Source organism: Massilia phyllosphaerae (genome assembly GCF_034659755.1).
Classification (GTDB): Bacteria; Pseudomonadota; Gammaproteobacteria; order Burkholderiales; family Burkholderiaceae_D; genus Telluria; species Telluria phyllosphaerae.
In genome coordinates this window covers 280,795-338,465 of the sequence record NZ_JAXSQX010000006.1, presented here as the reverse complement: position 1 = coordinate 338,465, position 57,671 = coordinate 280,795, and the positions used below count along the sequence as shown (strand labels likewise).

Sequence of the window (57,671 nt, the reverse complement as noted above, 5' to 3'; positions counted from 1 at the left end):
AGCGGCTTGACGACGTGCGGGCTGTCGATGCGGCGCGCGATCCACTCTTCCATCAGGAAGCGTTCGACGTAGACCGGATCGTCCTGCAGGTCGATCGACGGCGCCTTGACGACCACGCTCTGTCCGCTCTCGATATCGAGCGCCAGGTAGATGTGGCTGCGGCTGCTGCCGTGCAGCGTGCGCAGGATGCGCAAGCCGTCGAACTGGGCACGCGGCGCGAACTGCGGCGGAAAGGGCAAGGCCGCCATCTTGCGCAGCAGCTCGTCGGCGCCCTGGTCCTGCAGGCGCTCGATGCGGACCAGCTGCACCGTCAGGTTGTCGCGGCTGCCGTTTTCCAGCGCGCGCGCCACGAGCAGGCGCGCCGCGTCGTCCAGGTCGGCGCCCGCCGCCAGCGCCCCCTGCACGTCGGCCGCATCGACATGCTCGTAGACGCCGTCGCTGGCCAGCATGAACAGGTCGCCCGGCTCGAGCGGCTCGCTACGGTAGTCGATCTCCAGGTGGGCATCCACGCCGAGCGCACGCGCCAGGTAGCTCTGCCCGGGCGCGACCGAGACGCGGTGGTCGGTGGTCAGCTGTTCCAGGCTGTCGCGGTGCACCCGGTAGATGCGGGTGTCGCCGACGTGGAACAGGTAGGCGGTATTCGACTTGATGACCAGCGCCGACAGCGTGCACACGTAGCCGCGGTCCTTGTCGTAGCGGCCCTGGCTTTGCCGGGTCTGCGAATACAGCCAGGCATTGGTGGCCGCCAGCACGCGTTCCGCCGACGTCTTCACCGACCACGCATCCGAGGTGCAGTAGTAATCCTCGAGGAAGGAGGCGACGGCCGTTTCGCTGGCGACCTGGCTGACGTCGCTGCTGCTGATGCCGTCCGCCACGGCCAGCGCGACGCCCTTCACCGCCAGCTGCCGGCCCTGCGGCATGCAGCTGCCGTGGAAGTCCTGGTTGACCGCCTTGCGGCCACGCTCGCTATGCTGGCCGATCGAGAGATGCGGATGGGAAGACATCCGCAGACGATCAGGAGAACGAGCGCTTGGCCGCCGTCCGGACGTGGGTGGAGTACAGCGTCAGGCCGGTGAAGGCGAGGCCGCCCACCAGGTTGCCCAGTACGGTCGGGAGTTCGTTCCAGATCAGGTAATCCATGATCGTGAAGTGCCCGCCCATCATCAGGCCGAACGGGAACAGGAACATATTCACCACCGAATGTTCGAAAGCCATGAAGAAGAACAGCATGATCGGCATCCACATCGCCACGACCTTGCCGCCGACGGTGGTGGAGATCATCGCGCCGACCACGCCCATCGACACCATCCAGTTGCACAGCATGCCGCGGATGAACAGGGTCAGCATGCCGGCCGCGCCGTAGGCGGCATAGCCGACGGTACGCTTCTCGCCGATCTGGGCGACGGTCTGGGCGATCTTGCCGCCATCGGTGTTGAAGCCGAAGGTGAACATGTAGGCCATCAGGCAGGCCACCGTCAGCGCGCCGAGGAAGTTGCCGATGAAGACGACGCCCCAATGCTTCAGGACGCGGCCGACCGTGACGCCGGGACGCTTGTCGATCAATGCCAGCGGCGTCAGCACGAAGACGCCGGTCAGCAGGTCGAAGCCCATCAGGTACAGCATGCAGAAGCCGACCGGGAACAGGAGTGCGCCGATCAGCGGCACGCCCGTCGCCACCGACACGCTCACCGCGAACACGGCGGCCAGGGCCAGGATGGCGCCTGCCATGTAGGCGCGGATCAGCGCATCGCGCGTCGCCATGTAGATTTTCGACTCGCCCGCGTCCACCATCTTGGTGACGAATTCCGAAGGAACCAGATATGCCATGCAGCTTCACCTTTCGCGGCCCGCGGGCCTGTTGACGTTATGTAATTTGAATCTCAGCAAGAAGAATGCCTGCCGGGACGGCGCACTCAGAACGGCTTATAGGGGAGGAATTTGCCGTCCAGGGTGATGACGGCACGCTCGCCGCCCTCGGGATCCGCTACCTTTTGTATGTCGCAGCGGAAGTTGATCGCACTGATGATGCCGTCGCCAAATTGCTCGTGGACCAGGGCTTTCAGCGTGGTGCCGTACACCTGCACCATCTCATAGAAGCGGTAGATCGTCGGGTCGGTCGGCACGCCGCCCGGGATGCTGCCGCGCATCGGCACCGACTGCAGCTGCTTGGCGTCGGCGGCGCTCAGTTCCAGGCGCTCGGCCACGATGGCGGCGGCGGCGGCCGGCAGGGCGTGCTGGCCGAGCAGTGCGGCCGTGACGTAGGCGACGTGCAGGCCGGTGCCTTCGGCGAGGGCGGCCCAGCTCAGGTCTTTCAGCGCCTTGCTGGTGATGACACGTGCGGTGAGTGCCGTGCGCGCATCTTGGGTGACGTCCGATTGCAGCATGATGATTTCCTTTGTTGGATGGGCTGGAGGGTCGATTGCATTGACGGTGCGATGGGCCGGCAATTGGGGCGAGTTTCCTGGCCAGTAAATTGCTTAATACCCTGCAATGGAAATCATCATCGTGGCTTTTTATTAAGCGGTCCAATACCTGCTTAGAATGGTGTTGATAAGAAAAACTAATGCTTTTTTTTGGAGCTGCGTGCACTAAATTATGGAACTGCGTGCACTAAAATATCTCATCGCCGTGGCCGAGCACGGTAATTTCACACGCGCGGCGGAAGCCTTGCACGTGTCCCAGCCGGCCCTCTCGCAGCAGATCCTGCAGATGGAAGACCGTCTGGATGCCGTCCTGCTCGACCGCAGCGGGCGCACGGTCAAGGTGACCGAGGCCGGGCAAGCCTATATCGCCCATGCGCGGCGGGCGCTGTTCGAACTGGAGTCGGGCCGGCGCGCGATCCACGATGTGGGCGACCTGTCGCGCGGCGCCGTGCGGCTGGCGATGACGCCGACCTTCACCGCTTACCTGATCGGGCCATTGGTGGCCGCTTTCCGCGCCCGCTTCCCGGCCATCAAGGTCAATGTGCTGGAAATGTCGATGGACACGATTGCCGCCGCGATCGAAGCGGATGAAGTGGACCTCGGTATCGCGTTCGAACTGGCGCGTTGCGCGGATATCGAGAGCCTGCCGTTGTTCACGGAAAGCCTGCGTGTTGTGGTTGCGGACCATCATCCGTGGGCCGGGCGCGATGCGCTCGACGTCCGCTCGCTCGCGGAGGGCGAACTGGCCCTGCTGAGCAAGAATTTCGTCACCCGCGTCCACATCGACAATTATCTGCAGGCGTCCCAGGTGGCGCCGAAGGTCGCGGTGGAAGTGAATACGATCAGTGCCCTGGTTGAAATTGTCCGGCACAGCAATCTGTTGACGATCTTGCCGGAGGCAATCGCAGGACAGGCGCCCGGCCTGCGCAACCTGTCGCTGGCGTCGCCACCGCCGCCGCGCACGGTCATGCTGTTGCGGCGCAAAGGCGCCTACCAGAGCGCGGCGACCCGCGCGCTCGAGGACATCGTCAGGCGCGAAGCCGCGCGCTGGATGCTTTGACGCCTGTTCGGGTGGCGTTCAGGGCCGTCAAGCCAGCCGTTTTCCCGCCGCACAAGCCTGCATCAGTTGCGCCAGCCGTTTGCTGCGCGTTTCTTCCCGCTTTGCATTGATAATCCAGTGCAGCACGACCTTGCGGTAGCCGGGCGGCGCCGCCTCGAAGTAGGCCCAGGCCGCAGCATCGCGCTGGAAGCGCGCGCGCTCCGTGTCGCTCAGCGCGGGCACATCGCTGCGCTCGTGCGCATAGATGCCGGACTTCGCCTCGACGCGCAGCGCGAACGCCGCTTCGCCCGCCGCCGTCATTCTGCCCTCCGCGCGCAGCTTGTCCATCTTGGTGATATTCACCACGCTCCAGATCGAGGATGCCTTGCGCGGCGTGAAGCGGATCGAATAGGTGTCGTCGTCGATGCGTTGGCGGCGCCCGTCGATCCAGCCGACGCACAGGGCTTCGTCGACCGATTCTGACCAGCGCATGCAGCGCTGGCCCGAGCCCACCTTGTGGAAGCCGACCAGCAGTTCGGTCGCGCTGCTGGCGTACTGGTCGAGCCAGGCGCGGAAGGCCTGGGCATCAGCGAAGAAAGTGGGCGTCATGGCGGCCATTATGCATGGCTTTCCGCTATCTCATCTGGTTATACTTGCCCAGCCGACCTGGCCCCCGCCCACGCCGTTCGTTCTGATTAAGGAAACCGTCGATGTCACGCCGTACCGCCCTCGCCTTCGCCACCTCCGTCCTTGCCGCCTCCTACGCATTCACCGCCGTGCCATCCCAGGCGCAATCCACCCGCGACGCCACGCTGGTCCAGACCGGCAGCGACATCCCGGCCAAATGGCAGCGCCCCGATGCCGACTACGACTACACGCGCCAGGAAGTCATGATCCCGATGCGCGACGGCGTCAAGCTGCATACCGTGATCCTGATCCCGAAAGGCGCGCACGACCTGCCGCTGCTGCTCGAGCGTACGCCCTACGATGCGGGCGGCTTCAGCAAGGAAAGCGTGCCGCACCTGCGCGACGCGGTCTGGACCGCCAACCGCGAGTGGGTCGACGACGGCTACATCCTGGTCTACCAGGACATCCGCGGCAAATACGGTTCCAAGGGCGACTACGTGATGACGCGTCCGCCGGTCGGCCCGCTCAATCCGAGCAAGACCGACGACACCACCGATGCATGGGACACGGTCGACTGGCTTGTCAAGAACGTCAAGCAGGGCAACGGCAAGGTCGGCATGATCGGCTCGTCCTACGACGGCTGGACCGTGACCATGGCCCTGCTCGGCCCGCACCCGGCGCTGAAGGTGGCGGCGCCGCAGAGCCCGATGATCGACGGCTGGATGGGCGACGACTGGTTCCACTACGGCGCCTTCCGCCAGGTCAACCTCGACTACTTCACCGGCCAGACCAGCAAGACCGGCAAGGGCGAGAACGTGGCGCACACCGGTGCCGACGATTACCAGGCCTTCCTCGATGCCGGGTCGGCCGGCAACTGGGCCGAACGCAACGGCTTCAAGCAGCTCGGCTTCTGGAACCGCCTGTCCAGCCACCCCGCCTACGACGCCTTCTGGCAGGGCCAGGCCCTGGATAAATTCGTCGCGGCGAAGCCGTCGAGCGTGCCGACCATGTGGCTGCAGGGCCTGTGGGACCAGGAAGACATGTACGGCGCCGTCGTCACCTGGGAAGCGCTGCGCGCCAAGGGCATGTCGAACAACCACCTGGTGATGGGGCCGTGGGCGCACAGCCAGGTCAACGGCAAGGCCGAGACCCTGGGTCCGCTCAAGTGGAAGGGCGATACCGCGGCCGACTTCCGCCGCGACGTCTTGATCCCGTTCTTCAACACCTACCTGAAGGACCGCACCCCAACCGAGCCGCTGGCGCCGGTGATGATCTATAACGCGTCCGACAACCGCTGGGACAAGTTCGCCGACTGGCCGGCGACCAAGGCGCTGACGCCGCTGTACCTGCAGGCCGACAACGGCCTGGCCTTCCAGCCGGCGGCCGCGGGCGAGGACAGCTACGTGTCCGACCCGGCCAAGCCGGTGCCCTTCCTGGCGCCGCCAATGTCGTTCAGCGAGCGCAGCCGCTGGGTCAGCTGGCTGCTGCAGGACCAGCGTTTCGTGTCGACCCGCACCGACGTGCTGTCTTGGCAGACTCCGGTGCTGACCAGCCCGGTCACCGTGCAGGGTGCGCCCTTCGCCGACATCTTCGCCAAGACCAGCGGCACCGATGGCGACTTCGTGGTCAAGATCATCGACGTCTATCCGGCGACCGTGGCCGAACAGCCGGAAATGGGCGGCTACCAGCTGCCTGTCAGCATGGACATCTTCCGCGGCCGCTACCGCCAGAGCTTCGAGCACCCGACGCCGATCCCGGCCGGCGAAGTCCAGGAATACAAGTTCCGCCTGCCAACCGTGAACTACGTGTTCAAGCCGGGCCACCGCATCATGGTGCAGATCCAGTCGAGCCTGTTCCCGCTGTACGACCGCAACCCGCAGAGCTACGTCGACAACATCTTCTTCGCCAAGCCGGCCGATTACCGCAAGGCGACCGTGTCCATCCAGCGCGGCACGGCCGGCGCCAGCGCGGTGCTGCTGCCGGTGGTGCAGACCAGCACGGCGATCAAGTCGGCGGCGCGCTGAACCCGCGGCCGGCTCAGCGTGCCTGGGCGGCGGCGCCGCTGCCCAGCTGGCAGATGCCGGTCTTGCAGATCGCGCCCGGGTCGGGCACGAAGTTGCAAGTCGACATCATGCCGGAGGCGGCATTCGCAGCGCGCTGCTGTTCCTTGTAGCTGTCGCCGAGGGCGCGCAGCTCGGCTTCCTGGGTCTTGGCCGACGACCAGGCGATATACCCTTCCGGACCGCCGCAGGACTTGGCGCCCAGCGGCATCGTATGGCACTGGGCGTCGCTGCTGCAGGTCGGCGAGCCGACCAGGGTGCGGATGCGGGTCAGCATCTCGCCCGGCGCGGCCAGGTTGGAATCGGGTGGGGCCTTTGTTGCGGCAACCGGCACGGGAACCTTCTGGTTGCCCGACTGGGCGCCGCAGCCGCTGGCGGCGCAGGCGGCTAATAATAAGAGGGCAAGTTTTTTCATGGTTAGATCATCCGTGCCGTCATGACGGACGTCAAGCGTGCGTTGGTATGCAATGCATGCGTAACCGAACGTCGCATGGGCGCTACGTTGATGTTCCAGGAGGTTTTATTTCTCTCAGGATATTTCCTTACATCATCTTTTAACTCCGTGCATCTAACATGAATTGTTAAACGCATGGCGGCAATTTACACAAAGTTAAGTTAAAAAGTTGACGCACGGAAAAAAAGTGTGGCTACAATAGCTCATCCATATCGCAGCTATTGCCCGCCATTATGAAATTTCTGACGCTCCCTACCTTGTCCGCCTTCTCCCTCGCCGCTCTGCTCGCTGCCTGCGGCGGTCCGCAGGATGCGCTGCCGCCCCAGACTGCCGCCTCGATCCAGACCGGCTCGGCCACGACCAGTGTCCACGTGTCTGCCGATGCAGGCACCGGCAGCACCGGCACCGCCACGACCGGCGCGGCCGCCGCCGGCACCGCCGTGCCGACCGCGTCGGCTACCATGCCCCAGCCGGACTGCGCCGCCGACGGCTGCAACGGCCCGCGCATCATCGACGCCAATGCCGAAGCCTGGCGCTATGTGGCCATGCAGCGCGCCGCTGCCGAAGTCTCGCAGTCCTGATCCTGCCGCCTGCTGGAAAGTCCTTACCCTTCCAGCAGACGCAACTCCATGCAGCGCGCCAGCGCATGGGCGCGGTTGCTGACCCCTAGCGCGCGGTAGATGCGCTGCAGGTGGTTCTTGACGGTCAGCCCGCTGATGCCCAGGATCTGTCCCATCTCGTCGTTGCTCTTCCCTTCGCGCAGCCAGCCGACGATCTCGGTCTCGCGCGCACTCAGGCTGCGCACCGGCGCCGCCGCCGAACCGCCATGGGGCGGCAGCCGTGCCAGCGCCAGGTGCAGGTGCGGCACCAGCAATTCGAGAAAGTAGGCGTGGCGCGCGCTCGGCCGCATCGGCAGGCCGAACAAGACGAACACGCTGGCGCCGGCCGCGGTCTGGCCGGTACCGTGGGCCAGCACGCTGTCGAAGCCAAGCGCGCCCAGTTCGGCGCGGAAGCCTTCCAGCACCTGCGCGCCCTCTTCTTCCCTGTCGCCGCCGTCGAACAGTGCCGGCAGGCGGCCACTCCCCATGCAATGGCGCGCGATGCGCAGTGCCAGCCCGTCGCGGCGGCCGCCCAGTGCGGCCAGCGCGGGCGGCGCCAGCACCGTGCCATGCAGGCAATCGATCCCCAGCAGCGCGCCGCCCGGCGCAAATTGCATGCAGGCCAGCACGGCGTGCGGCAGCAGCGCCTGCAGCTGCCCCTGCGTCCACAGGAACAATTGATGCAGGCTGGCCACGCGCACGCCGGCTTCGATCGCGCGCAGCAGGTACTCCTGCTCCAGGCGGCTGAGGATAACGACTGGTTCCATTTATGCGTGCAGGCTGCTCAGGCGGCGCTGTCCCAGCCGAAGGCATCCTGGGCGCGCCAGGCGACGAAGCGGTAGCCGCTGCCGCGTACGGTTTCGATGCGCTGCTGGTGGCCGCTCGGCTGCAGCGCATTGCGCAGCCGCCCGACGTGGGTGTCGACGGTGCGCTCGTCCAGCACCGCATGGCGGCCCCACACCTGGTCCAGCAGCTGCGAACGCGAATGCACGCGCTCCGGGTGATGCATCAGGAAATTCAAAAGCCGGAACTCGACCGGCCCCAGGGCCACCTGGCGCGCCCCCGCCATCACGCGCTGGGTGCCGGGATCGAGGCGCAGGCCGGCCATCTGCACCACATCGGGCGCGAGGGCTGCGGCCGGCGCCACCGGCGCGGGTGCCCTTCTCCGCAGCACGGCACCGATGCGGGCCAGCAGTTCGCGCGGATTGAAGGGTTTGGTGAGATAGTCGTCGGCGCCCGATTCCAGCGCCAGGATCTTGTCGTGCTCGCCGGCGCGCGCCGACAGCATGATGATCGGCAGCTCGCGCGTAGTGGTGGCGGCGCGCAGGCGCCGGATCAGCGCCTGGCCGGACTGGCCCGGCAAATCCCATTCCAGCAGCAGCATTTCGGGCGGATGCTCGTCGATCGAGACCAGCGCCGATTCGGCATCGAGGCAACTGGCGGCGTCGTGGCCGGCGCGCGTCAGGTTCAACGCCAGCAACTGGCGGATGGCGGGATCGGGGTCGACCACGAGGACGTGTGCGGACATACGGCTATCCTAAAACATTGATCTATGTTTGCAGCTGCCAGATTTTAATATGCACGATGCAAGACCAACTGAACAATATGATTTGTTTGGAGTATTCAGAGCTTCCGCGAATAAATAGCAATTAGACAGAGCGCCTAGAGGGAAGCGGGTTTTGAGGCGAATCAAGAGACGCGCGGCAGTGAATACCGGCAGTTGTGAAAAGGATACAAGTATTGAAAAACCACCTGTCCGTCCCCGGACAAGTGGTTTCTTTACAGCAAGCTCAGCCTGGCCGGCTCAGCGAACGCGGCGGCGCAGTGCGAAGCCCATCAGGCCCAGGCCGCTCATGACCAGTGCCCAGTCGGCCGGTTCCGGAACGTCGGTGCCGACGGCGGCCGGGGTCACGCTGGCGTAGCTGGCGTTGGCGCTGATCTGCACCGGACCGCCCGTGCCGAGCACGATGTTGGCGATGTCGCCGCCGCTGGCGTAGTTGCCGTCGAGGTCGGACAGGGCGACGCCGAAGTTGGTTTCGTACGCCGGGTTTTCGGTGTCGAAGCTGACGTCGAAGCCGAACATGCCGCCGAAATCGACATCGAACAGGTAGCCGTTGGTGCCACCGACGAGGGTCAGCGTGTGGCTGCCGAAATCGACGGTGGCATTGTTGTAGGCCATGCCGGTGCCGGCAAATGCGCCGGTCCAGTTGGTAACGGTGGCGGTAACCGATGGCATCGGGTCCTCGTTGAGGAAGGACAGCACCAGGTAGCCGTCGCCGCTACCCTGCGACGCGCTGTTGACGTTGACGTGGTAGGTCGGACCGGCCAGCGCGGCGGCGCTGCCGCCCAGGCAGGCCAGCGCCAGTACGCAGCGCGACAGGAGAGAAGTCATTTTGAACATGTTGCGTATTCCTTAGAAAGTACCGCTGATCAGTTTCGGCGTATAGGTAATCTGGGCCTTCGACGGATTGCTGAAGGTCGTGGTCACGGTCAGTTGCGCACCGGCAGCCAGGGTGCCGTTCGACACCGTGATGTATGGCGCGCCTTCGCTCATGCCGCTGCGGTTGTCGAGGCTGACGCTGGCCGGCAGGCCATCCAGGCGCAGTTGCAGCGGACCGTTGATCGGCGCACCGCTGGTGTTGGTGATGGTGACCGTGCCGGTGAACTTGCCGGTGATCAGGTTACCCTTCAGCGAGGACTGGACGATCTTCACATTGGCGCTCACATCGGTCGTAGCACCGGCCAGGTTCAAGCTCACCACCACCGGATCGTGGTCCGACGCGCGGAAGGCGTTGTTGACGTACGGGTCGTCGGCGGTGTCGCCGAGGTTGTAGTCGATCGCATCCGGTTCGTCCGCATTGTTGTGCCATTCGGTCACGCCGGTTACCTGCGGGTCGAGCGAGGTGCTGGCCAGCGCGTGGTCGAGGTAGCCGCTCATGCCGTTGAACACGTATGAGTACGGGGTGCCGTTCGGGCGCACGAAGCGTTCCAGTTCGTTCACCATGCCATTGCTGGTCAGGTAGGCGATCGGGTCTTCGTGGCCGTAGGCGTTGAAGTCGCCCACTGCCAGCACGTCCGCATCGCCGCTCGCGGCCACCACGGCCGGGATAAAGTATTGCGCCAGGCGCGTCGCCTGCTGCACGCGGGTCAGGTTCCAGCAACCCTGGCCGTCGCCGCTGTCGGTGTTGCCGGTGCCGCCGCCGCAGCTGCCCTTCGACTTCAGGTGATTGACGATCAGCGAGAACTTGGCGCCGTTGCTGTTGACCTTGAAGGTCTGGGCCATCGGCGGACGGTTGTTGACGCTGTCGTTGTCGGACATGGCGCCGCCGACCAGGGTCAGCTTGCCCGGCTTGTAGATCATCGCCACGCGGATGGCGTCGGTGCCGGTGGCCGGCGGTTGCGGCACGTAGGCGTAGACGGTGCTACCGATCGACGTGTTCAGCGCATTGACCAGGTAGCCCACGGCGAAGTCGCCATTGTTCTGGATTTCCATCAGGCCGACCGCGTCGGCATCCATCGCCTTCAGCTCGTTGACGATCTTGTCGCGCTGGCGCACGAACTCTTCCATGTTGTCGGCGCCGCGGCAGTTGCCGGCCGAGGTCGAGTTGCCGATCTTGCAGCCCTGGCCGGTAGCGCCGTTGACGTCGCGGCCGTTGGTGAAGGTGGTGAAGAAGTTCAGCACGTTGGCGCTGGCGACGCGCACGTTGCCCGCGGCAACGGTCGGCGCCGCTTCGCGCGGGTTGGTGCGGCTGAACGTCGGCGTGTCGGTCGGCTGCAGCTTGTACCAGCCGCCGCCGCCGCCGATCGCGCCGAAGTCGAGCACGCCGACCAGGTCGTTGACGGTGTCGCCGGCGCGCACGGTCTGGTCCTGGAACAGGTAGGGGATATGGGCCGGGGTGGTGAAGCTGTTATCGTCCAGCACCACCATGTTGCGTTCGTTGGCGGCCGCCAGCGCATTCGCTTCGGGACCCGGACGGAAGCGGTTGGTCGGGGTTTCGAGGCGGCCATTGCCCAGCACCAGCTCGCCGCGGTCGCCGAGGAAGCCGTTGCCGTTCACGGTCAGCGCGCCGGTGAAGCGCACCAGCATGCCTTCGTAGCGGCGCAGGTCTTCCGCACCCAGCTGGACATTGGTAATGCCGACCGGCTGGCCGACGCCGAGGTTGGCGCTGGCGGTGATGTCCTTGATCTCGGTGTAGGAGCGCGGGGCGCCGGTCGGGGTGTATTCGGTGACGGTACCGGTCACGCGCACCAGGTCGCCGAGCTTGCCGGGGGCAGTGGCGCTGCCGGTGTAGACGTAGATCGCGTCCGGGGTGGTCGGGTCGTTGTCGCCGGCCGGATCCTGGATGTAGTAGCCGCTGCTGAGCAGCTTGGTGATCACGCCGGTGGTGGTCTGTACGGTGTTGTTGAACGGGCTGGTGGCGCCGCTGCCCTGCAGCTGCGAAATCGTCTGCTCGCCCGAGACCAGCACGTTGACGGTGCAGCTGGCCGACTGGCCGTCGTTGTTGGTGAAGGTCACCGCGACCGGGTAGTTGCCGCCGGCGACGCTGGCGTCGACAGACAGGTTGGCCGAGGCGCTGCCGCCCGCCGCGCCTGCCGCCGTGAAGCCGGTCAGGCTGATGCCGGCACGGGCGCCGCCGGTGATGCTGGCGGCGTTGACGATGCTGTCCACGTCGCTGGCGCGCAGTATGCCGGAGAAGGCGGTACCGGCGCGGCCGGAAATGCTCGCCGGGCAGTTGGTCACGATCGGCTGGATCACCGGATCCGGGGTGCCGCCGCCGCTGCACTGGTTGCGCGGGCTGGTGGTATTGCGCGGGATCGCGCCGGCGACGGTGAAGTCAGCGGCATTGTTGTTGGTGTCGACACAGCCGGCGCCGTTGCGGATCGCGGCGGTGCTATTGCTCAGGGTCGGTGTCGGGCTGGTCTCGGAGAAATTGGCGCCGCCGAAGCCGACGAAGTCCTGCACGTTCGCAGTCGGGGCTGCACCGCTCAGGGCAGTCTGTGCACTGACCAGGGCTACCTTGCCGGCTGTCGCGCTCATCGCCAGCGTACCAGTGGCGTCCGCTTGCGGCAGCGGCGCGCCGGCGCCGGCGCCGACGGCTTCCTGCACCAGGTAATACTGGCCAGGCTGGATCGTGCCGGTCAGCCTGGTCAGCTGCCAGGTCGTGCCCGCGGACGAGGCGTACTGCACGCTCCAGGTGCTCAGGTCCACCGCAGCATTGCTGCGGTTGAACAGCTCGATGAAGTCGTTCTGGTGGGTGGCGCCATTGTTGCCGCCGCCACCATATACCTGGCTGATGACGACATCGCCGGGCGCGGCCAGCGCCGATGCCGACAAGCCGGCCAGCAGGGCGGCCAGTACGGTCATGCGTACGGGAACGGAATGTGATGCACGAGGAGTCATGGAAGGATCCTGGTCAGGGTCAGGTTTTGTTAAGGTTGTCAGTAAGGAACTTACAGTACGGATATTAAATGCGTTAATTGACAACATCATGACCACGCATTAGCCCATCCGGACTAATGCACATCGAATGTGCGTCAGATTGTGCTCAGCGCCGGGCATAGGGTGCAGCCAGCGGTTCCCCTATGAAAACGCCCTGGGCCGGCCAGGCCACGCTCTTCCAGTAGGCTTCGATGGCGCTGTTGCCCTGTACGTAGTTTTTGAACAACACCGATGGGTTGGGGAACTTCTGCCAGTAGTTGCAGGGTTCGCTGACGGTGCCGTAGCTGGCGGTGGCCCCGGCCTCCAGCCAGCGCAGGCTACTCATCTGGTCGGTATGGCTTGCGCTGTCGAGCAGGTCGCCGCCGAACGAGGTCAGGTGGTCGGCCAGCGCGCCGGGCACGAAGCCCAGTGTGTCGAGCTTGTCGACCGCGGCCTTGCCGGTCTGGTAGATCAGGATGTCGCGCGCGCCCTCGAGCGCATCGGTGCGCAGGGTGCGCGTGTTCAGCCGGCGCGCCGCGATTCGCCCCGGCGCCGGAAAGAAGGCGGCGCGCGTGTTGCGTGCGCTGTCCGACGTCACCAGGTAATAGGCGGTGGCCGGCAGCGTGCGGAACCCGGCGCCGGTGCCGCGGTCGATCAGCGCCCTGGCCTGCGCCACCGATTCGGTCGGCAGCAGCATCGACAGCCGCATGTTCAGCTCGCTGAACGGGCGCCGCGTGGCGGCATTGAAATAGGCGCTGGGCTGGCCGGGGGCGCAGGTGCGGGCGCACTGCGCGGCGTCGTAGCCGAGCGTGTAGGCGGCGGTGATGCCGTTGCAGGCGACCCGGTAGGGTGCGGTCCAGATCATCAGCACCGCCTGCACATCGGGCCCGAGCCCGGCATCGATCTGCTGTTTCAGCAGCCTGAAACGTGCCGGGTCGAGCGCATGTGGTTTGCCCGGGATGCTGACGTGCACCACGTTGGCCGCGGGGATGTTGCGGCGCTCGCGGTAATAGGCGCCGACGGCGACGCTGTGCGGGTCGGCATCGTTGATGACGATGGCCAGCTGGCCGGATTGCAGGGCGGTGGCCGGCTGGGCACCGGCCGGCACGCCCACGAGCGCGACGGCAAGGCCGGCGACGATGCGCGCCATGGTCATCGGGCAGTTACGCCGGCGCGCCCTCCGCGCGCTTGCGTGCCAGGCGCGCAAGCGCGCCTGCCGCCCCGATCCCGCCCAGCAGCATCGCCCAGGCCGCCGGCTCGGGCACCGGCGCGATCGCATAGATTTCCAGCGCGTCGACGCGCACCGTCCCTCCGTCCATGCTGCGGTCGATGATGCTGAGGCGTTCGTCGAACGGATTGCCATAGCTGAGCTGCCAGGACAGCGCGGTGTCGAGGCGGTCGTTGACGAACAGGTCGGGGCCTGAACCGAACACCGGACCGAATTCCATTTCGTTGAAGGTCTGGCGCTGGCCCTGGCTGGGCAGGATGTAGCCGGACAGGATCTGCCGGTACACGGCCGGCACCGTGAAATTGAACAGGAAGGCCGTGCGCTGCGCATCGCGGATGGTTTCGTGCCAGCCCTCGTCCGCGGCCCAGCTTTGCGGATTGTAGCCGCCCACCAGGTAGGTGTTGCCGGCGGTGTTGGTCACTTCGAGCAGGGTGAAGGTTGGACCTTCGCCGTCGGCGCCGGCATGGAACTGGGCCGAGGTGTCGCCGGCCTGCCGGGTATACACATTGGTGAGATGCAGTTCGCCGGCGCCGAGCCAGCGTTCGAGCTGGCCGTACCTGCCCTCGTCAAGCAGCCTCGGCGCGGTGGTCTGGGCCGACGCCTCGGTGCTCAACAGCGGGGTGCCGGCCGCCAGCGTGAATGCGAGTGCCGCAACGATCGTCTTCATGGCGTCCTCCTGGGAATGGATGGAGACTCGTCGAGGCATTGTAGGCCGTATGCATGGGCACATCCACACGGTAGGCTGGGGCAAATGAGCGCGGCAAACCCGCAAAAGAACGTGCAAAAAAAAGGCCGGCAAATGCCGGCCCCCATGCGGATGCGCCTTCTATTTCATGGATCAGGCGCGCTGGTAGATATCCTCGAAGCGGACGATATCGTCTTCACCCAGGTAACTGCCCGACTGCACCTCGATCAGGTGCAGCGGCAGCTTGCCCGGGTTTTCCAGGCGGTGGGTGGTGCCCAGCGGGATATAGGTCGACTCGTTCTCGGCCAGCAGGATGGTCTTGTCGCCGCAGGTCACGCGTGCCGTGCCCGACACCACGATCCAGTGCTCGGCACGGTGGTGGTGCATCTGCAGCGACAGCTTCTCGCCCGGCTTGACCGTGATGCGCTTGACCTGGAAGCGGTCGCCCGAGTCGATGCCTTCGTAGTAGCCCCACGGACGGTAGACGCGCGTGTGGTGCAGGTGCTCGGTACGGGCCTGCACCTTGAGGTGGTCGACCACGTTCTTGACGCGCTGCACCTGGTCCTTGTGCGCGACCAGCACGGCATCGTTGGTTTCCACCACGACCAGGTCCTGCACGCCGACCACGGCGACGATGCGGCTCTCGGCGCGCACCAGCGTGTTGCTGGTGTTGTCGAGGTAGACGTCGCCGCGCTGCACGTTGCCGTTGGCGTCCTTGGCCTGCACGTCGGCCAGGGCCGACCACGAACCGACGTCGCTCCAGCCGATGTCGGCTGACACGACCACGCCGTCGCGCGTGTGTTCCATCACCGCGTAGTCGATCGAGTCCGAGGGGCTGGCCGAGAAGGCGGCTTCGTCGAGACGGCAGAAGTCGAGGTCGCGGTAGGCATCGCGCACCGCGCCTTCGACCGCGCCGGCGATCTGCGGCGCGTGCTGGGCGATTTCGGCCAGGAAGCGGTCGGCGCGGAACATGAACATGCCGCTGTTCCAGTAGAAGCCGCCGTCGGCGACGAAGCCTTCGGCCGTGCCGCGGTCGGGCTTTTCGACGAAGCGCTCGATCTTGTAGCAATCGTCGCAGCCCGCCAGCGGCTCGCCGCGCTTGATGTAGCCGTAGCCGGTCTCTGGCGCCCCCGGCACGATGCCGAAGGTCGCCAGCGACCCGTCCTGCACCAGCCTGTAGGCACGTTCGACCGCCACGCGGAAGGCTTCGTTCTTCTCGATCACGTGGTCGGCCGGCAGCACCAGCATGACGGCATCCGGGTCCTGGGCCTTCAAGAACTGGGCGGCGGCCGCCACGGCCGGGGCCGTGTTGCGGCCGGCCGGCTCGAGCAGGATGCCATGCGGGGTAATCCCGATGTCACGCAGCTGCTCTGCCACCAGGAAGCGGTGCTCGTTGCCGCATACGACCAGCGGCGCCATCACATCCGGCCAGCCGCGCACCCGCAAGGCAGTTTCCTGCAGCATGGTCTTGTCGGTGACCAGCGGCAGCAGCTGCTTTGGCATGACCGCGCGCGAGAGCGGCCAGAGACGGGTACCGGCGCCGCCGGAGAGGATGACTGGGTAAATCTTCATGCACTAACCTTTTCTACGTTGTTGTCTGTCTCGTCGGCGATTTCCTTGCGGCGGCTGCGGCGACGGTCGCGGGCATTCAGCCATTCGTCGGAGCTGTATTCGGACGAGTGCTTCATCTGGCCGGCACGGTCGATGCTGTAATCCTTGAACACGATCATTTCATGCAAGGTGACATCATTCAGTACCCGAGTGTACTCGAAAAGCACGCTGCGGACGACTTCAGCCCCTTCGCAGATATGGCTGCCGTGGCCGATCCAGGTCGGGCCGATGATGGTCGAGCCGGCTTCGACCTTGACGCCGGAACCGATGTAGACCGGGCCCTTGATGGTGGTGCCTTCCCAGTCGATGCTGGTGTTCAGGCCGGTCCACAATCCCGGTTCGATCTGGATGCCGGGCACGTCCATGTGGTTGACTTCGCCGGTCAGCACGTTCTGCAGCACTTCCCAGTAATCGCTGACACTGCCGATGTCGAGCCAGTTGAACGGGCGGCCCTGGGCGTAGAACGGCAGGCCCTTCTCGACCAGCAGCGGGAACAGCTGGGAGCCGATGTCGAACTCGACGCCCGACGGGATCAGGTTCAGGACTTCCGGTTCGAAGATGTAGATACCGGTGCTGATGAAGTTCGACAGCGCCTCTTCCTGCTTCGGCTTTTCCTGGAACTGGGTGATGCGGCCGTCCTTGTCGGTGACCACCACGCCGTAGCTCGACACTTTGTCCCAAGGCACTTCCTTGGTGATCACGGTGGCCATCGCACCCTTGCGGCGGTGCTCGAGCAGGGCCGCCTTCAGGTCGAGGTCGATCAGGGCGTCGCCGCACAGCACGATCGCGGTATCGTCGAAGAAGCCGCCGAATTCCTGGATCTTCTTCATGCCGCCGGCCGAGCCGATCGGCACCGCCACCACTTCGCCGTCTTCCTTGGTATAGCCTTCGAAGGAGTAGCCGATCTGGACGCCGAACTGCTCGCCCTCGCCGAAGTAATCCTCGATCTTTTCGTGCAGGTGGGCCACGTTGACCATGATCTCGGTCACGCCGTTCTTGGCCAGGTGTTCGATCAGGTAAGCCATCACCGGCTTGCCCAGCACCGGGATCATCGGTTTCGGCAGATCGTAGGTCAGTGGACGTACGCGGGTGCCTTTGCCTGCTGCGAGAATCATTGCTTTCATGTTGCTGTCCTTATCTCTTCATTTTTGGGTAATCTGGTAGCGCCAGGAATCGGCGCACATCTGGTCGACATTGCGCTCGGCAGTCCAGCCCAGCTCTTCGCGCGCATGGGTCGGGTCAGCGTAGCACTTGGCGATGTCGCCGGGGCGGCGGTCGACGATCTGGTACGGAATCGGCTTGCCGCAGGCCTGCTCGAAAGCGTGGATCATTTCCAGCACGCTATTGCCCTTGCCGGTGCCGAGGTTGTAGGTGACCAGGCCGTCGCCCTGGGCCAGCTTGTCGAGGGTCTTGACGTGGCCGATGGCCAGGTCCACCACGTGGATGTAGTCGCGTTCGCCGGTGCCGTCCTTGGTCGGGTAGTCGCCGCCGAAGACCGACAGCTTTTCGCGCTGGCCGTTGGCGACCTGGGCGATGTAGGGCACCAGGTTGTTCGGGATGCCGTTCGGCTCTTCGCCGATCAGGCCGCTTTCATGGGCGCCCACCGGGTTGAAGTAGCGCAGCAGCGCGATGCGCCAGGTCGGATCGGACTTGAAGAGGTCGCGCAGGATCTCTTCGATCATCAGCTTGCTGCGGCCGTAGGGATTGGTGGCCGACAGCGGGAAATCTTCCTTGATCGGCACCGAGGCCGGGTCGCCGTAGACGGTGGCGGACGAGGAGAACACCAGGGTCTTGCAGCCGGCCTTGGCCATCGTCTCGAACAGCGCCACGCTGCCGTAGACGTTGTTGTCGTAGTAGCGCAGCGGCTGCGCCACCGATTCGCCGACCGCCTTCAGGCCGGCAAAGTGGATCACGGCGTCGATCTTGTGCGCCGAGAACACCGCTTCCATGGCCGCGCGGTCGCGGATGTCGCCTTCGACGAAATCGAAGGTCTTGCCGGTGATGCGCTGCACGCGTTCCTGCACCGCCGGATCGGCGTTGTAGAGATTGTCGAACACCACCACGTCGTAGCCGGCGTTCTGCAGTTCCACCACCGTGTGCGAACCGATATAGCCCATGCCGCCAGTAACGAGAATTTTCATGAATACGCTTCTTTCTTTAAAAAGTTGCCGTCGCCATACTCTTGGGAGCTGACGCCTTATTTTTGTTGTCGCCGACAGTCGCCGACATCCCTGTTTCAAACTTTCCACCAGCTTCACGGGGGGCCGAGAAACCGTAGCGAGCGGAAGGAGGTTTGGCCGGGAAGCGCAGCCGTACTTACGGTACGGCCGGTCCGCCGTAGCGGAGCATCGCAGGCCAAAGATCCGACGCGCAGTAGGTTTATCGGCCTCCCCTCGTAGCGGCTTCTTTTATGAATAACCAGACGAACGCCATGTCATCGATGAAATAACGGCGGAACATCCGGCGCGGTTCCTGCAAAAACCGGTAAAACCATTCCAGCCCCGCCTTCTGCATCCACAGCGGGGCACGCTTGACGCGGCCGATCGCCACGTCGAAGGTGCCGCCCACGCCCATCGCGAACGGCACCTTCATCTCGGCTTGCCAGCGGCCGAGGAATTGCTCTTTTTTCGGCGAACTGATCGCCACGAACAGCAGGTCGGGGTGGGCGTCGCGGATCTGCAGCGCCGCCTGCGCTTCTTCCGCCTCGCCCTGCCAGTAGCCGTTGCGCCAGCCCGCCAGTACCAGTTGCGGGTAGTTGCGCTGGTAGGTCGCCGCCACCTCGCGCACCACCTCGTCGCGCGCGCCGCACAGGAACACGCGCCAGCCCCTGGCCGCGGCGCGCCGCATCAGCGCCTCGAACAGGTCGACGCCGGCCACGCGTTCCTTGAGCGGCTTGCCGAGCAGGCGCGCCGCCCACACCACCGGCATGCCGTCGACGTTCACCAGCGCGCAGTCGTTGATGATGCGCTGGAGCGCGGGGTCGCGGCTGGCCTTGACCAGCTTGTCGACGTTGATCGCCACGTGCTGGTGCGGCGTGCCGCTGGCGATGAAGCCTTCGATCGTACCCAGCGTCTCTTCCATCGTCAGGTTGTCGATGCCGCAGCCCATCAGCGTGATCCGGCCGGCGTTCATGCCGCCGCCTCGGCCGGCTCATCGGCCAGCTCCTTGGCCAACACGGCGACGATGCGCTCGGCCGCATGGCCGTCCCACAGCTGCGGCCGGCGCCCGCGCTTGCCCTCGCCGCGCAGGATCGCCTGCACGTGCGCCAGGATCGCGTCCGGGTCGCTGCCGGCCAGCACGTTGGACCCCTCTTCCACCGTCACCGGGCGCTCGGTGTTCTCGCGCAGGGTGACGCAGGGCACGCCCAGCGCCGTCGTCTCTTCCTGCAGGCCGCCGCTGTCGGTCAGGACCACGGCCGCATCCTTCCACAGGTCGAGGAAAGCCATGTAGGGCTGCGGCCCGGCCAGCGTGACGCCGGGGCCGAGGTCGATGCCGAACTCGCGCAGGCGCGCGCGGGTGCGCGGATGCACCGGGAAGATCAGCGGCAGTTCCAGCGCGACGGCGTTCAGGGCCGCGCCGATGCGCGCAAAGGGTGCGGCGGCATCGACGTTGCCCGGCCGGTGCAGGGTCACCACGCCGTAGCGTGCGCCCGCGGCCCGGCAGCGGGCTTTCCAGCCGCTGGTGGCGAAACTGCCGCCTTCGCGCGCCAGCTTGTCGGCCTGGTACAGCAGGTTGTCGACCATCACGTGGCCGACGTGATGGATGGCAGCCTCGGGCTTGCCTTCGCGGCGCAGGTGCGCGACGGCGGACGGCTCGGTCACAAAGAACCAGTCGGCGATGCTGTCGGTGACCAGGCGGTTGATTTCCTCGGGCATCGACATGTCGCCGGAGCGCAGGCCGGCCTCGACGTGGGCCACCGGGATCTGCAGTTTCTTGGCGACAATCGAGCAAGCCAGCGTGGAATTCACGTCGCCCACCACCAGTACCGCGTCGGGACGCTCGGCCAGGCACAAGCCCTCGAAGCCGGTCATGATCCTGGCGGTCTGCTGGGCATGGCTGCCGCCGCCGGCCGCTAGCGACAGGTCCGGCGCCGGGATGCCGAGTTCCTCGAAGAAGACCTCGTTCATGTCGCGGTCGTAGTGCTGGCCGGTATGGACGATCTTGTACGACAAGGTCTTGGGGGCATGCGCGTGCGCCTGCAGCGCGCGCACGATGGGGGCGATCTTCATGAAATTGGGGCGCGCACCCGCGACAAGATATATCAGCATGACCACCCTCCTTTCCCGAAAGCCTTCCCGATCCCGCATGTTAAAAAAACGTTATTGTAAACCTGCACTCGACCGGGACGGCGGACGATACGGTGCTGATCTTGAGCACGTCGCACGCCTGCTTCGATTCGTAGCTGCGCGAGACCCAGCCGAGCGGCGGATTTTCATTGCCGTGAACCAATTCCAGACTAAGATCGGCGCCCTGCGCCTGCATCTGCAGGGCAAAGCGCTTGCCGCGCACGTGCAGCCCGGAACTGTTCAGGCGCACGTTCAGGCCCGGCGCAAAATGCCAGAACAGCTCGACCTGATGATGTTTCTTGGCTGCAATTTCGTCGCGCACCACCAGTGTCGAGCTGGCGGCGTCGAAACGCACGCTGCGCATGTGGCGTACCGGATCGGCCAGGCGCTCGTAGCCGTCGTGCGAACCGCGGAAGTCGAATTCGTGCGGCGACTGCGGCATGCGCTCGATCTGGGCGTTCGCTTTCTTGAGCCACATGAAGGGTCCGCCCGACAGCGACTGGTCGGCGCCGTCGATGCGCACCGTGTTGTGGGCCGAAGTGCCGCGGAAGTAATCGCGCCACTTGCGCTCCTGCCCGTATGAATAGGTACCGGGGTCGACCAGGCATTCCTCGCCGCCGACCGACAGGTTCAGGGACAGCGCATCGGCGTGGCCGTGGGCGGCGATGCCGAGGTAGCCGAGCGAGCCGCAATCGACCATGCCCTTGATCTCGTCGGCTTCGCCGAAATGCGAACCGAACAGCAGGTAACCGCCGTCCGGGAAGGCCCAGCCGGTGTCGGATTCGTGCGGATCGCACTCCGGGAGCTTGCCGGGCAGCGCGTGCAGCAGCCAGCGCACGCCGACGTGCTGCGGCGCCTGTTGCGGCGCATGTTGCTGCTGCAGGTAGGGCGGTTCCGGTGGCCGCAGCACGGCGTCGCCCAGCGCCAGCAGCTGGGCCGCGCGATCGCTGCCGGCCTCGTCCAGGCGGAACACGATGCCGTCGTCGGCGTCGCCGACCATCGGCACGTGGCCGCCGACGTCGCGCACCGAGCGCAGGAAACGCAGGCTGCGCTGCAGGCTGGTCCAGTAGGCGCGCGAGAACGGGTGGTTGCAGGCCTGGCCGACCAGGCCGGCCACGAACAGGCATTCCGACGAAAAGATATGGTAGGCAAAGGCCTGCTCGCGGTTGACGCCGTCGCGCGAGAACTGGGCCTGCGCTTCGTGCTCGAGTTCGCTGCGCGCCTGTTCCAGCCAGTCGTTCGAGGATTTCCAGCAGGGCCAGATCGACGCGCCGACATACAGGCCGGCCAGTTCGCCGATCAGGTGGTTGTTGGCCGACGAGTGGCGCGACAGGTGGCGCGCGATGCCGCTGCAGTGGGCGTGGATCGAATCGAGCCAGTCGGCGCGCAGGCGCTGGCCGTCGTCGCCGGCGAACAGGCCGCTGGCCTCGCCGCCGACCAGTTCCCACACCAGGCCCCAGTTGATCAGGCGGATGCCCAGTTCGAGCGAGCTGGTCCAATTGGGACCGGTCCGCGCGGGGCACTGGTCGAGCCAGCTGCGCAGCTGGTGGTGCAGCGCGTGCAGCCAGGCCACGTCGCGGGTCACGCTCCAGGCCTGCGCCAGGCGTACCAGGTGGAGGTGGCGGTTCAGTTCCCACACGTGCTTGATGTCGCCGACCAGTTCGCGGTTGCGGATGTCGATGTCGCCGGCATAGATGGCCGGGCCGACGACGCCGCTGTCCGGATCGCGGTTCCAGACCGGGGGCATGCCGACGTCGAAGCGGCGCTTGGCGAACAGCACCACATGGCCGGCGCAAATGCTGTCGGCATCGGCCAGCAGGGCGTCGCGTTCGTGCTGCGACAGCGGCGGGGCGCCGTCCATCTCCAGGCTGCGGCCGAAGCTGCGCGCGCGCGGCAGCGGCGGCGTGGCGCGGCTCGGCATGCGCTTCGCCACGCCCTTGGCCGCCGCCTGCTGGATGCGGTAGCCGACCTCTGCCACCGACATGCAGCGCAAACGGTTGACCCACCAGACCATCCCTGTCGCTTCCCGCATCATCATGCCCCTGCCAGTTCACGGTAGATGGCGGACAGTTTTCCGCACATCACCTCGGTTGAGTAGTCCTGCTCGATGGTGGCGCGCGCCCGGCTACCCAGGCGCGCGCGCAGGGCGGCATCGCCCAATACCCTGCACAGCGCGGCGGCCAGCGCGGCACTGTCGCACGGCGGCACCAGCATGCCGTTGTCGCCGTCGCGCAGCGCTTCCGGCACGCCGCCGACGCTGCTGGCCACCACCGCCTTGCGCGCCGCCATCGCTTCCAGCAGCGCCATCGGCAAGCCCTCGGCATGCGACGGCAGGCAGAACACGCTGGCCCTGGCCAGCTCGGCACCGCGCGCCTGCGCATCGATCCAGCCGGGGAGCTCCACGCGTTCGGCGATGCCCAGTTCGGCCGCGCGGCGGCGCACGCCCTGGCGGTCGCCTTCGCCGCCGAACACCAGGCGCAGCGTCGGGAACCCGGGTGCCAGCGCGGCGCCCGCCGCCAGCAGTTCATAGATGCCCTTGCCCGCCTCGATCCGCCCCAGGAACAGCACGCGCCCGGCTTCGCCGGGCGCCAGCACGGCCTGGTTCGGCAGCGGCACCGCATTCGGCACCACCGCCACCCTGGCGCCCGGCGCAAAAGCTCGCAAGAACTGGGCCCAGCTCTCCGACAGCGCGATCACGACCGAACTGCGTTCCAGCGTGTGGCGGATCCAGCGCCGCAGCGGCCGCCCGGCTTCCTGCGTGGCGAATTCCCGGAACTCGGCGCCGTGCAGGTGGAAAATCGTCTTGCTGCCGCTCATCCGTGCCATCAGCAAGACAAGCGACTTGCGCAGGAAACTGGCGCGCGACGCCACGTGCACGTGCACCACGGCCGGGTGCTCGCGCACGCAGGCCAGCAGGATGCGGCCCATGCCGGCCAGCGCATGCGCCGCCTTGGCGCCGCGCCGCGCCTGGGCATGGGTCGATACATAACGCACCGTTTCACGTTCGAACAAGCCATGGCTGCGCAGCACCGATACCACCGTCGCGACCCCGCCCTTGCCTTCGGGCGTGGTGCCGACCATCAGTACCCTCGGCGTTTCTGACCTGGCTCGTTGTAACAAAGCACACGCTCTTATAAAAGGCACAATGTTTCGATCATACATCATGAAATTCGCCGCATGCGCACAATTCACGTTTATGTTGCCTTTGCGGCAGCGACCACGGATGTCCCATTTGCGACGTGGGGGAACCGGCAGGCATGCGATAGAGACATCGTCATCCTTGTCCAGTCAGGATTTTTTTGTACGTTAAAGCAACATTTCGACCGAGAATAGCATAGGTCCGATGGCTTCTTACGTACGCTGGCCCACGTTCGCCATACTGTTGTGCTGCACTGCGATTGTTCAATAAATACAGGACGGCGGCGGCAAACGCGTCCGCCTCCATCGGCACGCACAAGCCGGCGCCGCTCTCTTCGATGACACGTTTCTGGTCCGGAATGTCGTTGGCCACGCCCGGCACGCCCAGCGCCAGGTACTCCACCAGCTTGGTCGGCGACGACACGTCGAACAGGGTGCCGCGCGGGATCGGCGACAGGCCGACCTCCGCGCGCAGCGCGTAGCCCAGCGCCTGCTGCCGCGGCAGCCAGCCGGTCAGCAGGACGTGCTGCGCCAGACCGCGCGCGGCGATCAGGTGCCGCATCCAGGCCATTTCATCGCTTGACGCGGCGTCGCCGGCGATCACCAGCAGGACTTGCGGCAGGTCGCGCCGCAAGGTCGCGGCGATGTCGAGCAGGAAATCCGAACGGCGCGCCCGCGCGACGCTGCCGAGATACAGGACGACGCGGCGCCCGTCCAGGCGCGCATCCGCCGCCGGGGCGATGCCGGAACGTTCGAGCAGGCGCTCGTCGACGCCCATCGGCACCGCCGTCATGCGCGCGCGCGGCAAGCCGCGGGCAGCCAGCCGGTCGGCCATCGCCTCGCTCTGCACGAAGATGTGGCGCGCGCCCGGCAGCACCCAGCGATAGATGACGATGCGCGAGGCACGGGCGCGCAGGCCGTGGGCAGCCCAGAGCGTCCAAGCCCCGACGCCGGCGCCGCGCGCAGGCCTGATGGCGTCGCGCCGCACCTCGAAGCCTTCGACGATGGGAAACGACATCCAGTAGACGAAAGGCACGCGCAGCAGCCAGGCGGCCAGCCGTCCCAGCAGGCCGCTGGCAATCTTGTCGCGCACCTGGATGCAGTCCGGGCGCCGGCTGCGCCGCGCCCGCAGCAGGCCGAGCAGGTCCCACAGCGGCGAGCAGACGCTGGCGAAGCGGCTGCGCAGCGTACCGACCACGTGCATGCCGCCGGCCGGCCACGGCGCCCCGGTGGCCTGGCCGCCGCCCTGCCCCACCAGTTCGGTGGCGACGCCGTAGCGCGGCATTTCGGTGCCGAACAGGGTCAGCAGGTCGGCGCGGCTGGGCGGCAGCGCGTCGCGCACGATATAGGTGACGACGAAGGCAATCGGGAGGGACTGGCCGGGCATGGCATCCTTGCGGAATGGGGCAATAGGCGCGTCGATTCTAGCCTGGCCTTTATGCGCATTGCTTGCGCGGCGCTTAACGCGCGGGCTTGAAAAAAAATCCTCCACGGGTATGCGCCCGTGGAGGATTCCGGTTTTCAGCTACGTTGAGGAAATCAGTTGAGGTTGACCGTCTGGCTGCCCACCGTCACCGTCCGCGCGCTGCCCGCGCCGGCCACCTTGACCGCCGGCCGCCTGCAGCCGACGTCGACCAGCACCAGGAACTCGGCGGTCGACTTGCCGTCGTTCTTGAGGTAGAACGCGCCATGGTCTTCGACGACGCCGGCCTTGGGCGCCGGGCCGCTCCATTTCGCAAAGGGCGCGTTGCCGTTCAGGTCGCGCAGGCAGACCGACTGGCCGTTGATCGCGATCTGCACGCTCGACGGGCTTTCGACGTTCATCGCCACCGGCGCATGCAGGTTGAACTCGTAGGTGTGCGCCACCACCGCCGCCAGCCTGTCGCGCACCAGCATCGCATCCTGCTTGCGCAGGTACCAGATCTGGCGCTTGGCCATCGTCAGCTGGCCGCCATACGAGGGGGTCGCATCGCCTTCGGCATAGTCGTAGCCGGACTGGGCCGAGAAGCCGGTGATGCGGGCGTTGCGCTGCAGCTGCTCGCGGTAGCCGTCGACCAGCTGGCCCTTGCCGCCGTCGAAGGTGATAGCGTTTTGCGAACGGGTCTGGTGGTACCAGTCGTTCCACAGCGGCGAACCGTACCAGTCGTACCAGCCGGCCTTGACCAGCAGCGGCTGGCCGGCCACCGTCAGCAGTAAACCGTTCTGGTCGCCGTGGCTGTGGTTGAACGAGCCGTAGGGGCTGGACTTGAAATACAACGAGGTGCGCGCGGTATTGCCGATGTCGCTGTGCATGGCGACCCAGCCGATGCTCGGATAGTAGGCCGAGTTCGACGGCGGGGTTTTCGCCGCCGCGGCAGCGGTCACCGGCATCGGGTACGGCGCTTCCAGCACCGACAGCGCATCTTCCAGGCCGCCGCCCAGGTTGGCGATGTACCAGGCCGCGCGGGGCGTCGGCATGCGGTTGGCAAAGGCGCGGAACACGCGCGGATCCGGCTTGGTCTCGGAGGCATCGCCGAAGGCATGGGCTTTCGCGCCCGGCGGAATGAACTGGGTGGCAAAGTCGAGGAAGCCCTGGGTCCAGGGTTTCAGGTACATGTTCACACCCGTCACCTGCACCATCGGGTCCCACAGCGCCACCATGTAGCCGGCGGCATACTCGCCGTAGGCGGTGCCGTTGGCATAGCCGCCTTCCGGACCCGACCAGGGCGACGGGTTGTTGACGTAGGCCCGGAACGAGAAGTCGAACCAGCGCTGGGCATCCGGAATGTCGCCCAGCGCCAGGGTCGAGATCAGCGCCATGAATACCATCGCTGTGTTGCCGTGCGAATCGAAGGGAAACTGGTCGAGGCGGCCATTGTCGCCGGCCAGGTTGCCGTAGATTTCTTCGGAACGGATGCGCACGTTTTCCAGCCAGCGCGCCTTGCGGCCGGCATCGAGGTCGCCGGCCAGGAAATCGACCGCCTTGATCAGCGACAGCGCGATCTGGCGCGTGGCCTGGTCCTGGCTGGCGTAGCTGGTCGGGCCGGCGGGGTTCAGCGCCGCCAGCTGGTCGCCGCGCTTGAGGGCTTCGTTCAGGAATACCGGGTCCTTCCTGGCGCGCCACAGCAGCGTGGCCGCTTCCAGCTGGCGCGTGGCTTCGTTGATGCGGGTGCGCACGTCGGTCTGCTGCGAGGCCATGGCGGCGGTCAGCGGGGTCAGGATCGCCACCGGCCAGCGCGCGTCCGACAGGTCGGGCAGCGTCGTCGCCTGCGCCTTGATTTCGTTCGAGAGGCGGCTCAGGTAGGGTTCGAGGTCGTTCTTCTTGGCCGTGTTCCAGGTCGAATACGCGGTGAACGACGGCGGCAGCGAACGCGGGCGTGCCTTGGCCTGGATGCGCGCACGCAGGGTGGCGTTGTCCGGGACTTCGAACACGGTCGACTTGCTGGTGATGGCGAAGGTACGCGCGGCCGACCAGTCGCCCGAGCCGCTCGGGCGCACGCGCCAGCTGTAGTTGCCGAGTGCCAGCGCCTTGCTCGGCAGGTACCAGTTGCGGTCGACGGTGGCCTTCAGCGGTGTGCCGCCGGCCGGGGTGATCTCGATATCGTAAGTCGCCGGCCCGCTCGGATAGCGCGACCAGAAGAAGCTCGGCGGATTCTGCGCCTGCACCGTGGAATTTTCCGGATTCGGCTGGACGACGAGGGGATCGGTGGACCGCGCCCAGTCGGCATGCGCGCTGAACGAGCAGGTCAGCGAGGCCATGGCAACTGCAAAGGCGATGCCTTTCCGATGAAATTTCATGTTGATGCTCCGAGAAATAGTGACAGGGCTTCTGGGGACAGCCCGGCAATGTCGTCGGGTCCGTAGTGCGTTGCCGCGCTTTTTTGAAGAGGGAAAAGCGCTATGCATGACGCATTAATCGTACCGCATATCAATTGAATTGCGGAAAAATTCCCTTAGGAATCAACGATTTTTCAGTTTTTCTGCCACATTTTTTGATACCGAAAGTTAACTTTTAGCGCGACCATTTACAGGCAGCTAAAGCCTCTTCCTTGACTGGAAAGATAGTCTGGAAACTAACAGGATAATTTGACAATGCTGTCAAACATGCAATGCGTGTATGGACAGCGGCCGGTGTCAATATGCCGACGGGGTGGCGGCTTCGGCACGCAGCCTGCGCATGCGCTTGAGGTAGCGCAGGCAGTAGATGGCGAACGCCAGCGGCGCCTGGCGCAGATAGCGGCGCCGGACCCGGAATTCTTCCTGGCGCGCCGCGATCTTGTTGGCGGACGAGACGCTGCCGGGGTGTTCGCGGAACACCGCCAGCGGCCGGTCGACGGTGGCCGGCGGCGCAACCCGGCCCAGGCGCAGCCACAGGTCGATGTCCATCGCGTACCGCAGGCTTTCGTCGAACATGCCGACCCGCTCGAACATGCGGCGGCGGATGAACACGGCGGGATGCGGCACCGAGGCATGGCCCGAGGCCAGCGCGCGAAAGCTGAACGGCCGCAGCGGCCAGGGCGGCACCAGGGTGCCCTCCTTCAGCACCTGGATGGTGCCGAACACCCATTCCGCCCGCGCGCTGGCGAAGCGTTCTGCCACCAGGGCCAGCACGTCCTCGCCCAGATAGTAATCGTCGGCGTGCAGGTGGGCGACGAACTCGCCGCTGGCGGCTTCGATGCCGCGGTTCATGGCGCGGCTGATGCCGCCGCGCACGTCGTGCAGCACGCGCTTGCGGCCCGGGTAGGCGGCAATCATGTCGAGCGTGGCGTCGCTCGAGCCGCCATCGACGAAGATGTGTTCGATCTCGCGCCAGGTCTGGCGCTGCACCGATGCCAGCGTGTCGCCCAGGGTGGCGGCGCTGTTCCAGGTGCAGGTGACGATGGAAAAGGCCGGCCCGGCGCGCATGTCATGCCTCGTAGACGGCGAGGATGCGCGGGATCGCGCTGCCTACGTCCATCGGAAAGGCGTCGGGCAGCGCCACCGTCAGCGGGGGACGCTGCAGCGCCTCGGCCAGCAGCTCGACCAGGCGGGGCATGGTTTCGGCCAGCTGCAGCTGGCCCGCGTAATATTGATAGGCCGCCAGTTCCGGCGTGCCGCCGCGCGCCAGCGCCAGGCACTGCTTGCCCAGGGCCAGGGCTTCCAGCACGGTGGTGCCGCAAGGCTCTTCCCACACCGACGGAATGACCAGCACGTGGCTGCGCGCCGACATGCGGATCACCTCGTCGTAGGGCTGCCACGCGAGGAATTCGACCTGCGGCCCGGCAAAGCGCTGTTCCAACTGCGCGCGCTGCGGCCCGTCGCCGACGATACGCACGCGCGCATGCGCCGGCAGCCAGCCCTGCACCTGGGCCAGGAATTCGCCGAAGCCCTTGCCGGCATCGAGGCGGCCGACCAGCAGCACCTTGCCGGCCTGGACCTCCCCTGCCGCCGCCGCCCGGGCCTTCAGGTAGGGATAGCTGATGAAGTTGTGGATCACACTGGCGCGCGACAGGTCGGCGTCCGGCACCGTCCGCAGGAAGGCGCGGCGCAGGAAGTCCGACACGAAGATGGTCTTGTGGCGTGCGAACGAGGTCGCCGTTTCGGCACGGTAGCGCCGCACCGCGATCCCGGACACCGAGCGCCGCAGCGTGTTCGGCAGCGGATGGATGCAGGCGGCGCAGTCGCGCGCGTCGAGCGCCGTGCACACGTGGTTTTCCTTGAAGCGCACGTGGATCACGCACTCGCTGCCCTGGTCGTGGCGGGTCTGCACGAAATTCACGTGCGCCGGCACGTAGCGTCCGGCCATTGGCAGGTGGCCGTGGTAATGCACGGCGTCGTAGCGGTCGGCCAGGCGCAGCAAGGCGCGTGCGATGCTGCGCGCAAACCAGGGACGCTTGACCGGGTTGAAGAAGCCCAGCTGCGTTTCCTTCCAGCCGGGCCGGGAAAAACCGAAGCCGGGCAGCAGGCGCCCATTAAAACCAATCTCGCGAGCACTGCCCTCGTGGAAACGGTCGCTGCGCCCGAGGATATCGACCTCGTGCCCGGCTTCCAGCAAGGCATTCGACAAGGTCACCACATGCTTGCCCAGTCCCCCGACCTGGGTCCCCGGCAGATCTTCCGACACCATCAGGATCTTCACACCGTCTTCCTCAGCGACAATAACCCTTTGACACGCCCCCAGGCGCGCTTGCGGTCGCCCCTGTCGATGACGAACAGGCGGCCGTAGGCCAGCAGCAGGCCGCAGGTCAGCAGTGCCAGCAGCAGCACCAGCAGCCCGTCATCGCGGGGGCCGCCATCGATCAGGTGCCGGCCGGCCTGCGCGGCCAGCGCCACCAGGACCACCCCGGCCATGCCCGGCAGGTAGGCGCCGCGCACCAGTTCGCCTAGGCGCGCCGGCACCGTCCTGCCATGCACCGCCACCAGGAAGGCGCAGGTCAGCAGGCTGGACGCCAGCAAATGTCCCCAGGCAGCCCCATCGATCCCCCAGCAGGCCACGCCAAGATACACGACCAGCAAGCCGAACGCCGCACGGCCCAAGGCGAACAGGCCGGAATAGCGCGGGTGGCCCATGCCGTCGTTGACCAGCGACGGCAGGCTGGTCAGGGAATCGATGAATTGCGACAGCGTCATTACGGCGAGGATCACGTGGCCGGCGCGGGCAAAGCGCGGCGCCATCCAGTAATACAGGATGGGGTAGGCAAACACCGCGACCAGCACCAGCACCGAGGCGTTGACGAACACGACATAGCGGCTGGCCTTCAGGTACAGGCGCTTGAGGTGCTCGATCTCGCCGAGCGCGGCCAGCGCGCTGGCGGCCGGGAAGAACACGCCGGACAGGCGATACGTCAGGCCGAGCACGCGGTTGGCCAGCGTCGACGCCACCGTGAAATAGGCCAGCCCGGTGACGCCGACCAGCGCCCCGATGATCAGCTTGTCGGCATAGGCATACGACATCGTCGCGAAACGGCTGAGGAAGGCATAGCTCGAGAAGCGCAGCAGGTCGCGCCGGACCGCGGCACCGGGACGGCGCCAGGCCAGCCGCGGCAGCAGGCGCCGGATCCAGCGCCACAGGATCAGGCAGTTGGCGGCGCTGGCCAGCACCCGCACCAGGATCACTGCGAACAGGCCGTAGCCGAGCAGCAGCACGCCCACCGTCAGCAGCGGCACGCCGGTGCCGAACAGCATCTCGATACGGCTGCTGACGTCGTAGCGCATCAACGCTTGCGGGATGCTGTTCAGGTAACTCTGCAGCTGGCCGAGGAAGAAGCCGAGCGCGGCCAGCCGCAGCGTGGCCACCGCCTCCCCTTCCAGCGCGGCGGGCACCTCGAACAGGCGGGTCACGAAGAAGCCGGCGCCGCCGAACAGCGCCAGGCCCCCGAGCAGGCCCAGCAGCGCGTACACGGACAGGCCGAAGAACACGGTCTCGTCGATGCGGGCCTGGTCGCGGCTGGCGTTGAACTGGGCGATATATTTGATGGAGCCCGCGGTGACGTTGATGTCGATCACGGCGAAATAGCCGACGATGGCGGTCACCAGCGAATACACGCCGTAGCCGGCGTCGCCCAGCTGGCGCACCACCAACGGCACCGTGGCCAGCGCCACGATCGCCGGGACCAGGGCGCCGCACAGGTTGCCGGCGGCGTTGCGGACGATGTCGAGTTTCATGGGCTGCGCGTATGGACCGGCACGCCTGCCGGGCTGGCGCGATGCGGCAGCGCCTGCGTGTGTGCGGGCGCCGGCAGACCGGCTGGGCGAACGGTTTGCCCGGCGCGCCGGGCCGCCATCGCCACGTAGGGCAAGGCCAGGCACAGCGCCAGCATCTGGGTCGTGCGCGTCTGCGGGAACGGGGTACCGATCAGGAGGTCGGGCAGCATGAAGGCGAGACCGGCGGCGCCCGCCGTGGCCAGGCCCAGCATGTCGGGCGCCAGCGTCGCCAGGGTCCGCAGCACGGGGCGCACGAAGGCGCAGAAGGCCCAGATCGTGCAGCCCAGCAGGACCAGGCCCGGCAACCCGGCCTTGAGCGCGATGTGCAGCACCCCGCTGTGCAGGAACAGGCCGGCGTCCTGGCCGGTCTGCCAGGAAATGTGCTGGTAGCCGGTGTAGCGGCCCCAGCTGCCGATGCCGGTGAACAGGTGCGAGATGAAATCGCCGAGCGCCAGTTTCAGCTCGAGCACACGCTCGCTTTCGGCACCGAAGCGGCGCGATTCCATGTCGTAGAACAGGCTCGACAGGCCGCCGCCGGCGCCCTTGGTCTGGCCCAGGCGCCGGAATGCCGCCGCCAGCACGCCGAGGGCCAGCAGCGGCAATCCCATCAGTGCGATGTGAAGGCGCCGCCGCGGCGGGAAGCGCAGCATGACCACGATGCAGGCGAGCACGAAGCCGATCCAGGCGCTGCGGCGGTAGGACAGCACGATGCAGGCGGCGCCGGCGGCCAGCGTGGCCCAGTCGAGCACGGTCCAGATCGCGGCGCGCCGGACCCGCACGGCCTGGAACAGGTTGACGGCGGCGATCGCAAAGGCGAGCGTGCACAGCAGGCTGTCGTTGATGTCGAAAAAGGTCAGCTTGATCTTGATCGCATTCATGTTCGCATACACGTTGTTGGGGTCGCCCCCGAACGCGGCCCAGCGCACCAGGCCGAACAGCGCGCGGCCGAGTCCGGCCAGCAGGATGAAGCGCGCCAGCGCCAGCGCCGCTTCGGGCGTGCGGAAAGACAGCAGCAGCAGCGACACCAGCGGCGCTATCCAGACGATGTTGGAAAAGCCCGAAGGCGCCAGCGCGCGCGCCAGGGGCACGCCGGCAAACATGGCCACTGCCACGTGGGCGCCCAGAAGCAGCGTCCACGCTAGGAACCAGGGACGCAGGTTGCAGGCTGGCGCCGGCTCGCCGCGGAAGCTGGCCGAGACGCGCGCGCACAGCCAGGCCCCCAGCATGCACCACAGCAGCAGCGGGAAGAACAGCAGGCCCGAGCCGCGGCTGTAGATGCCGGCCGAGACCAGCAGCGAGAGCGAGCCGTAGCTGGTCGAATTGGCCCAGAAGAACACCCCCAGGTAGACGTAAGCCAGGTAGCGCGGGCGCACCATGCCGACGCCGATGCCGATGATTGCCAGCATCGACAGCAGCGCCACGGCGACGAAGGGCAGCGAGGTATAGAAATAGAGCAGGAAGTTCTGCATGGCGGCTCAGCCGGCTCAGCCGGGTCCCGCGGTGCCGGCGGTGCCGGTAGTGCCCGCGCGAAGCGCTGTGCCGGCACCGGCGGCCGCGCCCAGCAGGCGGACGCGGTCGCGCGCGGGCAGCGCATCGAGCAGCTGGTTGACGAAGCGGTCCTGCACTGTCCAGGCGGCGCCAGCGTCGGCATCGATGGTCGATACCCGCACCAGCATGCCGTCCGGGATCCTGCCGCTCAAGCCGTATGCCAGGCGCTGGAGTTTCTGGTCGACGCCGGACATCACCGCCCGGTCGCCGATCGTCACCCAATACGTGATCGGTTCGTTGCGCGCGTTCTGGCGTGCCACCAGGCGCTTGACCGGCACCGTGCCGAAGCGGGTCGCGAGCCGGCCGCCGTGCTCCTGCAGCAGCGCGAAACCCTGGGCCACGTAGCACACTTCGGGCAGGTGCAGCTGGAGCTGCTTGCTCTGGTCGCCGCCGTAGGCGATCGACAGCATCACGCGCTGGCCGGTGTCATTGACGTAGGTGCGCGCCAGGGTCTGGTCGTACAGGGCGTCGAGCTGGGCCTTCTGGCCGGGGTCTGGACTCAGGGGCAGCACGCTATCGTCGATGCGCCAGTTGCCGAAGCGTGCCGGCACCAGCCGTTCCAGCGTGAACTGCGCGCGGCTGGCGGCCACCTTGTGCGTCGGCGTCAGCGCCAGGGTCAGCACCGAGGTCGCGGCCATCGCCGCGCCCAGCACTAGGCTGGCGAGAAAGCTGCGCGTCATGCGGCCTCCCGGGTACGCGGCGGCGCGCCTGCGCGGCGGCGCAGGCTCCATTGCAGCAGGCTGTCGACCGACAGGATCAGCAGCAGCGCCGTGACGAACAGCACCATGCCGGCGAAGCCGTGCAGGAAGCCCTGCCCGGCGGCGTCGCCGAAGTAATACGTGATCAAGGTCAGCACGATCACACGGATCACGTTGGCCGAGAACGAGATCGGCACGATGAAGATCGCCAGCCCGATGTTGCGGATGGCCGAGGGATGGCGCATCAGGTTCAGGTAGAACAGGCCGAGCGCTTCCAGCGTCAGCAGGGTCTGCAGGCCGGCACAGGCATCGGCTACCAGCAGCTGGTACTGGCCGATCTGCAGGATCACGCCGGCGCGGCTGATCGGGTAGCCGGCGGCAAACAGCAGGTGCTCGGTGGCCCAGGACACCGCCATCTTCATCGGCATCGTGACCAGGGCCACGAATTCGGCCGGCAGCGGCACCATGAACAGCATGAAGAAGAACGGGAACCACAGCACGCGCAGCGCCGCCGCGCCCTGCTTGACCAGCAGCACCGCCGCCGTCACCAGGATGATGGCGCCGATCTCGAGCATCAGGATCTGCTGCGAGCGCCCCAATAGGTAGGCCGCCAGGCCGAATGCCAGCACGACCCGGCCGCTGCGGCTGCCGCGCCTGGCACCGGCGGCTGGTGCCGATGCCGCCAGCACCGCGGGCCATTTGCGGTAGACCAGCCACAGCGCCAGGCCAAAGATGATCGGGCCGTGGCCCTGCTCCTCGCTGATCCAGGCGCCGCTGAACAGGCTGATGAAGGTCGGCACGAACAGCAGCGCCAGGCCGGCCAGCACCGGCCACCAGTCGGGCAGCGCGGCGCGCAGCATGGGGCCGAGGTCGGCGATGCGCAGCGGTGGCGCGGCGGCCTGGTGGACTGGCTCGAGGCCTGGTCCGGAGCGCGCGCCCGGACGCACGTGGGTGTCCATCAGAACTCCATCACCACCGAACCGAGCACCTCGCAGCCGGCGTCGCGCAACTGCTCGGCGGCGCGGCCGATGTGCGCGATCCGGGTGTGATGCTTGCGCGTGACCAGCAGCGCCCCGCCGGCACGGCTGGCCACGGCCACGGCGTCGACCCCGACCTGGAACGGCGCCATGTCGTACAGCACCACGTCGTAGTGGTTTTCGAGCTGGGCATGCAGGTTGCGGAACCCATCACGCGCCAGCAATTCCTGCGGATTCGGCGGCAGCGTCCCGGCCGGCAGCACGGACAGGTCGGCAAAGGCCGGCACGCGCGCGATCGCGTCGAAGCCGGCGCGTCCGGCCAGCAGGTCCGACAGGCCCTGGCGCGGCTTGAGCGCGAACGCATCCTGCTGGCGCGGGGCGCGCAAATTGGCGTCCACCAGCAGGGTCTGCTCGCCCAGCTGCGCGAATACGATGGCGAGGTTGGCCGCGAACAGCGCGGCGCCGTCGTCCGGGTCGACGCTGACGATGGCCAGCGCCCGGCGCCCGCGCGCGAACCAGCGCAGCATCAGCTGGCTGCGGATCGCGCGCAGCGCTTCGACCTGGGGCGAGAACGGCTGGTAGGCAGCGACCAGCTTGGGCGACAGGCCGGCCTGCCCTTTCTGCAGGTAGGGATAGGCGAACTGGCGCGCCAGCACCTGCTGGATGTCGTCCTCGCCGACCAGGCCGAGCCGCACCGCCGCTTCGCCGAAGCGGATGCCGGTTTCGTTCTGCATGCGCAGTACGCGCTCGAAGTCTTCCGGCGTCAGCTTGCCGGCGTCGAGCAGCAGCGCGCCCATGCGGGTATCGAAGGCTTCGCCGTCGGCCGTGAGGTCGGCTGCAAGGTTGGCGGATACGGTGTTGAGGATCGGTGAATTCATGGTCGCTCCCGGTGGACTCAGGCTCGGGCAATCAGTTCAGGCGCAGGGGGCGGCGCGGCCGCATCAGGCTGCGGATGCCGCCGGTACGGGCCGCCACTGGCTGCCATTCGACAGTGCCGAGCACCGGGATGCCCAGCATGTCCTTGAGGTCGCTGCTCGAGCGCAGCGGGCGGTTCAGCAGTTCCAGCAGCAGGGCCAGGCCGACGCCGAGGATGGTGCCGAGCAGGACCGCGACCAGGGTATTCAGCAGCACGCGCGGGCTGGACGGCTCGAGCGGCGCCACGGCCGGGTTCAGCAGCGATATGTCGGACTGCTCGGACAAGGCTTCGATGCGGGTCTGGGAAAAGCGCTGGGAGGCGGCGTCGAAGGCGCGCTGGGCGCTGTCGAGGTCTTTCAGCAGCACGCCCAGCTCGTCGCGCGCGCGGTTGAGTTCCAGCACCCGGGTCTTTTGCTCGGCCACGGCCGCGCGCAGGTCGGCTTCGCGCTGGCGCAGCACCTGGGCGTTGGCGCCGACGCTGCGCGACACCGTGCCCATGGCCGCGGCGAGCTCGCCGCGCACTTTGTCGAGCTCGGCCTTGGCGGCCAGGTATTGCGGATGGTTGTTGCCGTAGCGCTGGCTGGTATCGGCGAACTTGCCTTCGGCCATGGCCACGTTGGCGCGCATGGTCTGGATCAGCACGTTGTTGGCGACGTCGGGCGAACCGAGCGCCGAGGCATTCGCGGCGGCCTGACGCGAATTGCCTTCCATGGCGGCGCTTTGGGCCTGCACCAGCTGGGCCGACAGGTCGCTCAGGCGCGCCAGTTCGACGTCGATGCGGTTGGGGTCGAGGCTAACGATGCCTTTTTCCTGCTGGTACTTGGAGAGCCGCGCCTGGGCCGCCTCGACGTTGTCGCGCAGCTGCCGCGTCTGCTCGTTGAAATAGCTGGACGCCTTCTTGGCCGGCTCGGTCTTGAGCTGGACCGTGATCTTCTGGTACTCGTCGGCAAAGGCATTTGCGACCGCCGCCGCAAAGGCCGGATCGGCGCCCTTGAAGCTGATCTCGACCACCGACGATTCGCGCGAGGGCACGATGTCGAGCTTCCTCAGCAGCAGGTCGGCCAGCCAGTCGCGCACCGACCCCCTGCCCTCGTTGGCTTCCTGGAACTGCTGGATGACGGCGGGGACGCTGGCCAGGCGCAGCGCATCGACCACGTGCAGCGCCACGTTCTTGCTGCTGATGATGTCGATCTGGGTCGCCATGTAGCCCGGCAGCAGCTGTCCCGGCATGGTCAGCCCGGTCAGCGGATCGACGCCCTTGTAGTTCAACAGCACCGATGCCGTCGCCTTGTAGGTTTTCGACAGCACCAGGCTGACGCCGAGCGCCAGCGCGACCGTCGTCACCAGGGTCGCCAGGATGATTTTTTTCCGCGCAAGCAGGATCAGCAGGAATTGATGGAGACTCATGATCGACTTTCAAACGGATGCATCAAAACCAGCTTTCCGGGACGATGATGACGTCGTCGATCTGGACCAGGTCGTCGGCCTTGGCCTCGATCGTGCGCTGGCCGCCGGACGCGTCGCGGCGCGCGATCTGCAGGCCGCGCTGGGTGCCGCGGATGGTCAGTCCACCGCCGGCCGAGACCGCCTGCTGCACGGTCATCGCCCGCTCGATGCGGAACGGCCCCGGGCGCTGCACCTCGCCGGTGATGTAGGCCTTGGGCGCGCGTTCGACGAAGATGATGTCGCCGCCGGCGACTTCGTAGTCGCGGTTGAGTTCGCCCTTGCGCACCATGTCGACCACGTCCAGCGTCTCGCGCGTGGTCTGGCCGTTGCGGTTGCGTACCAAGGTCACCATGTCGCCGCCTTCCGGCCCGATGCCGCCGGCCAGCGCCAGCAGGTCGAGCACCTTGCGCGGCCCGTCGACCGGGTAGCGGCCCGGTTTGTTCACCTGCCCCAGCACCGACACCTGCTGGCTGGCCAGCGTAGTGATCAGGAGGTTCACCTGCGCCTTCTTGAGGTAGCCGCCCTTTTCCAGCAGGCCGCCGATCTTCTTCTCGGCCTGCTGCGTGCTCAGGCCGCCGACCTGCACCTCGCCCAGCAGCGGGAAGGTGAGCGTGCCGCGTTCCGAGACCCGGGTCTCGACCGCCAGGTCGGGGCTGCCGTAGACGGTGGCCTTGACCACATCGCCCGGCCCGAGCAGCACGTCGGCGGCCTGCGTCCCGCCTGCCGCCAGTCCCAGGCTCGCCGCGGCCAGCCACGCGATCATGCACTTGATGAGCCGTTTCATGTTCCCTCCTTCTTGTGCGTCGATGTCGAGAGATTCACTTCAGGCCTGCAACGCCGCGGTCGACCGCGGCCTTGTCGGCGCCAGCGGCGCTGTCGGCCGGTGCCGGCGACGAAGCCGCAGCCGCGGCGGCGGCGGCAGCGGCCGGCGCATGTGCGGCCGCGGGTTGCGCACCCGCCGGCTGTGCTCCCGGCTTCGCATCCGGCATCATGGTCTTGTTCAGGTAGACGATGCTGGCGCCATGGCGCAGGCGCTTCAATTCCTCGGTGGCCAGTTCCTGGTTTTTAAGCTTCATCAAGAACTGTTCGATCTGCGGCGCCGCCACCTGCAGCGATACCGGCGCTTCCCTGACTTCGGTCACGGCGACGAACATCGCGCGCGGCCCTTCCCTGACCGCGAACAGCTGCCCCTTCGGCATGCCGAGCAGCTTGTCCGCCAGCTGGGGCGGCACGTCGGCGGTGGTGCGCGTCACCTGGGTGCGGCCATACTTGATCTTGTGCGCATCCAGCCACACCGCGACTTCCTCCAGCGATCTGGCACCATCGGCAGCGGCGCGCACCTCGGGCGTGAGGTCGGCGGCGGCGATCACCAGTTCGTTCATGCTGAACTGCTTGCGGCCGGCAAAGAAATCCGGGTTCTTGTTGAAATAGGCTTCGACCGCCTGCGGCGTCGGACGTGCCACGTTGCCGATACGCTTTTGCAGGTAGGCCTGGGCGACGATCAGGGAGCGCGCGCGGTCGACCGCCTGCATGACCTTTGGATCGCGGTCCAGGTTTTCCCTGGCCGCGGCGTCCTGCAGCAGCTGGCGGTCGATCAGGACCTGCAGCAATTGCTTGCTGGCCGAGTCCTGTTGGTTGGCGGCGACGTTGGCGCGCTGCAGCTCTTCGTTCAGTTGCAGGACCGTGACTTCCGCGCCATTCACGCTGGCCAGCGCCTGGCCGGGCTTGCGGTCGGCGGCCTTGTCGCCGCATGCGCCCAGGCCGGCCAGCACGGTGCAGGAAAGAATCAGCTTCGCATGGAAAGATGTCTTCATCATGGGCGTCCGCTCGGTTATCCATCGAATTGATCTATCGAATGCGCGTATTCAGGCCGCGGCGCGGCGGTCGGCACCGGCGCCGGACGCCAGGAAGGCGCCGTAGGTGCGGCGCAAGCCTTCGTCGAGCGGCGTGCCGGCCTGCCAGCCCAGCTGTGTCAGGCGCGACACGTCGAGCAGCTTGCGCGGGGTGCCGTCGGGCTTGCTGGTATCGAAGCGGATGCGGCCGCGGTAGCCGACCACCCCGGCCACCAGCCGCGCCAGCTCGGCGATGGTGACGTCCTCGCCGGTGCCGACGTTCAGGTGCGAATGCAGCGGCCCGGTACTGGCGGCATGCAGCGCATGGTCGAGCTGCATCACGAAGATGCCGGCCGCGGCCATGTCGTCGACGTAGAGGAATTCGCGCATCGGCTTGCCGCTGCCCCAGATCGCCACTTCCGGCGCGTCGCTCACGCGGGCTTCGTGGAAGCGCCGCACCAGGGCCGGGATCACATGGCTGTTCTCGGGGTGGTAATTGTCGCCGGGACCGTACAGGTTGGTCGGCATCACGCTGCGGTAATCGGTGCCGTACTGGCGGTTGTAGCTTTCGCACAGCTTGATGCCGGCGATCTTGGCCATCGCATAGGCTTCGTTGGTCGGTTCCAGCGCCCCGCTCATCAGCGCTTCCTCGGGGATCGGCTGCGGCGCCAGGCGCGGGTAGATGCAGGACGAGCCGAGGAACAGCAGCTTGTGCACGCCGTTGCGCCAGGCTTCGTGGACGACATTGGCCTGCACCATCAGGTTGTCGTAGATAAATTCCGCCGGATACGTATTGTTGGCGTGGATGCCGCCGACCCGGGCTGCGGCCAGGTAGACCTGGCCGATGCGTTCGCTGCGGAAGAAGTCGCGCACCTGCGCCTGGTCGGTCAGTTCCAGTTCGCGGTGGCTGCGCGTGACGATGTTGGTGTGGCCGCCTGCGTGCAGCGCGCGCACGATGGCCGAGCCGACCAGGCCATGGTGACCGGCGACATAGATGCGAGCTTGCGTCATCAAGATTCACTCCACAGAAATTGCAACGTTGTAACCGTGCGCGGCCAGCAGCCGGTGGCGGCGCGCCGTCTCGAGGTCGCATGCCACCATCTCCTGCACCATCGCTTCGAAGGAGGTGCGCGGTTCCCAGCCGAGGCGCCGGCGCGCCTTGCCCGGATCGCCCAATAACGTTTCGACCTCCGTCGGTCGAAAGTATTGGGGATCGACCGCGACGATCGGTTGGCCTGGCACAATGCCGGGTGCATTAACGCCGCTCACGGCCGCCGCGATGCCGCGCTCGTGCACGCCCTCGCCCTGCCAGGCGAGCTCGACCCCGAGTGCGCGCGCCGCATGCTCGACGAACTCGCGCACCGCATGCTGACGCCCGGTGGCGATCACGTAATCGGCGGGCGCATCCTGCTGCAGCATCAGCCACTGCGCTTCGACGTAGTCGCGCGCATGGCCCCAGTCGCGCAGCGCGTTTAGGTTGCCGAGATAGAGCATCGGTTCCAGGCCCTGGGCGACGTTGGCCAGGCCGCGCGTGATCTTGCGCGTGACAAAGGTCTCGCCGCGGCGCGGCGATTCGTGATTGAACAGGATGCCGTTGCAGGCATACATGCCATAGGCTTCGCGGTAATTGACTGTGATCCAGTAGGCGTACAGCTTGGCCACCGCGTACGGGCTGCGCGGATAGAAGGGTGTGGTTTCGCGCTGTGGCGTTTCCTGCACCAGGCCATACAGTTCCGAGGTCGAGGCCTGGTAGAAACGGGTCTTGTCGTCCAGGCCGAGGAAGCGGATCGCTTCCAGCAGGCGCAGCGTGCCGAGGGCGTCGACGTCGGCGGTGTATTCCGGCGTGTCGAAGGAGACCGCCACATGGCTCATCGCCCCCAGGTTATAGACTTCGTCCGGCACCACCTGGCACAGGATGCGGTTGAGGTTCGAGGTGTCGCTCAGGTCGCCGTAGTGCAGGAAGAAATTCTGGTTGTCGGCGTGCGGATCCTGGTAGATGTGGTCGATGCGCCCGGTGTTGAACAGCGAGGCGCGCCGCTTGATCCCGTGCACTTCATAACCCTTCGAGAGCAGCAGCTCGGCCAGGTAGGAACCGTCCTGTCCGGTCACGCCCGTGATCAACGCCGTCTTCATGGCTTGCCTCTCCACAGTGGGGCAAAGCCCCATCCAAAGAATTGCAAATTCAGCAAAATTCTACGCAGCCCAACCGCCCTCGCAAGCGTCGATCCGATTGAAGCGTCGTCTTTAAGTCGGCTTTAAGTGAGGCTAATTTCGATCAATTTACGGCGAACAAATCCTAATAGGCGTTTTCACGGCGCAGCACCACTTTCACCGTGCGCAGGATGATCCACAGATCCAGCCATACCGACCAGTTGCGCAGGTAATCCAGGTCGTACTGGATGCGCGCCTCCATCTTGTCCAGCGTCGCGGTTTCGCCACGCAAGCCGTTCACCTGGGCCCAGCCGGTGATGCCCGGCCTGACCTTGTGGCGCAGCATGTAGCCCTTGATCAGCTTGCGGTACTGCTCGTTGTGCGCCACCGCATGCGGGCGCGGGCCGACGATGCTCATCCGGCCTTGCAGCACATTGATGAACTGCGGCAGTTCGTCGAGCGAGGTGCGGCGCAGCACACGACCGATGCGGGTCACGCGCCCATCCTGGCGGCTGGCCTGGACCACGGCCTGGTCGTTTTCCATCACCGTCATCGAGCGGAATTTGTAGACGATGATCTCTTCCCCATCCAGGCCGTAACGGCGCTGGCGGAAAATCGCCGGTCCGGGCGATTCGAGCCGGACGGCGATGGCGATGCCCGCCATCAGCGGTGCCAGCAGCAGCAGGAACAGGCTGGCCAGCACGATGTCGGACGCGCGCTTGACCGTGCTGTTCAAGCCCATGAAGGGGCTTTCGCGGATCGCGATCACCGGCATGCCGCCGACGTTGTCGAAGCGCGCCTGCATCAGGTCGAAGATGTACACGTCGGGCAGGAAATAGATCGAGGCCGTGGTGTCCTGCAGTTCGTCGATCAGCGTGCGGATGCGCGGCTGGGCCGACAGCGGCTGGCTGATGAAGACCATCTTGATGCCGTGCTCGCGCACATACGGCACCAGCGTGCGCGTCTTGCCCAGCATCGGGTGGCGCAGTGCCGGCGGGTGGCGGTCGTCGGTGCGGTCGTCGAAGAAGCCGCGCACCGCCATGAACAGGTTCGGATGGCGCTCGCAGACGGCGGCGAACTTCAGGCCGACGTCGTTGGCGCCGACGATCGCCACCGAGCGCACTTCCCTGCTGCGCGCCGGGCTGTACAGCATGCGCACGGCGACCGGCCCGGCCAGCAGGAGGGCAGGCGTGGCCACGGCCCACGCCAGCAGCACGCGCTCGTCGTAGTAATAGCGCAGGCCGCTGGCCGAGCCGAGGAACCACAGCACGGCGATCGTCACGCACCAGCCGAACACGGTATCGCGCGCATAGGCCCACATGCGTCCGCCGCGCCAGGTGCGGTAGGGATCGATGTGCCGGTACACCGCCGTCGCAATGAAAAAAGCCAGCACCATCAGCACCAGCAGGTAGCCCGAGAACGGCTCGCGCAACCACAGCGCCGTCAGGTACAGCGTGCCCATCACGATCAGCGGGTCGAGCACGCGCTGGAAGAATGAAATCAGCGGGATGTCGTTGACGGCCATGGATGCATCCCGGTGCGGCGCGGCAGCGCTCAGAACTGGGCGCTTGCCGACAGCGTCACGCTGTTCGACGTAAAGCTGCCGGTGCCGAGGGCGGCCGCGCCGCTGCGCGCCTGGTGCGCGTAGCCGGCCGACACCTGCAGCGTCGGCCGCGGCGCCCAGGTGGCGCGCAGGGTGGCGGTGCGCAGCGAGTCGCGCAGTGCATCATGCAACTGAGCCGCCGGAATCCCCGGCACGCTGTTGCCGCGCGCATTGTAGTTGCGGCGCTCGGCGACGATATCGGCATTGACCCGGATCTTGGCCGTGGCATCCCATTGCGCGCCGGCGCTGACGCCCTTGTTCAGGGTGTAGCTGACGATCGTGCTCTCCAGCGGCGCGAAGTCGCGCCAGACGGCGGCGGTGTACGTCATCTTGCCGTGCGGCTGCAGGGTCGCCTTGACCTTCCCGGTCAGTCCGCTGGTGGTGCCTTCGCCGAACGAGGGCTGCTTGCGCCGGGTGTGGCCGGCCAGCGCCTCGACGACCGTGACGCCGCTGGCATTCCATTTCACGCGCGCCTTCAGTTCGTCCTGGGTGAAGTCGTTGTTCAGGTTGAACGGGCCGACCGGGCGCAGGAAGGGGTAGCGGCCCTTGACGCGGCGCGCCACCAGCCCGACCGTGCTGTCGCTGCGCGCGAGGTAGTCGAGTTCGATCTCGGGCGTTTCCTCGGTGCGGTTGTTGAAGCGCTGGCTGGCGGCGTCGTACTCGTAGCGGTCGCGCCGGTAGCCGGCGCGCACCTGCCAGGCCGCATGGAAGCGGCAGCTGCCGTCGGCGTAGCTGCTGCGGGTCTTGCGCAGGTTGCGCTCGGCACTGAGGAAGTCGGTGTACGGCGCCAGCACCTGCTGGTACGACGTGCCGGCCTTGCCCTGCAGGCGGTTGCCGAGCTGCCAGTACCAGTCGGCCTGCAGATCCTTGCCGTCGTAGTTCAGCTGCCTGAAATGGTCGAAGTCGCTCTTGGACAGCCGCGCCACGGCGGCGATGCGCTGGCGGCCGTAGGTCCGGTCGAACACCAGGCCGGCTTCGCGCGTCCACCAGGAATCCGGGCGCGTGTTGTCGAAGCCCGGATTGCCGTCCGGTACGCGCAGCAGGTTGTCGTCATGGCCATAGGCGAGGCTGGCGACCAGTTGCAGGCCGTTGCCGGGCCCGGCCCCGGCCGGGGTGGCGGCGGCAAGGCAGGCCAGCAAGGGAAGCGAACGATGTAGCGCACGACGGCGTGGGTTCGGCATGATGGCTCATCTTCAAGTAAAGATGCGGGACCATGGAAACTGTCCCGAACGCCTGGGCTGCCGGGAAAGTTCCTACCAGTACGACCAGTTGCCGGTCATGAGCACCCAGACCCCCAGCAAGCCATTGGTGACGGCATGCGCGAGGATCGGCGACCACAGGTTGCGATGGCGCATGTACAGCAGGCTGTACGCTGCACCGGCGACGATACCGGCCAGCCAAAGGTTATGCTCGAACCCGAACAGCAGCACGGTGATGACGAAGCTTTTGAGGCCAAGTTGAGATGTCTCAACGGCCTCAAAGTCGGGATCCACGATCCAGCGCATCAGGAAAGAACGCCAGAACAATTCTTCCATCACGGGCACGACCAGCGCCGCCCCGGCGATGCGGATCGCCACCAGCAGCCAGTCGATCCGGCCGCCATCGCGCGGATCGAAACCGGGCGCCGCACCGACGCTCATCCAGCCGGCGTTCAGGCTGACCCACAGCACCAGCACGACGATGCCGCTGACAATGGCCGTGAGCGCCGCGGGCAAGCGCAGGCGCAGTGGCTTCAGTTCATGGTACTGGCGCCAGAACAGCGCCAGCAGCAGGACGACCACGCCGATCTTGACCGGATACAGCCAGCGCAGCGGCCCGGGCGCCACGCCCAGCCGCTCGAGCACGTCGGCAATGACGAGGAACAGCATGTAGGCCGCAAACGGCAGGATGCGCACCCAGGCCGCGCGGTTGAGCATCGGCGCGGCGCCTGTGGCCTGGGCGGGGCTGGCCGCCGCGGCGTAGCGGTCGTCATGCTGCGTCATTTCACCTCATTGATGGACAGGTTGGCGGATCATTCGCCCTTGGCACGCGCCTCCAGGATTTCCCAGCGCTCCAGCGCCTCGAGCAGCAATTCCTCGATCTCGGCATTGCGCGCATTGATGCGGCGCGCGTCGGCGGGATTGGTCTTGTAGAAGTCGGGGCCGCTCAGCATGGCCGCGATCGCCGACTGCTCGTCTTCCAGGCTCGCGATCAGCTTGGGCAATTCATCCAGTTCACGCTGATCCTTGTAACTCAGCTTTACCTTTTTTGCAACAGGTGCGCTCGGCTCGGGGGCCGCGGCGGCCTTGGCGGCGGCCGGCTTGGCCGGCTGCGCGGCGGCGGACTGGGCCGGCGCAGCGGCGCGCACGCGTTCCCAGTCGCTGAAGCCGCCGACGTATTCGCGCCACATGCCCTGCCCTTCGGACACGATCACCTCGGTCACCACGTTGTCGAGGAAGGTGCGGTCGTGGCTGACCAGGAACACGGTGCCCGGATAGTCGGTCAGCAATTCCTCCAGCAGTTCCAGGGTCTCGATATCGAGGTCGTTGGTCGGTTCGTCCAGCACCAGGCAGTTGGCCGGCTTGGCGAACAGGCGCGCCAGCAGCAGGCGGTTGCGTTCGCCACCGGACAGCGATTTCACCGGCGAACGGGCGCGTTCCGGGGCGAACAGGAAGTCGCCCAGGTAGCTCATCACGTGCTTGCGCTGGCCGTTGACCTCGACCCAGTCGGAGCCCGGCGAGATGGTGTCGGCCAGCGAGGCCTCCTCGTTGAGCTGGCTGCGCATCTGGTCGAAGTAGGCCACGTTCAGCTTGGTGCCGAGCTTGACGGTGCCGCTGTCCGCGGTTTCCTCGCCCAGGATAATCTTCAGCAGGGTGGTCTTGCCGGCGCCGTTCGGGCCGATCAGGCCAACCTTGTCGCCGCGCAGCACGGTGCCGGTGAAGCCGCTGATGATGACCTTGTCGCCGTAGCGCTTCGACACGTTGTCCAGTTCCGCCACAATCTTGCCTGAGCGCTCGCCGGTACCGACGTCGAGCCTGACCTGGCCCTGCTGCTCACGGCGCGCGGCGCGCACCAGGCGCAAGGCTTCGAGGCGGCGCACGCGGCCTTCGTCACGGGTGCGGCGCGCCTGCACGCCCTTGCGGATCCAGACTTCTTCCTGGGCCAGCACCTTGTCGAACTTGGCGTTCTCGACTTCCTCGTTGGCCAGCAGTTCGGCCTTGCGTTCCTGGTACTTGGTGAAATTGCCGGGGAAGGACAGCAGCTTGCCGCGGTCCAGCTCGACGATGCGCGTGGTGACGTTGTCCAGGAAGCGGCGGTCGTGGGTGATGAACAGCACCGAGCCGCGGAATTCGCGCAGCAGGCCCTCGATCCACAGGATCGACTGGAAGTCCAGGTGGTTGGTCGGTTCGTCCAGCAGCAGCACGTCCGGACCCGACACCAGCGCCACGGCCAGCGCCACGCGCTTCTGCATGCCGCCCGACAGCGTCTTCATCTGGGCGTCGCCGTTCAGGCCGAGGCGGCCGAGCGTGGTCTCGACCTTGTTGTTGAGATTCCAGGCATCGGTCGCATCGAGCTTGACCTGCAGCTCGTGCATGCGCTCCATCAGCGCGTCGTCGTTGCCCTGGCCAAACTGGCCGGTCAGCGCGTCGTACTCGGCCAGCATCGCCTGCTGGTCGCCCATGCCGCCGGCTACCGCGTCGAACACGGTCGACTCCGGATCGAACGCCGGCTCCTGCTCGACGTAGGCGATCTTGAGGCCTTGCTGCTGCACCAGCAGGCCATCGTCGAGTTTGGAGCGGCCCGAGATGACTTTCAGCAGCGACGACTTGCCGGTACCGTTGCGGCCGATGAGGCCGACGCGTTCGCCGGTCTCGAGGGAAAAGTCAGCGTGGTCGAGCAGCGCGACGTGGCCGAAGGCCAATTGTGCAGAACTAAGAGAGATGACAGCCATGATCGTGTGCGGGACCGCGGCGTCAGCGGACGCGGTCGGAAACAGTAAATGAAACGCGCATTGTACCGACTGGCGCGGCATCCGGAACGGGAAAGCGTCGGCGAAGGCGCCGTGGACAGGCGGGGAGGAAGACGGGAGCTGGTGTCGCCAGCAGGAATCGAACCTGCATCTAAGTCTTAGGAGGACCTTGTACTATCCATTGTACTATGGCGACACACGCAGTCAGCTATTCTACCTGACAGACGCCGTGGCCACAATCTTGCCGTCGCCCGCCTTCCCTTGCGCTGCCGTCCAGCGGCATACGCCTTGGAGCACCTAACAAAACCTCCATGGCTGCGTTGCATCGTCTCGCCGTACATTCGTACTGTCTTCGACGCTGCGCCTTGCCCTGAAGGTTTTGTTAGGCGCTCTTATTCAGCGTGTCATTCAAACCGATAATATCGATTCTTGTTTTATTGAAATCGGTACGGACGGCAAGCCCGATCCGCCCAATCCCGCATGTGCCATTTCAAAAAAATCACATATTCAAAAAGCGCATATGCTATGATTTTTATTTATAATCTGCACCAATCTTTAATTTGTGTTATCCCAAGCATTCATAAGTAGTCCGCTTTAGATTATCCCGAGTGTAATGCAATTGTAATTTTCGTGTAATGCGAGTGTCAGGCGCCCCCGTGTAATGTGGCGCCACCAATCCGTTACTTGGCAATCTGCATTTTTTCTCCAGGATTCTTATGAATGCAACAACCTTAAAACATGACGTGCCAGCAGGCATTGTCGTTTTCCTCGTGGCACTGCCTCTGTGCCTGGGTATCGCGCTGGCATCGGGTGCACCGATGTTTGCCGGTATTATTTCCGGCATCATCGGCGGTATCATCGTCGGTTTGATCAGCGGTTCGCATACCAGCGTCAGCGGCCCTGCCGCCGGCCTGGCGGCCGTGGTACTGGCCTCCATCACCAAACTCGGTGCATTCGATATCCTGTTGGTGTCGGTCCTGATCGCCGGTGTATTGCAATTGGTAATGGGCGTCATGCGCGCCGGTTTTATTGCCAATTACATTCCATCGAACGTGATCAAGGGCCTGCTGGCGGCAATCGGCATTCTGCTGATTCTCAAACAGATCCCGCATGCATTCGGCTATGACAGCAATTATGTCGGCGACACGTCCTTCGCACAGGCCAATGGCGAAAATACGTTCTCGGCAATGCTGAATAGCTTCAGTGCCATCACGCCGGGTGCCATGGTCATTACCGCGCTGTCGATGCTGGTCCTGATCTATTGGGACAAGACGCCGATGAAGAAGATCAAGCTGCTGCCGGCACCGCTGTTCGTGGTCGTCCTCGGCGTGCTGCTGAACATGGCGTTCAACAGCTTCTTCCCGGCCCTGCAGATCCTGCCGGCGCACCTGGTCGACATCCCGGCCGTCGATACCAACAACCTGGGCGCCTACCTGCAGCTCCCGAATCTCGCCCATTTGTCCAACCCGGACGTCTGGACGGTTGCCGTGACCATCGCCATCGTCGCTTCGCTGGAAACGCTGCTGAACGTCGAAGCCGTCGACAAGCTCGATCCGCACAAGCGTGAAACGCCGCCCAACCGCGAACTGGTTGCCCAGGGCGTCGGCAACATCTTCGCCGGCCTGCTCGGCGGCCTGCCGCTGACCTCGGTCATCGTGCGCAGCTCGGTCAACATCCAGAACGACAACCGCACCAAGGCCTCGGCCGTGCTGCACGGCGTGCTGCTGCTGGCGAGCGTGGTGCTGCTGGCCCCGACGCTGAACATGATCCCGCTGTCGGCACTCGCCGCGATCCTGATCGTCACCGGCTACAAGCTGGCCAAGGTGGCGCTGTTCCGCGACATGTACAAGAAGGGCTGGTCGCAATTCCTGCCGTTCGTGATCACCATCGCCGCCATCATCTTCACCGACCTGCTGATCGGCGTGCTGATCGGCCTGGCCTCGAGCCTGTTCTTCCTGATGCGCAGCAACTTCCGTACCCCGTTCTCGATGGAACAGTACCGCCTGCACATCGGCGAAGTCATCAAGCTGGAACTGCCGAACCAGGTGTCCTTCCTGAACAAGGCCACCATCAAGACCGCGCTGTGGGACATCCCGGCCAACTCGAAGGTCCTGATCGACGCCAGCAACGCCGACTACATCGACGAAGACGTGCTGGAAACCATCCAGGACTACCGCGTGGCCGCCGCCGAGCGCAACGTGCTCCTGAACGTCGTCGGCCTGCGCGAGAAGTACCAGCACCACGACAGCATGGAATTCGTGCCGTTCCTGGACAAGGTAACCCGCGATAACCTGCAGCCCGCCCAGATCCTGCAGTTGCTGCACACCGGCAACGAACGCTTCCGCGCCGGCCACGTCACCACGAAGTACTACCAGCACCAGGTCGAAGCCACGGCCGGCGGCCAGAACCCGATGGCGGTGATCGTCAACTGCATCGACTCGCGTACCTCGCCGGAAATCATCTTCGACGCCGGCCTCGGCGACCTGCTCACGATCCGCATCGCCGGCAACGTGATCAACCGCGAGATCATCGGCAGCCTGGAGATCGCCCACAAGCTGGGTGCCAAGCTGATCGTGGTCAAGGGCCACTCGAGCTGCGGCGCGGTCGGCCTGGCGCTGGCGAACGAAGCGGCGAACAGCGTCGGCGCCATCACCGGCAAGATCCGCCGGGCGGTCGACGATTGCGGTTGCGGCGCGCATGCACCCCAGGGTGCCGACGCCAAGAAGGTGCTGGACCAGGTCGCGCGCCAGAACGTCGAGAATTCGCTGGCCGACATCATCGAGGGCAGCGCCTTCCTGCGCGAGAAAATCACGCGCGGCGAGATGGGCCTGGTCGGCGCATTCCACGACATCGCCACCAGTACCGTGCATTTCGGCGAACTGGTCAAGTCGTCGGACTTCGACCGCTATCGCCGTGACCCAGCGAATCTGGCGGCCTGATCGATAGCGAAGGCCATCAAGACACCTAGCGTGTCTTTGCGAACCCGGCAGTGCCCATGGCCTGCCGGGTTTAGTGTTAACTGGACTATTGACTGCTGAAATTTCCGATGGATGCAGTCAGGATGGCGCCACATGTGGTTTTATGCCCGTCGTAGGCGACCGCGATGCCGTCGATGACATGCGTCGGATCGCCTTCGGCAACGGTGCATTTGTCGTGGCCCTTGATAGGACAACTGCACACGTCGCCGACACAGGCGACCGGGATGCCGTCCACTGTGAAATGGGTTGCGCTTACGCTCACGACCTTGCCGCCGTGAGACGTGGTATCACCGAGGCGAATCACGTTGGGCATTGCCTACCCTTTCTCAGGGGGAAGAAGCCTCAGGACTTGGACCGTCTGCACTCGTTTCATCCATAGCGTTTTTAATAGTAGAAAGATCACTAGATGAAACATGTGCAATCGCAGCTGACTGTGCCTCAGTGTCCGCACAAACAGGTGAATCATCATAGCTGGCAAGTTTCCAGACTGTCGCCATACTACAAGCTGGTTGTTCACCCTTGAACTTCTGCCATAACGATGGCTTTCCATATGTAACCAAATGGGGCATCTGTTCACCGGCCTTGATATGTTGACGCTGGCCCGCTACTCGACCATGTGATTCATCAGGCTCCCACCAGCCGGTTTGAGGGCAGACGCGACCGGTTGCAGCAAGTTCGCCTAGAGGAATGCGTGGTTTCATATCGGCGCCGGAACTCTTGACCGTTATAACAGTTGTTGGTCGCAGGCGAATCGTGCTTGTGATCTTATCCCAGACTGCTATTGCTTCTTCGTCGGTCAGACTGGCTTTGGTTGCACCGGCCACGTTGTCGGCGACTCCGGTCTGCATGCGTACATCTGCGTAGGGTTTCATTGGATCAGACGGTACCCCCCGAAAATCCATACCGAAATCATGAAACGAATGTATATCTCGCTGTTCTGCCGAGCGTGATAGGGCTTCAAAACCGTCAATCCAGCCATGAATCTGACGTTTTCCCTTTCGCAGATATTTGGTTTTTAGCTGCGGGTGGTTAGGATCCTCCGCCCTCAAATTCGTCTCCAACCTTTCAAGCTGCCATTTCAGCGAGTTACTTTCAGTGTGATGAGGATTCGACGGCCCCACAAAAATCGAGAGATGAGTATCGGGGAATTCGCTAAGCCGGAAGCCGATACGAATTAGAGCCTGAGATTGCTCGCCATCACTTCCAGGCTTATCCGGAAGGAAAGCGTATTCAATGCAATTGCCAGGCTCGACTGGCACTTCGTTTTCGGTACGTCGCCGGAGACGTTGCGCGATGCTAGTTATATCTGCGATCGCTTGGTCTTTTTCTTCTCGCAAGGGACGGCTACTTATCACAACTCCGTCATTGTTCATCCTAAAATATCCGTTGATTCTAAGATCATCAATAGATTGAAAATCCTCATAACCAGTTATAATTTTCCCTTCAGGTTGAGCCATGATGCCCACGGATAGCAATAAAGGCACATCATCGTGATTAATGGCCTTTTCGCTTTTCAGATCATCGATGAATTTTTGAGCCAAATTATTTACTTCATCTGCGCCCGCAGGATAAACCTTCACGCTCAGCGGTATGTCAACATTACCCCACACGACAGTTGACGATGCAGGCACATCGACCATAAACCGCCCAAAGCAGACCGTTTTAGTTTTCTCGAACACAGTTTGCAAGCGGGGTGTAAGTGCAGTCATATTTCGTGTCGTCCATTCTTTTGGATTGTCTTCGCAGGCAGCCAACAGCAGAACCGGAAAGGCCATAGAGGCGAGGCACATGCATTTAATGACGGACAAATTCATAATTTTGCCTTAATCATTTCCACGTTGCACTCTGGGCAATCCGTACGATGCTGTACAAGGTCGATGCGATTGCCCGGGGATCTTGGTAGCTGCCTTGATGCTCGTAACCAGTCTGACGGAACACTCCCTTAAATATGCCACTGCTCAGTTGATAGTCGGCGGATCTGGCTGGTACGGTTTGATCACCTGGTGATGAGGCTGGCAGAATAGTGGCGCGGATCGGAGCGGACATCTCATCGTTATCTTTAACCGGTCGAAGCGCTTTATTATTAGGGCTAAAGGGATCCCAACGAACCAATTCAAGTTTTCCTTGTCGGGTATCGCTTAAGATCGACCAGTTCTGCCAGCCAGTAGGGTCGACACAATTCTTGTCAATCTCCCATATAACCTCACCGAAACTTTTCCTTTTTCGGTCGACTCCATAATGTGCGTAGCTGTTTGGATGAAATGTCTTGGCGATGTTTTGATGGAAACTCTGGGCACGATTGAGATAATTGCATGTCCGTTTAAATGTTCCGCCCCCATCTCTTGCCGGCATTCCAGAAGGATTGATCCATTCTTCACGAAAAAGTGCATACCACGCGCCGCGCACCTTATAGATTTCACCATACGGATCGCCCTGCTTTGGCCAGGACTCCAAATCACGGCCGTTATACATGACGCGCAACCAGCCATTGCCATAGCACTCCGTAGGCAATAACTCCATTCCACCCTGCGCATTTGCCAAGACCGCCGTCACTTCGTCGCCATGGTTGCCAGCTACCTTTGCAGTAAGGCTATCTTTCGGACTTCTAAGCAGGCCTGGATCCTCGAACCCCGCTCTCATGCGGCTATAAGCGGCTGGGGCACCAATAGCAGGCATTACGCCATGGACAATACCTAAGATCTTATCCTGCAGGTTCCCGTATTTGGGGTGGATTAAAGCCCGACCAACCAATCCTCCCATAGAATGGGTCACGACGATAACCTGATTGCACTCATAGCCAGACTGGTTCAGGTCATCGATTACTTTCTTGATTCGGACTGCTATTATTCTGGCGCTATCACCGTTGGACTGCAGCCAGTTATAGCCAAATGCATACACGGCAAACCAGCAACCGGTAGCAACCTTCTTGAGCTCATCTTCAGTCAATGCCTGCTGCGGCAGCTTTGGATCAAGGCCCCAGACAACCGGATCTACCCCAACGACATCGCGCCACTCCTGCCGTACCTTACTTTCGAAAAAAGTATTATTGAGGCGCATCTCGAGATGTTGCAACAACTCTCCGTAGCTTTTGAAAAACACTTCGCCCCAGCCCCGCTCTCGCGCCTTTTGTACAGCAGTACGCCTATTCTTTGCGGTTAGCGGGTCATCGGTGAGTAACGGAGAACGAAAATTCTTGTCGAGACTCACATTGCTGTGTCGACCGTCAGCGCTGATTTCGGAAGGTCCGGCCGGATCATAAATATCAACCGAGGTCTGCAAAGGATCTAATCGCAGTTGACGTTCGGACGGTTTTTCATTCGCGGCGCTACTGATGTTACCAGGGCCTAGGGTATCGGGCCGCCAAGCGATATTGTCATTCCTACGCGTTTCTTGCTGCCGCTGCGCACTAATGCGAAGATTCGATCCCATAATCCCCGGCAGGAAGATTACCGGCAGCACCCGCGTGGGTAGAAACCTAGCGCACTGGGGTTTCTTATCCTGCTTTGGTGTCGCAAACCCTTCCGCTTTTCGAGCGGTGCTGTTGTTAAGTTGTGCGGGCAATGGGTGCTCAGCAGTCGTCATCGTATTTATCCTTTGAAGTTAGTCTTCAAGCACCTCGATGCTGTAGCGCGCAAAAGGAATGGTGCTGGTAAAACGTTCGGTAAACCCGTTGACATCAGTACTGCCCTCGAAGATCCGTCCTTCTTCGGTAGTTATCCGGTAGCGTTGATTCTTCATGGGTTCATCCGTGCCCATCCAACGTAGAACGGTCTGCTGGTCGTGCACCGCCTCACTGACCGGCGGCTTGACGATGGCCGGTGTGCCACCGCCTGGTTTGACATGTGCGAATTTCGACGATTTGATGGTGTGCTCGCCACTGCTTTGCTGCGTGATGGCGCCACCACCGATCTCCACTTGAGCACCTTGCGCCACGAAGCGCAGCTTGGGTGCCTGCAGCACAATTTCGTCAGTGGCGGTCAAGACGATGCGTTTGGAGGAAGTGACTTCGATGTCGTCAGTATGGGTCTGCAATTCCAGTTTGCCGCTGGCGGCGATGAGCTTGATGCCAAGGCGATGGGCGAACAGGCTGATATTTTCCGATGCGCGCGCCAGCAATTTTCGGCCGACCGAGAGCTGGGTGTTACCGATACTGACCATATCGAGATGCGTCTGCGCACCGATCGCGATATTTTCCTGGCTCGTGACCGCTACACCCGCAGGTGCAGACAGCGCTACCACAGGTTGGCCGCCAGTACCCGTAGCTTTCTTTTCTGTATTGCTGCCGGATTCCCAATCCCTCAAATAACCGATCAGTTGTTTGAGTTCCTTGTCATCGGTGTCGTCCGCGTAATGTGTCGAAGCCAGCTCGGCCAGTTGCTGTTGTACGCCTTGCAGCGCTTCGACTAGACCCGTGAGTTCCGCACGGTCAAGCTGTTTGCCGCCGGCACGCTGACGCGCAGCAGCGCTGATGAGCACACCTTGCGCGCCGCGCACTGCTACAGCATGGTCGCTGCGCAATTCCGCCCCTTCGCCGCGTGCTTCCCCTTTGCCCTCGCTACGTGGGTGGGTAAGCCACCCGAGATTCAATTCGCTATGTCCGTGCTGGGAAGACAGCTGCGCATTGATCTGTCCCGGTGTGTCGTCCAGGCGCAGCTGGTTGTAGCGGGTACCCTGCACTTCTTTGCTCTTGACGCCGGCCAGGTACTTGTTACCGGGCAGTGTGCCGGTATGGCTGAAGGAGGGCGGCGGCGCCGTGCCGCCATAGACCCGGGCCACGATGATCGGCTTATCGGGGTCGCCTCCCAAAAAATCGACCATGACCTCATCTCCGACACGCGGCAGCATAATGGTCCCCCATTGATTGCTAGCCCATGTGCTGGCCACGCGTACCCAGGCGGAATCGCGGTCGCTATCGCTGGCGCCGGCATCCTGCGCATGGCGATGGTCTTCCGCCCTGGTACCTGGAAAGCGCACCTTGACCCGGCCATGTTCGTCACAATGCACTTCTTCGCCAGAGGGGCCGACCACGATGGCACTCTGCAGTTGTGGACGAGGCAGGTCGATGCGGGCATCGAAAGCGGGCACGATCGGGACACCGCGACGCACGCACGAGAAGCGATTCGTATAACGCATGCCACGTTCCGCGCTGGCTTGTCGCAATATGTTCGCAGCGGCACCATCATCCCAGCGGTTAAGCGCAAACAGTCGCTGTATCCGCTCATCGAGCGTCTTGGGAAGATTGTTTTCCGCGTCGACTTCCAGGCTCGTGATGACGAATTCGCGTTCTTTCTCAGGATGTAGATCGATTTCAGGATGGCCGCTCAAACCGATCCACTGCCCGACGCACAGCGCACGTACACTGCCCTCGCCATGAAAGCATTTGGACTCGTACTCGCGCCGCTTCATGCGCAACTCGCCGAGATCCCGATAATCGTTACCATCCGCTCCCGCATGCGGCACATCCACCAGGTAGTCGTCGAGGCTAGCTGCCATCCGGTTGCCCATCGTACCCTGGTCGATGCAGGATGGCGTATTACCCGACATTGTTCGGCCCAGTATGTAATCCCAGCTCGAACGACTGATCTGGCCCGGCGCCAGTTTGCGTACAGGACTCCAACCAAAAATCGTATCGCTCTGCTCGGTACCGTCATCCCGGTGATAGCGGATGGTGCCAGCCGCATTTTGCGGCAACGTGAATGCGTCATCGAACAGTACCAAGGTATGGCCGGGCATATCCTGACTTTGTGTATGGCTGGATTGACCGGGTCGTATGAACCACGCAATGCCACGCCGCTTCCATAACCGACGCAGGAAATCGGCATCGGACTCGTTGTGCTGCATTGTGAATTCCCGCGCTGGGTAGTTACCGGTTACGGAAGACCAATCCACTTCAAAAGTTTTTGCCAGCACCGAATTGTTTCGACGCCATTCGTCCAGAATGACCTGGGTAATATCCAGTTCGTTCTGGTTGCGGAAGACACGGGTATTTGTGCGGTACGCGATCAGCGCCAACACGTCGCGCACTACCAATTCATAGCTTGCGAGTCCACCGTCGCTCTGGCCTGCAGCAGCTTGCGCCACGATCCCACACACGGCACGCAAATCGCCGCGGTCAGTCACAAACTGGAGTTCAACCGGCAATGCGATAAACTCCTTTAACGACAGATCAACTCTCGTCGATACGCAAAAAAGCCGGTATTCCAGCCCACCGCACAAAGTTTCACTGCCGGTAACACGTTTGACCAACAAAACATCGTCGAGCACGCGCTTTTCTTGCCACAGCCGTAAATGGATTGGACGATTCGCCTCGGTCAAGCCGGCCGGTCCCTGGATTAAATCCTTAAGGTTCATTGGACACCGTGGTTTCGGCAATGGTGAGGAACCAATGGTACGTAACCGCAGTGGCAATATCTTTGATACTGTGGTGCTCTTGCGTTAGATCATTATTAGTTTGGTGGCTGTGTGTGGGAACGTCCACATGCTTTCTTCTCCCACCATTGTCAACATGGCAGATATCCGCGAAGGATTTATCGCATGTTAGCGCGGTACAGGCTCGGAGCTTGTCTTCGGGAGTTCAACATGGGTGCTCACCTGCGCCGAAGTCGTTCCCGGCGGTCCCAGGCACTACGGTTCAGGCGTTATCGCCTACGGCGTCAAGCGCCGGAATTCCACCACCCACACCAGCGGATTGGCATCCCAGCTTCCCGAACCGTTGATCCCTTCCCACACCGCCCGGTACGCCCGCACGGGGTCGCCGGCCGCCGGACCGCCGGCCGCCGGATCGCCGGCCGCCGGGTCCCCACCTGTCTCCACCCCTTCCGCCAGCGCATCGGCCACGCTCACCGCCTGCAGTCGCTCGACGCGCACGGCGACGATCTCGAGCAGGATGCGGCTGGCCGCGCGCGGCATGAACAGGGCCGGACGGCTGTGCCAAGCCGGCGCCGCGGCCATCCGCTTGGTAGCGCCAGGCCAGCCCGCGCGCCCGCGTGAGGTCGGTGAAGAACCACTCGTCGCGCCCCTTGGCGGCGTTGTGGCGGGTCTGCCAGTGGCCGAAGGCGGCGAAGCGTTCGCGCACCCACAGCAGGTCGCCCGGCTGCCCGAACGGATTGCGCAGCAGGGACAGGTCGGCGCCGTCCGCCGGCTGCGGACGCAGCGCGCGCCGGGTCTGGGTCTTGGTGCCGGCCAGCAGGGCCGCCACCATCGGTGCCGAAAACATGATCCCGCGCGCTGGCCGGACGCCGGATGCGGATTCAGGCCCAGGCACTGGCATCGATCGCGGCGACCGCCTCCAGTTCCGGCTTGCCGAACAGGTAGCCCTGCATCAGGCGGATGCCGGCCGCGGCCAGGTAGTCGCGTTCGGCCGGGGTCTCGATGCCTTCGGCCAGCAGCGCGATGTCCATGCCGGCGCACATCGTCTGCACGCCTTTCAGGATCGCCTGGCGCGGCTTGCTGGCATCGATGCCGCGCACCAGGTGCATGTCGAGCTTGAGGATGTCGGGCTGGTAGTCGGACAGCAGTTCCAGCCCGGCGTAGCCGGCGCCGAAGTCGTCGATCGCGGTCGAGAAGCCCATCTCGTCGTAGGCGCGGATGATGCGCACCAGGTGGTCGCGGTTCTGGACCCGCTCGCCCTCGGTCACTTCGAAGATGATGTTCTCGACCGGGAAGTCGCACTCGCGCGCCACCGCCAGCGTCGAGCGGATGCAGGCGGCCGGGTGGTAGACGGCATTCGGCAGGAAGTTGATGGAGATGCGGTCGCGGATGCCGAGGCGGGCGGCGCTGCGCACCGCGCCCACGCGGCAGGCCTGGTCGAACAGGTACAGGTTGTCGCGCGTGACGCGGCGCAGCACGGCGGCCGCGCCTTCGCCGTTCGGACCGCGCACCAGGGCCTCATGGGCGATGACCTTGCGCGCGGCGACGTCGACGATGGGCTGGAAGGCGAAACGCAGTTCGAAATCGAGCTTCTGTCCCTGGCGGCACTCGGCACACGCTTGTACGTCGCTGGGCGGAATGGACTGTACGGATAGCATGATGATGACCCCGACCGTAAAGCCACAGTATCCGTAAAACGCGGAAGCGGCGGCGCGGGATTGCGCCCCGCCTGCCGCGCGCCTGCAGTGCGGCTCAGCAGGTGCCGCCGGCCACTGCGGTCTGGCGCAGCACCGCGGCCAGCGCCGCGTCGAGCGCCCGTACCGCCCTTTCCACGTCGGGCGCGCCGGCGCCATCCAGTGCCGCCAGGCCGTCCGCCGCGCCATGCAGGCCGAGCGTGGCGCAGCCTTGGCGCAGGCGCGCCCCCGGGGGGCCCGGCCGCGCCCAGGCGGGGGGGCGGGGGCCGCCCCCCCCCGG

At 64.9% G+C, this 57,671-nt stretch carries 46 protein-coding genes, 1 tRNA gene and 1 pseudogene (1 of these 48 running past the window's edge); 4 read left to right on the top strand and 44 right to left on the bottom strand.

Annotation, left to right across the window (positions count from 1 at the left end):
- The 3 genes from U1H99_RS22755 to cynS form a co-directional block, all read right to left on the bottom strand.
- Nucleotides 1-1,004, bottom strand: the 5' portion of a protein-coding gene (locus U1H99_RS22755; protein WP_323143985.1) for a bifunctional protein-serine/threonine kinase/phosphatase. It extends 721 nt beyond the left edge of the window; the window shows 1,004 of its 1,725 coding nt (coding positions 1-1,004); the start codon lies at nt 1,002-1,004; its stop codon lies beyond the left edge, outside the window.
- 10 nt (nt 1,005-1,014) lie between these two features.
- On the bottom strand, nt 1,015-1,827 hold the full coding sequence (locus U1H99_RS22750) for a formate/nitrite transporter family protein (protein WP_323143984.1): 813 nt from the start codon (nt 1,825-1,827) through the stop codon (nt 1,015-1,017).
- Between the two features lie 86 nt (nt 1,828-1,913).
- The gene (gene cynS, locus U1H99_RS22745) at nt 1,914-2,384 is read right to left on the bottom strand and encodes a cyanase (RefSeq protein WP_141828644.1); all 471 of its coding nucleotides are present in this window, start codon (nt 2,382-2,384) and stop codon (nt 1,914-1,916) included.
- A 211-nt stretch (nt 2,385-2,595) separates the two neighbouring features.
- Between cynS and cynR the strand changes: the two genes are divergently transcribed.
- Nucleotides 2,596-3,483: a transcriptional regulator CynR gene (gene cynR / locus U1H99_RS22740; RefSeq protein ID WP_323143983.1), complete on the top strand. Its 888-nt coding sequence runs from the start codon at nt 2,596-2,598 to the stop codon at nt 3,481-3,483.
- A gap of 27 nt (nt 3,484-3,510) precedes the next feature.
- On the opposite strand, the gene U1H99_RS22735 is transcribed toward cynR, so the two are convergent.
- Entirely contained in the window at nt 3,511-4,071 is a 561-nt protein-coding gene (locus tag U1H99_RS22735) for a YdeI/OmpD-associated family protein (RefSeq protein WP_323143982.1), read from the bottom strand.
- A gap of 101 nt (nt 4,072-4,172) precedes the next feature.
- Between U1H99_RS22735 and U1H99_RS22730 the strand changes: the two genes are divergently transcribed.
- Nucleotides 4,173-6,113 carry a CocE/NonD family hydrolase gene (locus U1H99_RS22730; protein WP_323143981.1) on the top strand — a complete coding sequence of 647 codons (1,941 nt, stop codon included), beginning with the start codon at nt 4,173-4,175 and terminating at the stop codon, nt 6,111-6,113.
- Nucleotides 6,114-6,126: 13 nt separating this feature from the next.
- Here U1H99_RS22730 and U1H99_RS22725 read toward each other — a convergent pair whose 3' ends face one another.
- Nucleotides 6,127-6,564 carry a hypothetical protein gene (locus tag U1H99_RS22725; RefSeq protein ID WP_323143980.1) on the bottom strand — a complete coding sequence of 146 codons (438 nt, stop codon included), beginning with the start codon at nt 6,562-6,564 and terminating at the stop codon, nt 6,127-6,129.
- A gap of 296 nt (nt 6,565-6,860) precedes the next feature.
- Here U1H99_RS22725 and U1H99_RS22720 point away from each other — a divergent pair, with 296 nt between their 5' ends.
- Nucleotides 6,861-7,184 carry a hypothetical protein gene (locus U1H99_RS22720; protein WP_323143979.1) on the top strand — a complete coding sequence of 108 codons (324 nt, stop codon included), beginning with the start codon at nt 6,861-6,863 and terminating at the stop codon, nt 7,182-7,184.
- A gap of 23 nt (nt 7,185-7,207) precedes the next feature.
- On the opposite strand, the gene U1H99_RS22715 is transcribed toward U1H99_RS22720, so the two are convergent.
- The 32 genes from U1H99_RS22715 to U1H99_RS22560 all read right to left on the bottom strand — a co-directional run bounded on the left by U1H99_RS22715 (nt 7,208) and on the right by U1H99_RS22560 (nt 46,546).
- A complete protein-coding gene (locus tag U1H99_RS22715) occupies nt 7,208-7,969 on the bottom strand; it encodes a LuxR C-terminal-related transcriptional regulator (RefSeq protein ID WP_323143978.1) in 762 nt (253 codons plus the stop codon).
- 17 nt (nt 7,970-7,986) lie between these two features.
- A complete protein-coding gene (locus U1H99_RS22710) occupies nt 7,987-8,730 on the bottom strand; it encodes a winged helix-turn-helix domain-containing protein (RefSeq protein WP_323143977.1) in 744 nt (247 codons plus the stop codon).
- Nucleotides 8,731-9,006: 276 nt separating this feature from the next.
- Nucleotides 9,007-9,603, bottom strand: coding sequence for an NF038129 family PEP-CTERM protein (locus U1H99_RS22705; protein ID WP_323143976.1), 597 nt, complete (start codon nt 9,601-9,603; stop codon nt 9,007-9,009).
- A gap of 12 nt (nt 9,604-9,615) precedes the next feature.
- Nucleotides 9,616-12,603, bottom strand: a complete 2,988-nt coding sequence (locus U1H99_RS22700) for an ExeM/NucH family extracellular endonuclease (RefSeq protein ID WP_323143975.1) — start codon at nt 12,601-12,603, stop codon at nt 9,616-9,618.
- A gap of 145 nt (nt 12,604-12,748) precedes the next feature.
- Nucleotides 12,749-13,771, bottom strand: coding sequence for a TIGR03790 family protein (locus tag U1H99_RS22695; RefSeq protein WP_323143974.1), 1,023 nt, complete (start codon nt 13,769-13,771; stop codon nt 12,749-12,751).
- A 13-nt stretch (nt 13,772-13,784) separates the two neighbouring features.
- The gene (locus U1H99_RS22690) at nt 13,785-14,516 is read right to left on the bottom strand and encodes a PEP_CTERM-anchored TLD domain-containing protein (RefSeq protein ID WP_323143973.1); all 732 of its coding nucleotides are present in this window, start codon (nt 14,514-14,516) and stop codon (nt 13,785-13,787) included.
- 171 nt (nt 14,517-14,687) lie between these two features.
- Nucleotides 14,688-16,106 carry a mannose-1-phosphate guanylyltransferase/mannose-6-phosphate isomerase gene (locus U1H99_RS22685; RefSeq protein WP_323143972.1) on the bottom strand — a complete coding sequence of 473 codons (1,419 nt, stop codon included), beginning with the start codon at nt 16,104-16,106 and terminating at the stop codon, nt 14,688-14,690.
- On the bottom strand, nt 16,103-17,269 hold the full coding sequence (locus U1H99_RS22680; protein ID WP_323143971.1) for a nucleotidyltransferase family protein: 1,167 nt from the start codon (nt 17,267-17,269) through the stop codon (nt 16,103-16,105). Before U1H99_RS22680 ends, U1H99_RS22685 begins: the two co-directional genes overlap by 4 nt.
- 18 nt (nt 17,270-17,287) lie before the next feature.
- Complete coding sequence (gene galE / locus U1H99_RS22675; protein WP_323143970.1) at nt 17,288-18,286, bottom strand: UDP-glucose 4-epimerase GalE; 999 nt, start codon at nt 18,284-18,286, stop codon at nt 17,288-17,290.
- 238 nt (nt 18,287-18,524) lie between these two features.
- A complete protein-coding gene (locus U1H99_RS22670; protein ID WP_323143969.1) occupies nt 18,525-19,277 on the bottom strand; it encodes a WecB/TagA/CpsF family glycosyltransferase in 753 nt (250 codons plus the stop codon).
- Nucleotides 19,274-20,413 carry a non-hydrolyzing UDP-N-acetylglucosamine 2-epimerase gene (gene wecB, locus U1H99_RS22665; protein ID WP_323143968.1) on the bottom strand — a complete coding sequence of 380 codons (1,140 nt, stop codon included), beginning with the start codon at nt 20,411-20,413 and terminating at the stop codon, nt 19,274-19,276. Before wecB ends, U1H99_RS22670 begins: the two co-directional genes overlap by 4 nt.
- A gap of 40 nt (nt 20,414-20,453) precedes the next feature.
- Entirely contained in the window at nt 20,454-22,469 is a 2,016-nt protein-coding gene (locus tag U1H99_RS22660; protein WP_323143967.1) for a heparinase II/III family protein, read from the bottom strand.
- A complete protein-coding gene (locus U1H99_RS22655) occupies nt 22,466-23,512 on the bottom strand; it encodes a glycosyltransferase family 4 protein (protein WP_323143966.1) in 1,047 nt (348 codons plus the stop codon). Before U1H99_RS22655 ends, U1H99_RS22660 begins: the two co-directional genes overlap by 4 nt.
- A gap of 193 nt (nt 23,513-23,705) precedes the next feature.
- A complete protein-coding gene (locus U1H99_RS22650; RefSeq protein WP_323143965.1) occupies nt 23,706-24,956 on the bottom strand; it encodes a glycosyltransferase in 1,251 nt (416 codons plus the stop codon).
- Between the two features lie 152 nt (nt 24,957-25,108).
- A complete protein-coding gene (locus tag U1H99_RS22645; RefSeq protein ID WP_323143964.1) occupies nt 25,109-27,346 on the bottom strand; it encodes a heparinase II/III domain-containing protein in 2,238 nt (745 codons plus the stop codon).
- Between the two features lie 336 nt (nt 27,347-27,682).
- Nucleotides 27,683-28,453 (bottom strand): glycosyltransferase family 2 protein, encoded by a 771-nt coding sequence (locus tag U1H99_RS22640; protein WP_323143963.1) that lies wholly within the window; start codon nt 28,451-28,453, stop codon nt 27,683-27,685.
- 1 nt (nt 28,454) lies between these two features.
- Nucleotides 28,455-29,666, bottom strand: a complete 1,212-nt coding sequence (locus tag U1H99_RS22635) for a glycosyltransferase family 4 protein (RefSeq protein WP_323143962.1) — start codon at nt 29,664-29,666, stop codon at nt 28,455-28,457.
- Nucleotides 29,663-31,192: an oligosaccharide flippase family protein gene (locus tag U1H99_RS22630; RefSeq protein ID WP_323143961.1), complete on the bottom strand. Its 1,530-nt coding sequence runs from the start codon at nt 31,190-31,192 to the stop codon at nt 29,663-29,665. Before U1H99_RS22630 ends, U1H99_RS22635 begins: the two co-directional genes overlap by 4 nt.
- Nucleotides 31,189-32,700 carry an O-antigen ligase family protein gene (locus U1H99_RS22625; protein WP_323143960.1) on the bottom strand — a complete coding sequence of 504 codons (1,512 nt, stop codon included), beginning with the start codon at nt 32,698-32,700 and terminating at the stop codon, nt 31,189-31,191. The genes U1H99_RS22630 and U1H99_RS22625 overlap by 4 nt, the downstream gene beginning before the upstream one ends.
- Before the next feature lie 15 nt (nt 32,701-32,715).
- A complete protein-coding gene (gene epsI, locus U1H99_RS22620) occupies nt 32,716-33,459 on the bottom strand; it encodes an exosortase-associated protein EpsI, B-type (RefSeq protein ID WP_323143959.1) in 744 nt (247 codons plus the stop codon).
- Nucleotides 33,456-34,337 (bottom strand): exosortase B, encoded by an 882-nt coding sequence (gene xrtB / locus U1H99_RS22615; RefSeq protein WP_323144130.1) that lies wholly within the window; start codon nt 34,335-34,337, stop codon nt 33,456-33,458. Before xrtB ends, epsI begins: the two co-directional genes overlap by 4 nt.
- A 98-nt stretch (nt 34,338-34,435) precedes the next feature.
- On the bottom strand, nt 34,436-35,332 hold the full coding sequence (gene epsG, locus U1H99_RS22610; RefSeq protein WP_323143958.1) for a chain length determinant protein tyrosine kinase EpsG: 897 nt from the start codon (nt 35,330-35,332) through the stop codon (nt 34,436-34,438).
- 31 nt (nt 35,333-35,363) lie between these two features.
- Nucleotides 35,364-36,776, bottom strand: coding sequence for a chain length determinant protein EpsF (epsF, locus tag U1H99_RS22605; protein WP_323143957.1), 1,413 nt, complete (start codon nt 36,774-36,776; stop codon nt 35,364-35,366).
- A gap of 22 nt (nt 36,777-36,798) precedes the next feature.
- Nucleotides 36,799-37,599 carry a polysaccharide export protein EpsE gene (epsE, locus tag U1H99_RS22600; RefSeq protein ID WP_323143956.1) on the bottom strand — a complete coding sequence of 267 codons (801 nt, stop codon included), beginning with the start codon at nt 37,597-37,599 and terminating at the stop codon, nt 36,799-36,801.
- Nucleotides 37,600-37,633: 34 nt separating this feature from the next.
- On the bottom strand, nt 37,634-38,632 hold the full coding sequence (locus tag U1H99_RS22595; RefSeq protein WP_323143955.1) for an EpsD family peptidyl-prolyl cis-trans isomerase: 999 nt from the start codon (nt 38,630-38,632) through the stop codon (nt 37,634-37,636).
- Nucleotides 38,633-38,680: 48 nt separating this feature from the next.
- Complete coding sequence (fcl, locus tag U1H99_RS22590) at nt 38,681-39,658, bottom strand: GDP-L-fucose synthase (protein ID WP_323144129.1); 978 nt, start codon at nt 39,656-39,658, stop codon at nt 38,681-38,683.
- A gap of 6 nt (nt 39,659-39,664) precedes the next feature.
- Nucleotides 39,665-40,780, bottom strand: coding sequence for a GDP-mannose 4,6-dehydratase (gene gmd, locus U1H99_RS22585; RefSeq protein WP_323143954.1), 1,116 nt, complete (start codon nt 40,778-40,780; stop codon nt 39,665-39,667).
- Between the two features lie 163 nt (nt 40,781-40,943).
- A complete protein-coding gene (locus U1H99_RS22580; RefSeq protein WP_323143953.1) occupies nt 40,944-42,323 on the bottom strand; it encodes an undecaprenyl-phosphate glucose phosphotransferase in 1,380 nt (459 codons plus the stop codon).
- A gap of 29 nt (nt 42,324-42,352) precedes the next feature.
- Nucleotides 42,353-43,582, bottom strand: coding sequence for an XrtB/PEP-CTERM-associated polysaccharide biosynthesis outer membrane protein EpsL (gene epsL / locus U1H99_RS22575; RefSeq protein WP_323143952.1), 1,230 nt, complete (start codon nt 43,580-43,582; stop codon nt 42,353-42,355).
- Nucleotides 43,583-43,654: 72 nt separating this feature from the next.
- A complete protein-coding gene (locus U1H99_RS22570; RefSeq protein ID WP_323143951.1) occupies nt 43,655-44,383 on the bottom strand; it encodes a CAAX prenyl protease-related protein in 729 nt (242 codons plus the stop codon).
- Between the two features lie 29 nt (nt 44,384-44,412).
- Nucleotides 44,413-46,332, bottom strand: a complete 1,920-nt coding sequence (locus tag U1H99_RS22565) for an ATP-binding cassette domain-containing protein (protein WP_323143950.1) — start codon at nt 46,330-46,332, stop codon at nt 44,413-44,415.
- 139 nt (nt 46,333-46,471) lie between these two features.
- Nucleotides 46,472-46,546: transfer RNA gene (locus U1H99_RS22560), tRNA-Arg, on the bottom strand.
- Between the two features lie 520 nt (nt 46,547-47,066).
- On the opposite strand from U1H99_RS22560, the gene U1H99_RS22555 reads away from it, so the two are divergent.
- Entirely contained in the window at nt 47,067-49,289 is a 2,223-nt protein-coding gene (locus U1H99_RS22555; RefSeq protein WP_323143949.1) for a bifunctional SulP family inorganic anion transporter/carbonic anhydrase, read from the top strand.
- A gap of 85 nt (nt 49,290-49,374) precedes the next feature.
- Here the strand turns inward: U1H99_RS22555 and U1H99_RS22550 are convergent, their stop codons facing one another.
- From U1H99_RS22550 to U1H99_RS22520, 7 genes and pseudogenes are all read right to left on the bottom strand, one after another.
- Nucleotides 49,375-49,641, bottom strand: a complete 267-nt coding sequence (locus tag U1H99_RS22550) for a PAAR domain-containing protein (protein ID WP_323143948.1) — start codon at nt 49,639-49,641, stop codon at nt 49,375-49,377.
- Nucleotides 49,642-49,654: 13 nt separating this feature from the next.
- The gene (locus U1H99_RS22545) at nt 49,655-51,142 is read right to left on the bottom strand and encodes a T6SS immunity protein Tli4 family protein (protein ID WP_323143947.1); all 1,488 of its coding nucleotides are present in this window, start codon (nt 51,140-51,142) and stop codon (nt 49,655-49,657) included.
- 13 nt (nt 51,143-51,155) lie between these two features.
- Nucleotides 51,156-52,910 carry a Tle4 family T6SS lipase effector gene (locus U1H99_RS22540; RefSeq protein ID WP_323143946.1) on the bottom strand — a complete coding sequence of 585 codons (1,755 nt, stop codon included), beginning with the start codon at nt 52,908-52,910 and terminating at the stop codon, nt 51,156-51,158.
- An 18-nt stretch (nt 52,911-52,928) separates the two neighbouring features.
- On the bottom strand, nt 52,929-55,679 hold the full coding sequence (locus U1H99_RS22535) for a type VI secretion system Vgr family protein (RefSeq protein WP_323143945.1): 2,751 nt from the start codon (nt 55,677-55,679) through the stop codon (nt 52,929-52,931).
- 294 nt (nt 55,680-55,973) lie between these two features.
- Nucleotides 55,974-56,237 carry a hypothetical protein gene (locus U1H99_RS22530; RefSeq protein WP_323143944.1) on the bottom strand — a complete coding sequence of 88 codons (264 nt, stop codon included), beginning with the start codon at nt 56,235-56,237 and terminating at the stop codon, nt 55,974-55,976.
- 341 nt (nt 56,238-56,578) lie between these two features.
- Entirely contained in the window at nt 56,579-57,355 is a 777-nt protein-coding gene (locus tag U1H99_RS22525; RefSeq protein ID WP_323143943.1) for an EAL domain-containing protein, read from the bottom strand.
- A gap of 94 nt (nt 57,356-57,449) precedes the next feature.
- A pseudogene (locus tag U1H99_RS22520) lies at nt 57,450-57,671 on the bottom strand (hypothetical protein); the annotation flags it as partial.

Bases quoted from the DNA above. Each gene is read 5' to 3' on its own strand.
- U1H99_RS22750 (WP_323143984.1), bottom strand. From the start codon at position 1,827: ATGGCATATCTGGTTCCTTCGGAATTCGTCACCAAGATGGTGGACGCG.
- cynS (WP_141828644.1), bottom strand. From the start codon at position 2,384: ATGCTGCAATCGGACGTCACCCAAGATGCGCGCACGGCACTCACCGCA.
- cynR (WP_323143983.1), top strand. From the start codon at position 2,596: ATGGAACTGCGTGCACTAAAATATCTCATCGCCGTGGCCGAGCACGGT.
- U1H99_RS22735 (WP_323143982.1), bottom strand. From the start codon at position 4,071: ATGACGCCCACTTTCTTCGCTGATGCCCAGGCCTTCCGCGCCTGGCTC.
- U1H99_RS22730 (WP_323143981.1), top strand. From the start codon at position 4,173: ATGTCACGCCGTACCGCCCTCGCCTTCGCCACCTCCGTCCTTGCCGCC.
- U1H99_RS22725 (WP_323143980.1), bottom strand. From the start codon at position 6,564: ATGAAAAAACTTGCCCTCTTATTATTAGCCGCCTGCGCCGCCAGCGGC.
- U1H99_RS22715 (WP_323143978.1), bottom strand. From the start codon at position 7,969: ATGGAACCAGTCGTTATCCTCAGCCGCCTGGAGCAGGAGTACCTGCTG.
- U1H99_RS22710 (WP_323143977.1), bottom strand. From the start codon at position 8,730: ATGTCCGCACACGTCCTCGTGGTCGACCCCGATCCCGCCATCCGCCAG.
- U1H99_RS22705 (WP_323143976.1), bottom strand. From the start codon at position 9,603: ATGTTCAAAATGACTTCTCTCCTGTCGCGCTGCGTACTGGCGCTGGCC.
- U1H99_RS22700 (WP_323143975.1), bottom strand. From the start codon at position 12,603: ATGACTCCTCGTGCATCACATTCCGTTCCCGTACGCATGACCGTACTG.
- U1H99_RS22695 (WP_323143974.1), bottom strand. From the start codon at position 13,771: ATGGCGCGCATCGTCGCCGGCCTTGCCGTCGCGCTCGTGGGCGTGCCG.
- U1H99_RS22690 (WP_323143973.1), bottom strand. From the start codon at position 14,516: ATGAAGACGATCGTTGCGGCACTCGCATTCACGCTGGCGGCCGGCACC.
- U1H99_RS22685 (WP_323143972.1), bottom strand. From the start codon at position 16,106: ATGAAGATTTACCCAGTCATCCTCTCCGGCGGCGCCGGTACCCGTCTC.
- U1H99_RS22680 (WP_323143971.1), bottom strand. From the start codon at position 17,269: ATGAAAGCAATGATTCTCGCAGCAGGCAAAGGCACCCGCGTACGTCCA.
- galE (WP_323143970.1), bottom strand. From the start codon at position 18,286: ATGAAAATTCTCGTTACTGGCGGCATGGGCTATATCGGTTCGCACACG.
- U1H99_RS22670 (WP_323143969.1), bottom strand. From the start codon at position 19,277: ATGAACGCCGGCCGGATCACGCTGATGGGCTGCGGCATCGACAACCTG.
- wecB (WP_323143968.1), bottom strand. From the start codon at position 20,413: ATGCTGATATATCTTGTCGCGGGTGCGCGCCCCAATTTCATGAAGATC.
- U1H99_RS22660 (WP_323143967.1), bottom strand. From the start codon at position 22,469: ATGATGATGCGGGAAGCGACAGGGATGGTCTGGTGGGTCAACCGTTTG.
- U1H99_RS22655 (WP_323143966.1), bottom strand. From the start codon at position 23,512: ATGGTCGGCACCACGCCCGAAGGCAAGGGCGGGGTCGCGACGGTGGTA.
- U1H99_RS22650 (WP_323143965.1), bottom strand. From the start codon at position 24,956: ATGCCCGGCCAGTCCCTCCCGATTGCCTTCGTCGTCACCTATATCGTG.
- U1H99_RS22645 (WP_323143964.1), bottom strand. From the start codon at position 27,346: ATGAAATTTCATCGGAAAGGCATCGCCTTTGCAGTTGCCATGGCCTCG.
- U1H99_RS22640 (WP_323143963.1), bottom strand. From the start codon at position 28,453: ATGCGCGCCGGGCCGGCCTTTTCCATCGTCACCTGCACCTGGAACAGC.
- U1H99_RS22630 (WP_323143961.1), bottom strand. From the start codon at position 31,192: ATGAAACTCGACATCGTCCGCAACGCCGCCGGCAACCTGTGCGGCGCC.
- U1H99_RS22625 (WP_323143960.1), bottom strand. From the start codon at position 32,700: ATGCAGAACTTCCTGCTCTATTTCTATACCTCGCTGCCCTTCGTCGCC.
- epsI (WP_323143959.1), bottom strand. From the start codon at position 33,459: ATGACGCGCAGCTTTCTCGCCAGCCTAGTGCTGGGCGCGGCGATGGCC.
- xrtB (WP_323144130.1), bottom strand. From the start codon at position 34,337: ATGCTGCGCGCCGCGCTGCCCGACTGGTGGCCGGTGCTGGCCGGCCTG.
- epsG (WP_323143958.1), bottom strand. From the start codon at position 35,332: ATGAATTCACCGATCCTCAACACCGTATCCGCCAACCTTGCAGCCGAC.
- epsF (WP_323143957.1), bottom strand. From the start codon at position 36,776: ATGAGTCTCCATCAATTCCTGCTGATCCTGCTTGCGCGGAAAAAAATC.
- epsE (WP_323143956.1), bottom strand. From the start codon at position 37,599: ATGAAACGGCTCATCAAGTGCATGATCGCGTGGCTGGCCGCGGCGAGC.
- U1H99_RS22595 (WP_323143955.1), bottom strand. From the start codon at position 38,632: ATGATGAAGACATCTTTCCATGCGAAGCTGATTCTTTCCTGCACCGTG.
- fcl (WP_323144129.1), bottom strand. From the start codon at position 39,658: ATGACGCAAGCTCGCATCTATGTCGCCGGTCACCATGGCCTGGTCGGC.
- gmd (WP_323143954.1), bottom strand. From the start codon at position 40,780: ATGAAGACGGCGTTGATCACGGGCGTGACCGGACAGGACGGTTCCTAC.
- U1H99_RS22580 (WP_323143953.1), bottom strand. From the start codon at position 42,323: ATGGCCGTCAACGACATCCCGCTGATTTCATTCTTCCAGCGCGTGCTC.
- epsL (WP_323143952.1), bottom strand. From the start codon at position 43,582: ATGCCGAACCCACGCCGTCGTGCGCTACATCGTTCGCTTCCCTTGCTG.
- U1H99_RS22570 (WP_323143951.1), bottom strand. From the start codon at position 44,383: ATGACGCAGCATGACGACCGCTACGCCGCGGCGGCCAGCCCCGCCCAG.
- U1H99_RS22565 (WP_323143950.1), bottom strand. From the start codon at position 46,332: ATGGCTGTCATCTCTCTTAGTTCTGCACAATTGGCCTTCGGCCACGTC.
- U1H99_RS22555 (WP_323143949.1), top strand. From the start codon at position 47,067: ATGAATGCAACAACCTTAAAACATGACGTGCCAGCAGGCATTGTCGTT.
- U1H99_RS22550 (WP_323143948.1), bottom strand. From the start codon at position 49,641: ATGCCCAACGTGATTCGCCTCGGTGATACCACGTCTCACGGCGGCAAG.
- U1H99_RS22545 (WP_323143947.1), bottom strand. From the start codon at position 51,142: ATGAATTTGTCCGTCATTAAATGCATGTGCCTCGCCTCTATGGCCTTT.
- U1H99_RS22540 (WP_323143946.1), bottom strand. From the start codon at position 52,910: ATGACGACTGCTGAGCACCCATTGCCCGCACAACTTAACAACAGCACC.
- U1H99_RS22535 (WP_323143945.1), bottom strand. From the start codon at position 55,679: ATGAACCTTAAGGATTTAATCCAGGGACCGGCCGGCTTGACCGAGGCG.
- U1H99_RS22530 (WP_323143944.1), bottom strand. From the start codon at position 56,237: ATGCCGCGCGCGGCCAGCCGCATCCTGCTCGAGATCGTCGCCGTGCGC.
- U1H99_RS22525 (WP_323143943.1), bottom strand. From the start codon at position 57,355: ATGCTATCCGTACAGTCCATTCCGCCCAGCGACGTACAAGCGTGTGCC.